We start from the raw sequence: 57,671 nt of genomic DNA on the forward strand, positions 1-57,671 counted from the left end.
CCATGACTGGGCAGTTTTCATGGCCACCAGCGGGCATTTCTAGTGGCCGCCAGTGGGCCGTTCCTCATGGCCCTTGACAGGCGGCGCGCTCGAACATAGTCAGGTGCATGTTTGTTCCCGCGCGGGCGGGGCGCTTCGGCGAGTGGTCACTGGCCCGTGGTGGGAGGGCCCTTGATTAAGTGCAGGTCGCCAAAGCTGCGACGATCGCCAGGACGATTTTAGAAGTCGATCGCGACTAGCGCTTGTCGGCGGGCTTCGCTCAGCGTGCATCTTCACGCGGGTGGTTGAGCGATGAACTCAGGCGTTCTCGAAGCCGGAACTCGGTTCGAACTTCAACACGCGAGTGTTCTCCGATATCGTGCGCACCTCGCCCTCGTCAAAGCCGTCCGCCTTGGACGCCTGGATGTCGATCGTGATCTCTAGCTTCGCGCCCGTACCCACCAAGCGGTCGATGACTTCCCTGGTTACGTTGCCAATATCTCTCGAGTAACGTGTCGGATCTACCTTCATCGAGCCGAAGTAGCGGACTGGCCACTGCGTGCCGCCTGCCTCAGACACAGTCTCGTCGTCCGTCACATCCATGGTGGCGTTTGGTGTTGCGAAGTCGCCCGGCCCGATTGGCGTTGAACCCTCACTGGCCGCTTTGGATTCAGCCACACGCCCAGCTGCAACACGGTCGGCGCGGGCCTGTTCCTCAGCGTTATCCCAGTCGACGAGCATAGTACTATCGGTGAACTGAAGCGCTGCACTGTGGTCAGGAGGAACAATGAGCCCGCGGTAGCGACCCGTCTCTGGATCCTTGCCAGATGCAATCGCGAAACGCTCGCCGTCGACCAGCACTGCGCTGAGCGCGTGCTCGAGCGCGGAGTCAAGCACCTCGCGCTTGATGAGGCGAGGTAGGTAGATGTATCGCGTGAAGTACCCCCAAAGCTCGCCGACGCTCATTTCTCGTGCGTTAGTCCACAGTTTTCCGAGCTCTTCATGCAACGTGGCGCCGAGAATCGGCGCGCCGAGCTCGGTCACGAGCTGATCATCCCGCCCGAGCTTTAATGCAACGCGCTCGGCGAGCGAACGGCCGCCAGAGTCGGGCACCTTTTCGCTCATGAGTTCGAAAGGCTTAGTCGGGTCAAACTGCTCCGGATACAAAGCCCACGCGAAGGTCTCGCGGATCCGGTCCGTCACCGTCTGGTTGAGTCGAGTCACCCATTCGTCGGTCTGTTTGCGTTGCTGGGTCGACAGGTTGAGCGAGTCGCTTGTGGCCTGAACCCGTTTCCAGCCGAGGTAACTGCGAGTTGCAGCCTCCAAACTTTCCAACTCGCTCTTATCAGCCATCAGGAAAACGAGCGTGTTGCGGTGGATGCGCTGGCTCGCACCCTTTGATTCGATTGCGCCGTGCACCCACTGATGCGCTGCCGAATCCATGTCGTCTTGCTTGCGGCGCGCGTAACGCGGGTGCACGATCACGAGGCGCGTGTTCTCAAGGTCCGGAACATCTGCGCTTGACTCCGGGGCGACATGAACGCGGTCAAACACGCCACGGGAACGTTCCTCCCCGCGCAGTCGTTGCACGATTTCGTTCCACACAGTTTCGACGTCCTCACGGAGGCGCTCGGCGTAGTCGCTCGCTGTCTTGGTGACCGAGGGCTGAGTATCGAACCAGTAGTGGCCCTGCTCTTCGTAGAAGTATGTTGAGCGCTGAGCAAGCTGATCGATTGCGCTACCGAAGTTGCCGAGCGTGTCTCCGGGAGTACCCGTGCCGAGCCACACATACTGCTTGTCCAGACCCTTACGGCTGGACTTGCTGCGGGGAGCGGCACCCATAAAGATCGTGCGGGCGATGCGCTGGGTGACGTGGCGTGCCTGAAGTGCTGGGCGGCTCTTGTCGATCTCGGCTGCGGTCGAACCCGAACCATCAATATCGGAGTCGATGATTGGCCTCCACTGATCCTCGAGATACTGTGTGAGGTCGGTATTTACCGTGCTTGCATCGAGGGGCACGTAGCCGGGCATGATCAACGGTGCGGCGTCGTCTGACACCCAGAGTTCGTGAACGATTGACGACACCAGCTTAAGAACGCCGCGCGTGCGCTGGAACCGCTCTAGCGTCGACCAGTCCTCGTAAAGTCTGTCGAGCAGTTCAGGATGTAGCGGGTAGGAGGCGCGGATCCTGTCTTCGTACTCGTCTCCCGGCGTTGTGGCGTCGCGCGGGAACAGTTCCCTGTTTGTCCGGTACATCGTGACGAAGCTACGGGCTGTGGCAGAGATCGCAGTCAACCCCTCGGCATTGGGGGCCTGAAACAGTCGACGGCGGACGATTTCGAAGGATTCGTCTTTGCTTGACGGTCTCCACTGGTCTGCCACGCGGCGGATGACATTCTGCAAGCGCTCCAACGCGAGCTGCCCGTTCGCGCCACCGATCTCGATGTCGGCGCCGCTGCCGTCGGGTCCAGTGTCGGATGCCGGGATTGACACGACAAGCATCACGCCAGGCACCGACTTCACGATCTCGGTCAGCGACTGAGCAAAAGTGAACTGGGTCTCGAATGATCCGGCAGGCAGTTCCTTGTCCGTCACGAGCTGTCGTGCGTAAGCCACCCACTCGTCGATCAGGATCAGCGCAGGACCGTATTTCTGGAAGAGGCTAAGCAATGCATCTCCCGGATTCGTGCCGGCCACGTCGTCCGCGGCCACGAAATCATAGGCCTCACGTCCGCCGAGTTGCCACGCGAGCTCGCCCCACAACGTGCGGACTTCGGTACCATCAGCCTTGACGGACGGCGACCCAGCTTTCAAGTAGGTGCCTACGAGCGCGACGCGCTTGACCTTCAGATTCTCGAGACGTTCAATCCCCGCAGCGGCAATAAGCTCCTGCAGCTCATTCGGCAGGTGGGTCGCGTCGGTACCGCTGAACAGATGATAAAGCGCGAGCATCGAGTGGGTCTTGCCGCCGCCGAAGTTAGTCTGCAGATTCACAACGGGGCTGGCGTTACCGTCACCATTCAAGCGTCGGAGCGCACGGGAAAGCAGATCTCGCAAGCCTTCGGTGAGGTAGGTGCGCCTAAAGAACTCGACCGGCTCGTTGTACTCAGACCCGAGCGCTTGCCCTGTGTGCACGAGGTGCAGGTCTGCTGCAAATTCCGAGGCGGTGAACTCGCCGCGAGCGACGTCCTGATGGGGTTGGATGACTTCGCGCCACGGGCGTAGTCCCGCGTCGGGGGTGGTCGAAACGACGCTTCGCTTGACCTGCTTTCGGGTCTGATCTTCAAACACGGTGCGTTGGAGGTCGATCCGCATGCTGCGAACGTCTTTAGCTGAGTCCACTGCCCCAACAGCATGGAGTAGACGTTCCATCGTGTCGAGGGCCCGAGCTGTGTCATCGGAACTGAGCTTGCCCGCTTGTCCGTGCATGACGACGTTGCGGACCTCACGCAGCTCTGCCGCGTAGCCCTGTTGCGCCCGCGATATCACGTCCTTGAAGTAATAGCTCTTCTCCGTGAGAGCACGAAGCAGGACCTGGATGTCATCCTTATCCATCTGCTGCGGCGCTCGGCCGTTCTTGGTCGCGTCTTCGGAGGCCCACTTTGTGTTCCAGTCAGCCGTTCCGAGCCCCTCGGCCATGACTTCGTCGACGACATCTGCAAGCCCCTCGGCGAGGAGGCCGAAGGCCTTAAAGAGTCGTTCCTGATTGTTGATCGCCATCGGTCAGCCCTCCATGTCGTCTATGTCAAACGTCTGCTGCGAGCCCATACGCGGCGCTTCCGCCGCGAGCCGTCGGGCACGCTCACTGAGATCACTCCATGCGCTCACCAGCCCGTTGAAGAGCCCGGCGTCCTTCGAGTCGTTCTTTTTCTCTGCCTCGAGGAAGAGAAGAAAGCCCAGCTCCTTGACCGCGTCGAGGTTGACTCGAGTTTGCACAGTCGGAAGGAGTTCAGCGACTTTGTCAGCCCCATCCTTAGCCATGACCGCCGCGAGACGCACTGTGGCCTCCCACACGCTGACCCGATCGTCTGCCGCGGCGTCCCAGGCACCATCCAGCTGCGACGGGGCGAGCAGACGCGCTTTGCCGCCTTTGGCTTCGAAAATTCCACCGCGCTCAAGCGTGCCAACTGAGGTGTCTGATGAACGCGCGAGCTGGTCGGCAATTCCCGAGTTTTCTCTCTCCCAGCCGTACTGGCGATACCACTTGATCGCAAACCGAGTGTCGGAATCGAAGTCAGACTCCTGATCGCCGATGACCTCATCGAGTGTGGCATTGACCAGGATGAGCGCATCCTTTACCGACATGTCCGAACCATCGGCTTCACGGACTCGGGAGTACCGAGAGAACACGGAGATTCCGGGGCCGATCGCGGCCTGTGCGAGATCCACCGGGGCGATACCCCCCAGCATCAGGGTTCGAAGCGATCCCGGCAGCTCGGCCTTAAGCATCGAGATAAATGTGCGTCGTGTAATGGCCGCAGCATCTTCCGGTCTGGGACGACATGCAAGAACAATCGACGATGCGAGCGCATTGCTACTCACTCCCCTCATCCTGCCGCCGCGCTCGCTTCTGACGGGCCAGGTTGCGGTGATCTCCCAGCCGGAATTCACAAGCCCGTCGAGCAGGGTGTGCCATCCGGTTGAGACTTTGCCGTTCCCGTCAGTTTCCGTCTGCTTGTATGCGTAATACACAGTGAGTGGCACACCATCGTGTGTTGACATGCCTCGACGAATGTTGCGAAAAACCTCGTTGAATCCTGAGATAAAGAAGTCCCTTGCGTGACTCTTGCCACCAAGACGATGCGGGTTCGCAACCAGCTCTTGATCCTTCGGGGTGAGTAGGGTCGAGAAGAGCGTTGGATAGACGTCTGCAAGTTCTTCACGCAGCCAGACATAGAAAAAGTCCGCCATATCGGCGTATCCGACGGTGTCATAGTAGGGCGGGTCCGTGGATACAACAACGTTGGACGGATAATCGGCCTGAGCCGCATCACGCATTACGGCCGTTCCGGTCACAGACGACGGGAGGTATTCAATTGATTTCGCGACGGGCTTCAGGACCGCGTCCCAACTACCTGATGACGAGCAAAACACGTTCGCTTCAGCAAAATCCCATGCCATTGTGATGGCAAGCATCGAGAACGAGCTTCCTACAAGCTCATTTTTCGGTTGGGACATCCACCTGCACAAGGTGTTGTTGTACTCAGCCAACTTGCTTACCGCCAGCGCAAGATACGTGCCGACGGCTTCCGAGTATGCGAGCGCGCCATCGCCGCCCTGATCAAGTGCAATCCCATGGGACATGCCTGATTCCAGGGCGTCCCTGAGAACTTCGCTTCGCGCGCGCCGGACCAGTGACGAGAAGGTTGTCATTGCAGTGAGCTGACGGTCGGTAAACAGATCTGACCAGTGATCGATTCCATAATTTTGAACGCTCACGCCGAGACCCGCCACCGGAGTCTGCTGCTGTGGAGCATCGGTGGGCCGCACCACGGCAGCCAACTCTTCGTCCTCCGCAGTCACCGTCCTGTAGATGCGCTGCCTGTCACCCTTAGCAATCACGGCCATCATTCGGTAGCGCATGTTGCCCGCCTGAGCGGTTTTGCGGACGTAGTCGAGTGAGATGGGCGTCTTGTCTATGTACGAGATCGCACCGCTTCGACCGACGGTGCCGTCATTGACACTTCTCGGGCCGTCAGAGCTATGGACCACCTCATAACGCAATTTCTGTCCGTCAAGATAAGGTCGAACCCATGCCTCCTTGCCCTTTTTCTTCGCCAGCCACCAAGAATTGACCAGCGGCGCATCAACGGGGTTAGCGGGGTTTGGGCTCGTGACCACTCTCGCCCACTTCCACGCGAGGACTTCACGTTGCGTGCCATCGGCTTCTGTGATCTTGGGGTAGAGGTGGCCAATCTGTTCAAAGGCGGCTTCCCGAACCCACTCTCCGTAGAGGCGAACGTCTTCTGCGAGCCCTAATGTGCCACCCCAGGAAAAGCCCCTGTCCGTGGAACGGGGAGACACCGGTGGCATTCCTGCGAAACGTGCGGGGATCTCGATTAACGCTTTGTTCAGCAGGACTGCCACGGGATTGAGGTCGGCAGCACTCGCTGGAAGACCCAGTCGAGCGGCCTCCAGCGGGATAGATCCGCCACCCGCAAAAGGATCGGTGACGCCGGGAAGCTTTCCATCATTAGACTTTTTGATTTCGATACGTGCCTGCTCTAGAAGAGCCGCGTCGTTACTGTTTTCCCATAGCGCAAGTCTCGTTATCAGCCGATGCAGTCGAGCGCGCTCAGCATCCTGGGCTTCAACGGTCGGAAATTCATCTGGACGTGCTGTTGGATCGTCCACCAACTGGGCAAAGATGATCGCGCGCGAAGTTGCAAGTGGCTTCCGTGACCACCACAGATGCATTGTGGATGGCAAACCCTGTCGCAAAGACTTCTCACGCCCGCTGGCTTCGTTGATCGCTTCGAGCGGCAGCGAAGTCTCAATGAGTTTCTTCTTGGACGTACGGGTCATATTTACATCTTTCGGCAGGACGGGCAAAAGCTGGAGCGGCTCGGTTATCGCGGGCCTCCGCCGCGATCCCAGTAGTCACGCCATTCCTCGTTGAGGGAGCGCGTTGTGTCTGAGGGATCCACGTGATCGAACGCGCCTGAGACGTAGCGGAGTTGGTCCTGAGCCGAGTCTGTCGCCGAGACGCTGACGAGCGAGAGCCGGTGACGTTCACCCTGGGTGTGGGCAAAGGCAACCTCGTTCGCAGTGATCGTGAACGTGTCAGACCCCTCGATGCGGCCCTTGACCTCGATGTAGAACACGCGACCATCGGCATCCGTCGATTGAATGTCATAGCCGGGATTGTTCCGAGCCATCTCGACAGGCTTTCGACCCAGCCCTCGCTCGGCGGCAAGGGTTACCTCCACCGCGCGGCGTTCAACCACTTCGGTGTTGCGCGCGAACGTGTGCGGCACATTCTCTGCTGCGGCAAACATACCGCTGGGCACTACGAGTGCTATAGCCCGGATTACTGATGGGACGGGCACTACGTCGCCGTCCTGGTCGAGTTCCCGCATACGGCGGCCGAGTCGCACGTCGAGTTCACGCGCGCGAGCGAGCGCTGCTTCGGCGCGAACGCGACCGATCGTGCCGCCTCGCTCGAGCGCGTCGAGTCGGTTGCGCTCGCGATCCCAGTGGTTGATCTCGGCGAGGAGTCGCTCACGCACCTGGTCTCGGGTTCGGGTCGTTTCGATCTCCAAACGTGCCTTCACTTCATCGATTCTTGGCTGCAGACCGTATCGGAAGGCTTGGGCGCGGATGAGTTTCTCGTGGTTCTCCCTAACCCAACCGCTCGCCACAATCTGTTCGATCTGTGCGACCTCGTCAGGTTGGGGACCGTCGTAATCGAGGTAAGGCGGGGTTGGCGAGACGGCGACGCCGCCGCCGGCTGAGAGCTCTGAATAGTCGAAGTGATGTGAGATTGTGTCGGAATCAGACGCCGTGTTTTGGAGTTTCTGCTCAACCATGTAGAGCAGAGCAGGTTCGGTTGCCTGCTTATCGCGGCGGTCAACGAGGATCGTACCGCGCCTGAGCACTCCGCCGAGATCCTCGATGGTTGCCTCAATCACGGCCTGTAGCAGCGGGTGACCGGGGGCGATCAGCGCCGCCTTAATCTGTCCATCTGCGTTCTTTTTCTCCAGCTCGAACGTGATTCGCTCGTATTGCTCTGCGATAGGTGCCCACCGGTTCAAGCGCCGCGCTGAGTCGATGACGCGCGTCGGGACGCGGGTGAGCTCGTAGCGGCCCTTTTCGCGACGGCGGATTCTCCCGCCGAGGCGTTCGAAGGCGGGAACGAAGAACGCCGCGATGTAACCCGGCTGGAGCCGACGTTCCCGGGCTTTCTCCATGCGGGCCCGGACCTCTTCGAGATTAAGCGAGTTGTACATCTCGGGGTGCAATGCGCGCTCTTCTAGCATGTCGTCGAGTCCGTGAGAGACGCTGGCGTCGATGATGTGGTCGAGTCGTGCTTTGGTTTCTGGCAGGTCACCGTAACGGATCGCCTCGATCAGTAAGTCGCGTAGGGAACGCTCTTGGAAAGCGTCGGCGTCGCCGAGGACGTTGAACAGGTTTCCGTTGTATGCGAGCGACATCTGGTCGATCTTCGACAGGAGCCGGGTAAAGACGTCACCTTCGCGGGTGTCTTTGGCGACCATATTCCACAAATGGCACACTTCGCGCTGTCCGATGCGGTGGATGCGGCCGAAGCGTTGCTCGATTCGATTCGGATTCCACGGTAGGTCGTAGTTCACCATGAGGTGGGCGCGCTGAAGGTTGAGGCCTTCGCCGGCGGCGTCGGTGGCGAGCATCACGACAGTGTCGGGGTCGTTCGTAAACCGTTCAGTGGCAGCCTTGCGGTTTTCGCGCCGGACACCGCCATGGATAGTGATCACTGAGTCTGCGCGGCCGAGGAGCGAGGAGATCTTCGTCTGCAGGTAGTCGAGGGTATCTCTGTGCTCAGTGAAAATGATGATCTTCCGCACTTCGCCCGAGGTAGCGTTCGTGAGTAACTGCTCGTCGAGGATGGTTCGCAGCTCCACCCACTTCTTGTCATCGTCTAGGAGACGGACGCGCCGGGCCGCGCGGATGAGTTCTTCAAGAATCGCGATTTCAGCCTGCAACTCGGGGATCGTCCGCGCTGCTGTTGCAAGGTCCACAACGCTCTCGACCTGCGCTTCGAAACGAGAGCGCTCGTCGTCGGTTGTCTCGTCGTCGAGCTCGTCGTAGTCGTCTACTGACAGGGACGGGAGCGCCGCCTCGGAGAAATCCAGCTCCGTTCGGCCCGAAGTCCACTGGTCGATGTGTGCGGAGATACTGGTGCTGTTTCGCGCGGTATCGGTCGCCCGCTGCATCTCGCGGAGTTTCGTCTCGAGCCGCTGTTGTCGTCGCACCAGTGAGCGCAGGATCGCCTCGGGGCTGGACGCAAGTCGACGCTGGAGCACGGTGAGTGCGAAGCCGACGTTGTTGCCGCGCTTCCTGTCGCCTTCGGCGGCAATGCGTTCCGCACGGCCCATTTCTGTGCGCACGTAGTTGGTGACTTCTTCGTAGAGGTCGCGCTCGGCGGGGCTCAAGTCATACTCAACTGTGTACGCGCGGCGTTCGGGGAAGAGCGGCTTGCCTTCAAACGTGAGAAGGTCCTCCTTGACCATGCGCCGCATTAAGCCTCTTGTGTCGGTGCGGTGCACGCCCTGTCGGAATTGACCCTCGAATCTGTCGCGGTCGAGGAGTGACATGAAGAGTTGGAAGTCTTCTTCTTTGCCAGCGTGTGGCGTCGCTGTCATGAGCAGGAAGTTGTGGGCGGTTTCGGAGAGCAGGCGCCCGAGCCGGAAGCGCTTTGTCTCGTCCACCTCGCCGGCCCACGACGAGTAGTGCGCAGACATCCGGTGGGCCTCGTCGACGATTGCGACATCCCATGTCACGTCAGACAGCTGCTCCATGAGGTCTTCGCTCCGAGAGACCTGATCCATTCGAACGATTAGGTAAGGGTGCTGGTCGAAGACGTTGCGGCCCTCGGCATCATCGACCATCTGGCGGTTGAAGACCTCGAAGTGCAAGTCGAACTTCTGCGAGAGTTCTTCGCGCCACTGCTCGACAAGACCGCCGGGAGCGATGATGACGGCGCGTTCGCAGTCTGATCGCATGATCAGCTCTTTGAGGTAGAGGCCGGCCATGATCGTCTTGCCGGCGCCGGGGTCGTCGGCAAGGAGGAAGCGAAGGGGAATTCGTGGCAACAGGTCTTCGTAGACGGCGCGAATCTGATGGGGCAGTGGGTCAACCTCGGAGCTGTTGACCGCCGCCATCGGGTCGTAGAGCGCCGCATACTTGATGCGCAACGCTTCGGCGGCGAGTTGAAACTCGTCGGGGTCGCCGTCGAACGGGGGTGCTTCGTCGTAGTCGCGCGCAAGCTCGAGCCGAGCGATATCGGCGTCGGTCACGGTTCGTGCACCGCTGCGTCCGGAATCATCCCGGTAGAAGATCTCGAAGAGCGCCGCATCGATCGCATCGATCGCAATCAGGGTCACTGCCCTATCTGAGAGGAGCCCGCGGATGCGCTGACCAACACGCAACGCCGCTGGCGTCATTGCGGCTTCATTCACTTCACTCCTCCTCGGAGATTTGGCAAGTCGATCAGGAAACGTCAGGTCGCCGACATCGCGGCAGCGCCGAGGCCGTTACTTGGCCGGTGCGGCGTCTGCGCGCCGCACCCAGAAGTCAACTTCGCTCGCTTGAAATTTCCAGAGCCGACCGACTTTGTGGGCAGGCATCCCCTTGTCGGCGATCCAGGCGTAGATGGTGTCCTTGGTCACTCCTAAGTAGTCGGCGATGTCATCGGCGGACAGCCACGGTTCAGGCATGCAGATCCTCGAAGCAGATAGAACCGGATCTTTCCGGCTATGTCCGAGACTAGCGGGTCGATGCGGCTCGGAATGAGGAAGTGATGCGTCGGCACGTCCGGCGCCTCCGCCGAATCCCAGCGGACCTGCTCACCGAACTCAGGGACGAAATGATCACGCACCAGTCTTCGGTTCTGGATCACCGGGCCTGAGCGCCCTAGAAGTCGCTTGCGATCCAAGCGCTGATCGAAGCGGAGTTGTCTGGACAGGGTAAAGGTGTCCAACTCTCCGGCTGTGCGGGACATAGATAGTGGCACCCGTGACTGAGCCTTCTCGCGTTCTTGTGGCGAGAATAATTCAAGATGTACTCGACGCGCAGTTTTTGACCGTGTACGGCAGCGATCTGTGCCGGCTCCGTTTCCTTCTGGCTCCCGCGAAGGACCTCGCGATACGGGCGGTACCACGCTGGAAGCGCGCGGATCCAACGAAGCCGACCTCTTTTCAGCTCAGACATCACACTTCAAGGGTCTGAATTTTCCCCCCGATAGTCGCACGCATCCCTACCGTGTCTGGGTCGTGGTGGTCGTGTCTCGCTCGCCGTGGAGCATGATCTGCATCGTCCTTTCAACGTCAAGGAGGACGCACGGTGTGCGTGTCGAGAAGCGTAGCCGGGTAAGCGTGCTCGGGCATTCGTTGCAGTGCTTTGGCATTCGCGCTCGAGGATCGCTCGTCTTGGACCAGTCTCGTATCCTGTGGGCTGCGAGACATCTCGTCGAGACAGATCGATGATGGGCGATTGTGCAGCCCGACAAGACCTGCAACTCTTTCGCGGACTGGGATGAGGTCATAGTTACCTGCAGGCAGCTCGCGAGGCAGCGTGTCTCACAACGTGTGTTTTTACTCGTGGATAGAATTCATGTAGGCAAGGATGGTTGCGAGACACCTTGGAGGCGTCATTGGCAAAGTTGATCGGATACGCGCGGGTCTCCACCAAGAGCCAGACAACGGATCGGCAACTCAGCGATTTGCTCGCTGCGGGTGTTCGCCGCGATGATGTCTACGTTGATCACGGTGTCAGTGGCGGGCGGGCACAGCGGCCAGGATTCGATGCAGCGCTGGATGCTCTGGAAGCGGGGGACACGCTGGTCGTTACGACGCTTGACCGCTTGGGCCGGTCGACATCGAACATGCTCGATCTCGCAGGAAGTCTGCGTACGCGTGGTGCGGCGCTTCGTGTGTTGAATCTGGGCGGGGGAGACGTGGATACGAGTACGCCGATGGGCGGCATGGTGTTCACGGTCATGGCAGCTCTGGCGGAGATGGAACTTGCCATCAAACGTGAACGCATCGTGGACAGAGTCAGCAAGCGTCGGGCGGCGGGTAAAGATCTTGGCGGACGACGCCCGCGTTTCACCGAAAGCCAGATCCTGAACGCTCGTCGCTTGATCAACTCCGGGGAATCGGCCACGCAGGTTGCGCGGGATCTGAGTATGTCGCGTGCCACTTTGTATCGGCGCATCTTGGAGCTCGACGCAAAGTAGACGCAGCGACGCCCGGATACCACGCCGGCAGTGCCCCTGCGTTTTCGTATCCGCAAAACTCGGATATCAGGGAAACCTGGGATATCCGCGACGTGAGGACGCTGAAGGTGTCGTTGACAATCGGACTTCGGTTCGCCTGCCGGCGATCACCTGGCGAATGATGGTGACCTAGGCTGGCGGGAAGGGCGGGTGGCAGGGACGCGGCAAAGTAGAGACGGTAAGCGACCGCACCACTTGGCCCGCCAGGGCTGGCCGTTTCGACCTGCTCACCGTCGGGTGTGCGCTGCTTACTTTCATGCTCACCGTCGAGCTCGTCCGCCAGCGGTTTTCAGCGAGCGTTGACACGCAGCCGTCATCCTCGGCCGTAGCGACCTACTGGGCGACCGCTGGGATTACGATCGCCATCCAAGTCGGACTGCTCGTGCGGGCGATCGTGCGGCACCGCGGCGGCTTCGTGCTGATCGCGAGCGTGGCTGTGATCCTGACCGTGGGTGTGTCGTTGTTAGTGTCCGTTCCAGCGATCGATTGGCGCCCTGATCCTCCAGCGGCGACCGTCAATCCGGACTACCGACCCTGCTACAGCGGCAGTGGCGACTGCATCGGCGGCTGAGCGTCGCTGCCCATTCGTTTAGGTCAGAAGAGACTGGTCGCGCTGATCCACGACACGTTGTAGGTAGCAGGTGTGTTGCAGACCGTGACGGGACTTTCCAGCGCGATGGTCCGCGATGAATCCCAATTGGGCGGACTTACGTAGGCCACATCGGCGACGGCGGTTTCACAGTCGTAGGCTCCAGCATTGGTGAAGTGGATGGTGCTGTAGGCAGACGCCCCAGGAGCAAGTTGCACGACCTCTGGCAGCCCGCTGTCTGCCGCGCGCTTGCCGGGGACCGCCCCGGTAGCGCTGTCTGCGAGGTTGAAGATGGAAGGCGGTCCCTCGACGAGACAGGTGTCGCTGCTGGTATTAGTAAACGTGATCTCGGAGTAGAACGAACCTGCTCCGCTGGCCATCGGCTGTGCGGTGATCGAGATGTCCAGGTTGTCCCCGTCACATTCAGCGAATCCGGCGGGCTCGGACACCGCCGGACCAGGCGGTTCGGGCGAAGGAGGAGCCGACGGGGAGGCCGACGGGTGACCGGTACTAGTGGGCGAAGGGGGCGAAGTCGATGCCGCACCGCTCACCTGGCCGGAGCAGCCAGTCAGGAAGAAGACGACGGTTAATCCAGCGCAGAGTACAGAAGTGTTCTTCATTTGTTTCCCCCGGTCGTCGTGGTGTCCATTGATGTATGACCACCGCTCTGCGATTAGGGATGACGAGGTCAAGAGGTACGAGCAAAATTGCAACGCGGCGGTGGATACGTGGCGCTCCCCGTCGCAGACGCTATCCACGACCACCGTAACGTGTCTCGGAACCGTACTGGCCCATCTAACCCCTGGTTGGACGACGTCCAGAGACTCGAATTCGTGTCCCGTAAGACGCACGTGAGCGGGATTTCCTTACGGGCAGGGTAAACGCGACAAGCCTGGTCAGGGAGGCGGCTGCGCCCAGCCTCGGCGGGGCTATTTCCGTAGAAGGTCCGGCATCCGGGAGTCGCAAGCGCAAGGACGCGAATGAGCCCACAAATGGTTGCCGTCCGTTGTCGTCACCGAGCGAGTCTTAGCTGCCACGGATTGGCGCGGCGCTTCTGCTGAGTTTCACGATCGGGGACACTCACGCGATGTCGGACAACCTGAACTCCGCCGTGAAAGCCAGGTCGCGGAGCCCTCTCACGGCGGTTTCCGGAGACGCTATGCACACAGGTGCGCTTTCCACCAGCAGCAGGTTCGAGCAGCTTGCTCACGGCTAGTGTTGACGGCTCCGTCTTTCGATCAGTCCACACGGGCGTGTACGCCATGCACCGACCGACCGAACTTCCTAGCCGGCTGCTGGTAGTGATAGTGGCGCTACCCGCGATTTACAAGCACACTGTGACAATGACCATGACTGACACCCGCAAGGCAACTGGTTTACCCAGAGTCCAACTGCATTGCCGAGTTGACACAGTCCCACTATTGAGTGCTGATGCCGTCACACTGTTGACCGGAGCTGTACTCGATGTGGTCGCTGTGGCCTATGTAGCGGTGTCTCCGGATATTCGAATCGAGGGGGGGGTCTCGATCTCGCAAATACGAATGAGGACGGCGGGCGTGAATCGCAATTAGTACTGCGTTCCGACCGTGGAAGGCTCGAGCGTCGGATACCTCTGAAGAGGGGACTCGCGGTCGCCCGGCAGGACATTAAGGTCGTCTCTGTCACATACCGTAACCCTCTCGATGTGATAGCTGAACTCGGGTTTTTCAAGAGGACCGCCGAGGGTATAAGCGGCTTCATCAATGATTTGCTGAACGGCGTCGCACACCGCAGGTCCTTGAACGCGGCGACCGAAACAGAACTTATCAATAATGCAGTTCTCGAAGCGACGATGGACGTCAGCGTCGATGAGCGTTATGCCGCATTGGAGTCCGCGGAGTTCGATAATGCGCTGAAACGCGAGCGGCTGAAACAGGCGAAAGTAGAGACGAAACTCGCGAGACTTCAGTTGGCACGAGAGATCCACAAACTCCAAGAGAAGTATGGCGAAGGTCAGTCTTGGACTATCGAGGAAACTGAGGACCTAATGGACAATTCGCGTGTCATTCAGAGCGTGGAACTCATGGGCGCGATGGGGCTGTCGGTCTCGGTGAATACGGATAATACATTGCACGGGTGAAAGAACGATGCCGGCGCATCTGTCCGCGATCAGCCGTAGGGACGTATAAGTGCTCTGAAAGTATGGTGGCAGCAACGTCGATGCGGCCTGTCGGGGCCTGTAGCTATCGGAGATTAGCTTGTTGCATTGCTCGTCCGGTCTACGGCGAGCCAGCATCCGGAGAATCGCTTATTGTGTAAGCGCTTCTTCGTCGGTGAGTTGATCACTTTCTACGTTTGCGCTTCGATACTTTGAGAACAGCAAAACGAGAGCCGAGACCAACATCACTCCGGCAGTAACCCCGAGTGCGATGGATGAGGTCACGAGAATGGCGAGTGCACCACCGAAGGGCGCCGCGAGGACGATCATTCCCCGGTTCATTAAACGCTTAGTGGCACTCATCGAGCAATCAGCCTGTCCGGCGTCACGGCCTGTTGATATCCCATTTCCAAGGGGCCCTCGACGCCCATGGATAGCCAGAACAGGAGCTGGCCTCCCGCTGCCACTGCGAACGCGGCCCAGAGCGGCAGTGACCAATTAGCAGGAAGACCAGCCGCATTATTATCCAGAGGCTCGCTAGCCAAGGCAACCGCAATTAGTGGTGAAAGGGCGATCAGAGCCAGCGCTGCGGGCTGGACCAGACGGGCGATGACGATTGCTTTGCCGGTGCCCCACCGCTCCCCAACGCGCAGCGAAAGGAGAGTTCCTATGACCGAGCCGATTCCGGCTCCGCTGAGAACTAGACCCAGTCCCAGGGCGCCGAGCTTGAGGTCGTTCAAAACGAGTGCCGGGAGCACTGCACCCATCATGGCGGACCCGATGAACCACGCATGGCTGGACCAAGCCAACGGTCCGAGCCGCGGGTGTCCGTAAACCCAGCACAATCCCTCACTAAAGCTGCTCTCGCTCGACACTTCGGAATCAGTCGTGAAATTGTCTACGCCTACCTTCGGGACGAGATAGGGGCGAATTCGGCGGGAACGCGGCCAGCGGCGTCAGCGGAGTACTTCTGCGTCTACGGTGAGGACCTCAATGTCGCGAGAATCGCCGTTAGCTAGCTGCGGAACCTAACGACTACATCGGGGTTGGCGGTTTACGTGAAGCTCAAACTGCGTCTCGCTTAACGTGCTGTAGGTAAACCAGCCATCTCCACTCTCTTTTTTCGGCAACGCGGCCTCGAGGTCGCTCACATCGCCAGAAACGACGTCTTAGAACTTCTTGGTTGAGTACGCGTCACGTCGCGAACACTTCAAGCAATGCGGCGTCACCCATACTGGTGAAACCAATCCACTGATTCGAGGAGAGCTATGGGTAAGGCAAGCCGCAGGAAGCGCGACCGCCGAATTGATGCTGGCTCTGCGCCTGCAGGCCAGCATGTTGGGGTAGCGATTACGGATCTCGCGCAGGACGAGTGCATGGAGGTCATGATCTACGACGTCAGGCACTACTTGCATACGACGACCACCGAGGCGCTCAGCAGCATGCTACGAGGCCGCATCGATGAATGGAGCGGGAGCGCACGGGCGGCGGGATCTGCGACGTCAGACCGCACGATGCGCGCCGTGGTCTCAGAAACGCACGAACCAGAGATACCACGGAATTGGCCGAACGGTCACGTTGGAGTAGCTCTTACAAGCGATGAGACGGGGGAATACATCGAGGTGACAGTCCACGGTGTGCGTCATAACCTTCACCCAACAACTGCTCGTGAGCTGAGCAGTGCCCTGCGCGCCCGCATCGATGAATGGCACGGCATTGCGCGAGAGAGGGGCGTGCTGCCCCTCTGAGAAGTAGGCGCGCAGGCCTCCGATCGTCCAAAGCACAAGCTGCCGCAAATGAATCGTTCGTGTCGCGCCAGTTAACAGCCAGGCATCGAGCTAGGCGGACCCGAAAATTGCGCTGTCAACTCGGCAGGCCGCGCGGCGCAGTGCGTGACACCCATCACCTCATCGGCGCGGCGGTGCGACATCGGACTGATCCTCTGTGCAGATCTTCTTTCGACCTCGACCAGATCACGGAGAGATGGCGTGCGCCGGACCAATTCTGGGCCCATCAATCGCAACATCGATCCGTCGAGGCTCGCGATGTTCGTTAGTGTGGAAAAACCAGACTTGAGGGCGGAACGATGGCTACGACGTATGACGAGAAGTTCCTTCCGATGACCAGTCTCCTTCTGGATCCAAACAACTTCAGGTTCCAGGACGAGCCCGATTACTTGGCGGCTGATCCTGCTCGTTTTGCTGAGCCCAGTGTTCAGGAGCGCGCGGCAAAGAGAATTCGGGGCGAGGGGCTTGTTGAACTGAAGAGTTCAATTGTTAGCAATGGATTTCTCTCAGTAGAACGACTCGTCGTCCGCAAGTACAAGGAACTTGAGACGGGTGGATGGCTTTACTTGGTCCTGGAGGGGAACCGTCGACTCGCTGCGCTGCAATGGATAAGGCAGGATCATTCTGCGGGGGTCGACGTACCGCATTCAGTGTTAGAGGTCCTCGACGCGCTGCCTGTCCTTGTCGTCGAGTCAGATGATGGCGATGCCACGTACCTGTCAATTATGGGTATCCGTCACGTCGGGGGGATCAAACAATGGGGTGGATACCAGAGGGCGAAGCTTGTCGGAGATCTGCGCGACACTCATCAGCTCGAGAGCGGTGAAGTCGCTGATCGACTGGGCATGACAAAGCATGAGGTGAATCGTCGATACCGAGCTCTCAAGGCTCTCCAGCAGATGGAAGATGATGAGGACTTCGCTGATTATGCAAACCCATCGCTCTATCCGGTATTCCATGAAGCGGTGTCGATTCCGGCAGTGAGAGCCTGGCTTGGTTGGCTTGATGCAGCGAATGAGTTCGGATCCACCGAAGAAACTCGACAGTTTTACCAGCTGATCACTCCGACGGAAGCCGTCGATGACGAGAATCTGCTGGCCAGCCCGCCGAAGATCGCCAGCTACGCGCAGGTGCGCGATCTGCGTGACATCTTGGCTAACCCTGAGGCAAAGCGTGCGCTGCTAGATCCCAAACGATCGTTCGGTGACGCGCTTGGGCTCGCGAAGGCAGAGGAACTCTCGTCGTCGTGGCGCAGTGAGGTTTCAGAAGCACTCGCATCATTGGGGTCGATCAGCGTCCTTGACCTGGAGAGTGCGACGGCCGAAGACCTTGAGCTGATCCGCAAGCTTCAGCTGACAGCAGAGAAAATGATTAGTACTCATGCGAAGCTGACAGCCCCATAAGGTGAGCCCTGGACCGGCTGCCGCAGCGCAGTGGATGATGTCCTCGTTCGACCTGAGGTCTGAGCCAGTTGAAGCTTCAACACTGCTTGCTCAGATTGCAACGGATGAAGGTTGGTTCAGTTCCGTCGAGCAGGCCGAAATTAGTGCGGAACGGTGGGTGGTTGCCTTTCTTCGGAGGCTGCGGGTTGAGTACAACGAACGCGTTACGAAAAGTCGTCCGACTCGATTCGCCTTCAACTCGTCGGATGATCGGTTTCTTCAAGGTTCATGCTTTTCTGGACCTGGCGATGCCGACGAGATTCGATCAGCCAAGACCAGGCGAGCAGATCTCGACCTGTACCTTGAAGCGCTGCTCTCGATTGATCCGCGGGAGTTCGAAGCGGTCTGTCGCGGTATTCTCGCACTCATCGGTTGTCAGAACCCGCGGCTGACGCCCAGATCGAATGATCAGGGAATTGATGTGTTCGGTGAAATTATCATGCAGGGTCGTTTGGGCCAGATCTACCATTTAGGTGGTCCCGACCGTCTACTCAACTCGTGGGTCCTCGGCCAGGCGAAGCAGTATGCAGGAGTGGTCTCAACGCCCGACCTGCGGGAGTTCATTGGATCAGCTGAACTTTCGAAGTATGGGATTTTTGCTGATGGAGGAAAAGCACTTAGCGGGTTCACGGCGAAGCCGTACGATCCACTCTTCCTCTTCTTTCTGACTACGGGGTCGTTGTCTAAAGATGCCTGGCTGTTGGCATCTTCAACCGGCATTCGCGTGTTCGATGGCGAATTGGTTGCGGCCCTCCTGGCTGACAATTCGGTAGCGTGCGATGGCCCCGATTTTTCTAGGACTACATTCCTTGCATGGATCGCGAGCCACAATCGCTAGGGCTACTTGTGTTTGCAGTTGCATCGCGCGATTGGCTCCGCAGCGGCTCGTCCGCGCGGACAGCCCCACGCTTTGCTGCAGATCCGGAAGTGTTTGCAGCCTGTGTGTGGCTTCTGGGCTTTGAAACAAGTTCAGGTCTTACCGAGGTCAAGCGCTTCGTCGCCCTGTTGAGAAGTTAATCCATATTTCCAACACGAACGTATGCATCATTGGTGGCTGCCGTGTAATAACTGGCGTGACCGATCTGGGCTTCGTGAATTGCAACGGCGACGGATTCCTGGCCGAACGGGACAGGGCGGCCGCTCTTTACGCAGCCCCAAGCACCGCTGCTTGTCAAGGAAGGAGTCCACCTTTCCAATCCTTCCCAAGATCACGTGCGTATCCCCCAACGCCAGCTCCGATCTCCACATGAAATGGTCCCACTGAGTCGCCCGCCGCGCGTCGCTGGTGAGACGCCTCAAAACCATAAGGTTACGAGATTGGGTCGGGGGCATCTTCCGCGCTTGGGGCCTGCCTAGGTGGGCTAGACGGGACCCATAGGACAACAGTTCACCTCCGGCGACACGTTCCCGCGCGCGCTAAGGGTGGGAAGCTTTCTTCGGGCGCTTCTGCGTCTTCGACGTGATCGCTATGTCAAACATTCCCAAGCTGAACGTGACGTTCGACTTTGCGCGTGCAGACTGGTCCGCCTGAAGGAATATGTGGGCGCGTTCGAGGAATCGCTGAAGAACGGCATCCTCTGTCGCGATAGCAGTGTGAGCGCTGAGTGCGTCGTCGATTGCCTTGTGGGCATCGTTGACGCCTACGAGGAGTGTGCGGTGCCACAGGCGCGCGCGATTTCCTCGGGTAGCGCAATAGAACAGTGTCACCGTCGCACTTGGTACCACGGACACCACAAGCATGGCCGCGACCGCGGCAAACGAGCTCCACCTGGTGAAGTCCAGCTCTGTCTCGCTGACCACAGACCAGACTGCGCCTACCGGAAGGAGGACGAACCCGAGAAGTGGCCAGGCGAAACGCAAGGGGAAACGGACGAACGCAGCGAAATAGACGTGAAGCGATGCGGCAACAGATCGCCAGAATTTGCGCTGTTTGGCGGCCTCCAGGAGGACCCGATCGAGGTTGGGCGAGTTCTTGTCCGCTGCAATGTTTAGGGCCCGAGTAGAGATGTATTGCGTCCACTCATTCATTCTGTGTTGAAGAAAACTCGGGTCCAATGGTCCTCGGCGTGGGTCGGCGGAATACTCCTCAGCTGCTGCGCGTATGGTGAACGGATCGCGCGCCAGCTCCGCGGGCTCACCCACGCCATTGAGGAACGCTCGGAGGGTAATCATAAGCGCGACTACGCCGCAGATGAACGTGACGGGTCCGGCAACCTGACGCCATGAATCACCTTGAATTGTTATGCCGTCATAAATGAACGAAGCGGAAATGCTGACAAAGAGACCAGATATGAGCGCCCCAATGGCGGGGCCAACGATGTTCTGATACTGGTTTTCGGCGAGCCGGAGCTGTGTGAATGTCTTTTGCTTCGGAGGGCGGATTGTTCCGAGTGTGCAGAGCTCGAAAATTCCCGAAACGAGGTTGACGAGGACTAAGAGCCCACCAACCCCGATCAGCATCGCTCTTACAATATCCATGGTTCTCTTTCTTCTGATTTACACTGGCCCAACCGCGCGCAACAGATCCGAGCAGTTGCGTGTGCTTTGGTGAGCAACCCTTTGAATCTGGTGTGCTGTTCGCCGCGATTCTGACCATTTCAGACCCTGCGGGTCTCGGGCCGGTGCCCCAACAGATGTGGCAGGAGCTTATTCGACAGAATACCGGCGTTATCGGTACAGGCTGGCGGACGCTAACCCGCACATAGATGCGGCATATCGCTTTGCACTCGCCGGCTATACCCTTTTGTCGCGTGGACACGGTTCGCTCTGCAGATCTGCCAGAATCTGCGGCGTTGTAACCGTGCCGGGCATCTCGACGAGGACATCGATAAGCGGCTCAGGCACCCCTTGACCTATCCTCGATTTAAATAAGTGCGGTGCCTGGTAAGAAGTGTTTGCTAGCTCAAGCGTCTCGTATCCTCTCGATTGAGAGACGGTGAGGGCCTCGAATGGTTCTCCCGTCAGACGCATCCCGACTCGACGCACGCACTCGAACGGAGCGACCTTGTTTTGACGAAGCACCCCAGTTGTCTATGTCACGAGATTCCTTGGATAGATCTTCACTACTCTTGAAAGCATGGCAAGACGACTTGACACGGGCGACCCCGCTGAGATCTGTGCCGATTGTGATGAACGCGTCGAGGGTACGTTTTGACGCCACAAAGTTTGAACGTCGATGACATTGTGAGGAATTTGTGGCCATAGCTATTGAGGTGTGGTCGCCAGAAATGCCCGACAGCGCCCAGCTCCTCGATGGAGTCTTCTCCCTCTACAAGGTGAACAAGAAGTCGCTGGGCTTCCTCCCAGACGCCGCATTCCATGATAGGGCTGCTGTAGGCGCGCTCATCTTGGCCCGAAAGAACAACAAAGTAGTGGGCTACACGATATATGACAGGCCCCGGTCGCACCTGAAACTTGTTCACGTGTGTGTCGATGAATCGGCGCGGAAGTCGACAGTTGCTTCCCTCATGGTAGACAAAATGGTTGAAAGCAACCCAAACAGTATCGGCTACGAGGCCCACTGCAGGCGAAGCTACAACCTGAATGGATTTTGGCGCTCACTCGGAATGAGTCCCAAAGGAGAACGGCCTGGTCGAGGTCTGACTCGCGAACCACTCACCATCTGGTGGCGCCCAATGGGTGGACCAGACCTCTTCGACCATCTCATCTTTGAGACGTCCTTACCTCTCGCTGTGCTCGATTCGAACATTGTCATCGACTTGGTCGCCAGTCCTCTCGTCGGAAGGCCCCACCGACAGTCATCAGAAAGCCTGACCGGCGACTGGTTCGATGCCCGCGTCAATATCGCTGTTTCACCCGAAGTGGACCACGAGCTGAACAACTTGTCAGACACTGGCGAGCGGAACCATCAACGGGCCGGTGCCCAAAATATCGCAGTGCTCGTCACCACCCGTCCCAAGGAGACATCCACTGAAGAGGCTATCCGAAGCTTTATAGGAGCGGCCGAATGGGCGGCGGATGCCAGTCTGGCCAGCGATGTCAACCACTTGGCAGATGCCATCAATGCAGGAGCGCAGTACTTTGTCACTCACGATGAGAACCTCATTCGAGTAACCCATGCGTGGATCCATGACAAGTTCGATCTGCGTGTTGTCATGCCATTCGAAGTCATCGCCGACGTTGACAGCGGGGATCCACAGCCCACCTATCAGCCCCGCCACTTGGCTGGAATTCTTTCGCTCACTGACGCAGCACCAGCGCCGATGAGCGACCTCGAATCAGCTTTCCTAAACTACCCAGTGCAGGAGCGCAAACATGACTTCCGCACGCGCCTCAGGAACGCACTTGCCCACAAAGATAGCAAGGTGCGATTGCTAAGAGCCGAGGACGGCGATCCCTTAGGTCTTATCTCTACTCGTGTAGCAGGTAGGCAACTCTCGGTTGCATTCGTCAGAGTAAGGCGTGGAGTCAGAGCACAAACCTTAGCGTTTCAGCTTGCAAGACAACTTCGCGAGATCGCCGTCGACCTCGGCTTGAATCAGATCCACGTTACCGACCCTTATCTGCATCCCGTTGTGTCAGATGCTCTCTTGGAAGACGGCTTCCGTCCGAACGCGAGAGATAGCACTTGGCTTGCCGACGTGCTCGGGCAGTGGGTCGACGTATCGAATAGCAGCCAAGTGGCTCAGCTGGCTCAGCTCATGCACATCAGCGGTGAAGGGTTCATCAGGCAGCTGACGCCGAGCCTCGTTGCCGAGCTTGAGCGCAGATACTGGCCCCTCAAAGTGTGGGACCAAACACCAAGCTTCTTCATCCCGATTCGTCCGGAAAACGCGATGAACCTCTTCGGGTTCCCGTCAAACCTCATCACTCAACGACAATCTTTGGGACTTGCGCGAGCGCACGTCTATTTTCGGTCTCCCCGCAACAACCCAATCAAGACGGTGCCATCAAGGGTCGTATGGTACTGCTCGGGCGACAAACGGCTCGGGGTGCACACGATCTTCGCTTACTCCAGGATTGTTGGTTCGTACATACTCTCGCCAGAAGACGCCCACAGGCGATTCAGCCACATGGGCGTCTATAACGTGTCGGATATCGCAGCAGCTGCGTCGGGCGGACTCGTACACGTGGTCGAGTTCGAAGACACGGAGCTCTTGCGGCAGCCGATGTCGCTACCAGACTTTAGAGTTATTGCTGCGGCCAACGGGCTCAGCGAGAGCATCGCACCGTCACCACGCCGCGTCCCGCCAGCCGTGCTCCGAAGTATTTATGAAACCGCGAACGAAACGCAATGAAACAGTCCGTCCTTCTGTCCATCCGACCGCGATTTGCCGAGTCAATTCTGAATGGTTCGAAGACATACGAGCTTCGCCGTCGCTTTCCCAACCTCCAACCGGGAACGACCGTTTACCTCTACGCCAGTTCGCCAACGAAGGCCATCGTTGGCTCGTTCATCTCGGCAGACGTCCTATTCGCTAGCGTCATCGAGCTCTGGCGAAGTCTTCGATCCCAACTTGCTATCGAAGCGAATGAATTCACGACCTACTTCCAGGGCGTCACTGCGGGAGTTGCCATTCCTGCGACCGAGGTGACCAGATACCCTGAACCGATTTCTTTGGATGTCATGCGGCGAGAGATGAAGATCGAACCATCGCAGAGCTTCCGGTACCTTCACGAGGACGCGGAAATCTGCCTCCACCTGCTACTCGCCGAGGTACCTGCTGGTGTGCCAGACGGTGCCCACAATCGTGCTCCGGTTGGAGCCAAGGCGCGAGATGCCTCAGATAGCCATGCCGAACGTTGAGCGTTGGTCTCTGAGACAAACCTGGGAACAATACGGGAACCGTGGCTTTCCGCTAGCCGAAAACGGCGTGGGACGCCGGAAGGCGTTGACCGCAGGTAGCGGCCCAGGGCAGGAACACTCCTGGCAACATTTTGGCAACATTTGACCAAAATCGCATCGGTTTCAAGGTCGCTCAAATGATTGAAAAACGTCGAAATCATGCGGGTCGCAGGCCGGAACCGCTGTCTGATTGGGCGCGCATTAGGTTTCAAATCCCACCGGTACCGCCACGAAGGACCCCCTACATCCCAGTGTTTCACTGGGGAGTAGGGGTTTTTCATTGCCCAGATTGACCCAGCAGTAACGCAGCGGTAACGGAACATCTGTGAGTGGGTGTGAGCAAGTGCGAGTTGAGGCATGCGGTGGGTGGTGACGCACGCGACTGCCTGGTAGCCCGCACCTTCCTGGCGACGATCTCCATGGTGCGCTGTGGCGGCTCGAGAGCACCGGTTCGACGTCCCCGCATCGGTCACGGCGAGGGGATGCGTTGCCGGTGAGCNACGTCAGGCGCCCTTCTCAAGTATTGTCAGGATAGGGCCAAATTCTGATTGATAGACACCCCTGACGACCAGGTCTTAGACTTCAATCCGACAAAACAGGTAGGAGAGCCTCATGACGGGTCAACGAGTTGGATATGTGCGAGTCAGCACTCTCGATCAGAACACCATCCGTCAGCTTGCTGGCATCGACGTCGACCGGGTATTTGAGGACAAGGCGTCGGGAAAGGATCAAAACCGGCCCGAACTCGAGGAGATGATCAAGTTTGTCCGAGATGGCGATACTGTTTTCGTGCATTCCATGGACCGTCTGGCCCGCAACTTAGATGACCTCCGTTCGATCGTACGCCGACTCACGGCGAAAAAAGTCCGGGTTGAGTTCGTGAAGGAGCAGCTCACCTTCACGGGCGACGACAACGCGATGGCGAACCTGCTTTTGAACGTTATGGGGGCGTTTGCTGAGTTTGAGCGGTCTTTGATTCGTGAACGTCAGCGCGAGGGCATTGCTCTGGCGAAGAAGCGTGGCGTTTACCGTGGTCGTACCCCGTCGCTCGACATCGCTCGTGCGGTCGAGCTGCGTGAGAAGGCTGCCGCTGGTGTGCCGAAGTCTGTGCTTGCTCGTGAGTTTGGGATCAGCCGGGAAACTGTCTATGTCTACCTCCGCGCTGGGGACTGAGCTGGCTGTAGAGGACTCGGTGTGGTTAGAGGTGGATTCCTGCGGTGTCGATCAGTTCGACCCAGCGCGTTCGACGGTCGGTGTCTTCTCGGATCGTGGGGTCCGGGGCGTAGACGTCTGCTTCGGATAGGGCGGCCAGGTTGAGCCCAGTGAGGTCGACGATGTCCACGATAGGTACTTGATAGGTGCGGTACGGTCCAAGTGGCGGGGGATTGCTATCCATGCGGGCTGGAGCGCGGACCGTGTCGAGGTCAATGTCTTCCAACTGCGGGCTTTGGTCGAGGACGAACCCGGCAGCGTGAAGAACAGTGGAGCCGTCCGCCGTCGTCGTCCACGCCGCGATTTTCCAGAACGCTTGCGGGATCTTCACGCCGCGATATGTCGGATCCTGGGCTGAGAGCACGGGGGCGGTGAAGACGCTGATGCGGTTACCGTTGGTGCGTGCGTAGGTGAGGACGTGATCTTCGAGGCCGAGCCAGAGTTGTTTCGATTGGTTAAACGCTCCGGCTTGTGGGGCGGCATTGGTGTAGGCGAAGGTGTCGTAATTCGCTCGCCGGGCTGTCACTGTATCGCCCCAGACCGGGTCCTGGCGCCGGACGAGGTGTCCGCGGTCGAGATCGTTTCTGGCGTAGACGGCCTCCCCAGCCTGTTCGTAGACCGGGACACGCGAGTCGAGATGCCAGTCGTCGCCTCGCTCGACGGCAACGAGGTGATCCCCGTCGATGTTTACACCAGTCGCGATCGCAAGGCGCCGCGCGGGGTCGAGGAGCACGGTGAAATGTGTGTAGGGCAGCTCACGAATTAGGGTTCCGGCGAGAGGGACCGGGAACGGCAGAGGAACTTCAAGGAAATCGGCGTTGTATCCAGCAGGAGAAAATAATGCGGCGTCCATAGTGATAGTCAAGCAGCCAGAGCAAGCCGATAGTTGGGGCTGTCGGACTTATATGGTGGCGTTAAGGGGGAGATTCCTGTTCGCTGCTGTCTTTTGCTGGCCACAGACGCGAGTGCCCGAACGTGCTGACACCAATCTGGAAGTCGCCTTCAGCGCATGGCTCGACGACAAAACTCAACAAACCAAGGCGGCGCAAAAAGCCGCTTGACATCAATAGGAGCATCCCCTCGGGGGGACGTGACCGTGCTTGGGTTTTCTTGGCCGTTTCGCATGGCGGCTAACACGTGATGACAGCGTCTCACCTCCACGCCATTTTGGATAAAACACAGTGGTCAGAGACCGAGCAGGGGGTACGTTCGATTCAACAGATCGTAAACCGCTATGGGCGTACGGCCCGTCGGCGCTGAATGAAATGGAGTAGCACCATGGCAACAATTCTCTGGATCATTGCGGTAATCCTCGTTATTGCAGGCATTTTCGCGCTATTTCGACGCCAAATTCTCTGGGGTATTGTGCTCATCGTCGTGGGGCTGTTGGTTGGTCCAGGTGGCGTGAGCCTCTTCACTTGAGACTGCGGATCGAGTAGCCGTTTCGGGGCGTGGCGGAGCTCCGGAACGGTTTCGGCGTGAAGGATCCACTGACGCTCTTCGTTGTCTGAGCGCTGCATGACGATATGGGCAATGTCTGCCGTCAGCGCCTGGTGGCGTTGCGCGAGCCGTTTCGCGGATGCTCGAGCTATCACCTCCGGAGTGGTCCCCGGCGCCGGACGTGCGCGCGAGAGTGACCGCCAGCTTGGCGCCGTCAAACTGACGAAAATCCTGTTGGGTTGCCTCGGGCGCGCTGACCAACAGTCCGTGGATCTGATTGATGCTCGCGGTGCGTGCCTTGGTGGCTGAGGCGCGTTCCGCGAGCAAGATCCGCATTGATTCGATATCGCCGTCGCGTTGTCGGACACGGCGTGAACGGAGGTGGACATCCTTTTCGAAAATTCTGAGCGCCGTGCCGGCTACTGCGGGAGTGGTTTTCTTGTTGGATGTTTCCCAGCGCCTCGCCAGTATTTGCGCTTAACCTGCGGGGCGAGCGGATTTTAACTCTCCGTTGCCGCGGAAGAGACTTAGACGATGCTGAGAACGATTTTCCCGTGGAACGCATCACGGCTGGCGGTGGTCCGTCGTCTTCAACCTCCGCGATTCCTCCAGGTCACTAAGATCGCTGTTGCTGTGGCGATTGCCTGGACGCTGTCCCCTTTTCTCCCTGGGGACGCCCAGGAATTGCGGTACTACGCGCCGCTGGGCGCACTTTTGAGCATGCACCCAACGCTTATGCGTTCTCTCCGCAGCGCTCTACAAACCCTCGCTGGGCTGGCCGTCGGAATCGCCCTTGCTGGGGCCGTGCTCCTCCTGAGTGAGCCCAGCGTGTGGACGATTTCGCTGGTCATCGGCCTTGGCTCTCTTATCGGAGGAATGCGGTGGCTTGGTGTGGGCGGGGAACAAGTACCCCTGACTGCTCTTTTCGTTCTCATCATCGGCGGCCCGGAAGCCGATGATTACTCGGCCGGTTATCTCGCCCAAGTGGGTCTGGGAATAGTGGTGGGACTTTTGGTCAACCTGCTAATTTTGCCGCCGCTTGCTATCGGCACGGCTGTCGAGCGGTTGACTAGTTTTCGGGGCACCCTCGCCACGCACCTCAGCGATATCGGCGTGGCCTTGGTCGAGAGTTGGCCTCCGGAGCGTGAACTCTGGGCGACCAGAGGCAGCGCACTTACCGACGCGGCCCGAGATGTCAGGTCGGCTGTGCAATACGCCGACGAGAGTCGTAAGGGGAACCCTCGCGCTCGGTTCAACCGCAGAAATCTTGTTGTCGACTATGAGGACCTCGCGGCTCTGGAGAACGTCACTTTTCACGTGCGCAACCTGACTGAGGTTTTTACCGGCATGATCTGGGGTAAACCTATTCCCCTTGAGCTGCCGTCCGAGCTGCGGCCGGTTCTGAGCGATGCCCTGCACGCGGTCGCGGAAACTTTGCGTGCCACGGACGACAGCCCGCGCGATAGCGCACCCTTTGATGCTGCCGTAGTGGCAGTCGAGGCGATTCTGCACGGCATGCAAGAGTTGGGTGCCGGGACGACATCGCTCAGCCCCACGGCCGCGATCGTTATCGATCTGAAGCGCATTTTGGTCGCGCTACGCCCTGGCACCGAGAGAGATTCTGAAGAGCCTCCCTCGCCCGTCGTTTAGCCCATCTCATCACGTGTTCACGCTGCCGAGGTTCCGTGCACAGATACCTTCTCGTTCCTGCGAGTTCTTCCTTACCCGGGTTGACCTTGGATTTGCCTTCGGTACGGTGAAAGGGGTTGCAGAAACTATTTAATCCGATTCGCATTAGGAGGTCATCATGCCCAACGCCATCGAGACTGTCGACGTCAACGTTCCCGTTACCGTCGCGTACAACCAATGGACAAAATTCGAGGAGTTTCCAAAGTTTTTGAGTTTTGTTGAATCCATCACGCAAGTAACCGACACTCTCACCGAGTGGACGGTTAAAATCGGCGGAGTGGAGCGCACGTTTGAGGCTCAGATAACTGAGCAGCACCCCGACGAGCGTGTTGCCTGGAACAGCACCGGCGGCCAGGTCGACCACGCGGGAGTCGTCACGTTCCATAAGTTGGCTGCGAACGAGACGCGTGTGACGGTTCAGCTTGATTGGGAGGCAACAGGGCTGCTTGAGAAGGCTGGGGCCGCTCTCAGTATCGACGACCACGCCATCAAGAAAGACCTCGCGAACTTTAAGAAGTTCATCGAGGCGAAAGGATCTGACGATGTCGGATGGCGCGGAGATGTGCAGGCCTGACGCTGCTGGAAGACCAAATTACGACTCGTGATGGTCCGGACACCGCACACCGAAGTTCGCCACAGCGCCGGCCGGGTGCGTGACATCACAACACGTGGTAACCGTTTGGGAAATACTGGCTCTCTCGGTCGCGACGTTAACTCCAAGTCCGTTGGCCATCGCGAGCACATGTTCTGTGAAAGTGAACCGCACAGTCTGTTCAAACGGGCACGTTTGTCAGAATTTCGGTGCGGGTGCGGTGGTCTTTGACGTTGGAGAATGTCCGTCTCTGAAGAACGTGTTTTTGACTCTCCCCAGCACGCATCAGCTGGGAATGTAATGCCCCTGCGCTTTTGTTTTTTTGTGATGAGGATTTTCGGCTCAGTCAATTTCTTCTGATCCGGGCTGCACACTGCTGGTCGCTTCGTACGAGACGGACACTGGCCTGTGATGTCCGGTGTGGGCGTCGCGATAATTGTGGCGGTGAGGTGGTGCACATGGAACGGTGATAGACACACCTAGGCACAATCTGCGGGCAGCTTGAGGTTGCCCCGGCACTGAAATTTGTACACCTCCGAAAGAAGAAGGACCGTTCATGTTTACGGTCATGAAAACCAGGGAGAGAAAAGAAATGAAGGCAGTCGTTTATAAGGGCCCCAATGAGGTCAACGTCGAAGAAGTTCCGGATGCCACGATTGAACGTCCCACTGACGTTCTCGTACGCATCACGGCCACGAATATTTGCGGTTCAGATTTACACATGTACGAGGGACGCACCAATTTTGAGACTGGACGCACGTTTGGCCACGAAAACATGGGCGAGGTCATCGAGATCGGTAACGGCGTCGACAAGGTAAAAGTCGGCGAACGCGTCGTGCTGCCGTTCAATATTTCTTGCGGGTTTTGCAAGAATTGCGAACGCGGTTTCACCAACTACTGCATGACCACGCAACCCGACCCGGTCGGCGCGGGCGCCGCCTACGGCTTCGCGGGAATGGGTCCATACCCCGGCGGGCAGGCCCAAATGCTGCGTGTGCCCTACGGCGATAACAACTGCCTGCGCCTGGGTGAAGACGCCATAGAAAAGCAAAACGATTACGTGATGCTGTCGGACATCTTCCCTACGGGCTATCACGCTACCGAGATGGCTGGCGTCATCCCCGGTGACACAGTAGTGATTTACGGTGCGGGTCCTGTCGGGCTGATGGCTGCCCTGTCGGCGACGATCAAGGGCGCGAGTAAAGTCTGGGTTGTGGATCGCCGCCCAGACCGGCTTGCCCTGGCCGAGCAGATCGGCGCGATCGCCGTTGATGACTCGAAGACTGACCCGGTTCAGTTCGTACTGGACCAGACCAAGGGTATTGGCGCGGACCGGGGTTGTGAATGCGTGGGCTATCAGGCCCACGATCCGCAGGGCACCGAAGATCCCGCCATGACTCTAAATCGGCTGATTCAGTCCGTGCGCATCACCGGCGGAATTGGTGTGGTCGGTGTTTTCCTGCCGGCGGATCCTGGCGGCTTCGACGAGAATGCCAAGCAGGGCAAGATTGCTATTGACTATGGTCTGCAGTGGCTCAAGGGAATAAACATTGGCAGTGGCCAATGCCCGGTGAAGAAATATAATCGGCAGTTGCGCGAGCTAATTGCCGTGGGCAAGGCCAAGCCATCATGGATCGTTTCTCACGAGATTCCCCTTAGCGATGCCTCGGATGCCTATAAGAACTTCGGCGACCGCACCGACGGGTGGACCAAGGTTATCCTCAAGCCCGAATAGGCCAACACCTAGCGGCCCATGTGACCTAGCTTCTGTGGTCCAAATTACGGCGTGCGCGGCAGGGAGAACCAGACCGCACAGTTCCCCTGCCGCTACGTTTTTAGTCGGTCATTCCCCTGTTCATCATGAGTATCGCCATCGTGAGTGCTCGGCGTCGAAATCTGTGCCCCGTGCCCTATGCCGCTTCACGTAGCTGACAACCCTATACATGTGTTCGATATCGGACGCCCACGGTCTCGTCTCCCAACGTGACAGTGTTCGATAAATGCCTGCATTGGCTCAGGCTACTCGCGTCGGGGCTGGCAATTTAATCGTTTTAGTTGCTATGCCTGAGCGCACCTGTTAGTCCTGATATGGTCGGCACGATTGACTCTGGTCGCTGCTGTTACAAGCGGGAAGAGAGTGGTCATGATGCGCGAGAACCCTCCGGCGAACGAACCTCAAGACAGCGACATTGAAGTTGGGAAGCCTAAGGCCTGGGCCGCTGGGATGCCCGGTGTGCTGCACTCAATGATTCCGGCGATCAAGGATATGGGCGTGGATCGAACGCGAAAGACGATGCTGTCTCTGAACCAGAAGGACGGCTTCGATTGCATGAGCTGTGCGTGGCCGGATCCTGATCATCGCAAGGCATTCGAGTTCTGCGAAAACGGCGCCAAGGCCGTCACCTGGGAAGCGACGCCCATTGTCGTGTCCTCCAGTTTTTGGGCCCAGCATTCGGTCAGCGACCTGCTCACGCGTTCGGAGTATTGGCTGGGCACGCAGGGACGCCTGACTGAACCTGTCTATAAGCCAGCCGGTGAGGACCACTACCGGCCTATCAGCTGGGACAAGGCATTCGCCATCGTCGGCAACAAGCTCAACAGCCTCGAGTCCCCCAATGAGGCTGTCTTTTACACCAGCGGTCGCGCGTCCAACGAGGCCGCCTTCGCGTATCAGCTTTTCGCCCGCGGCTACGGGACGAATAACCTGCCCGACTGCTCCAATATGTGCCACGAATCAACCGGTCGGGCCTTGGACCCGACCATTGGAATTGGCAAGTCCACGATCGCCTACGATGATTTCGGCAAGGCCGATCTGATCATTATCATGGGCCAGAATCCGGGAACCAACAGTCCCCGCATGCTCACTGCTCTCGAGGAAGCCAAGGACAACGGCGCGGAAATTGTCGCCGTAAATCCCCTGCCGGAAGCGGGACTGAGAAGATACAAGAACCCGCAGCAGGTCAAGGGCATCATCGGCCACGGGACTGAGATTGCCGATCAGTTCATTCAGATCCGGCTGGGCGGGGACATGGCCCTGTTACAGGCCGTCTCCAAAAGGGTGCTCGATGCTGAGGCCGAAAACCCGGGAACAGTTCTGGACCGCCAATTCCTTGACGAGCACTGTGAAGGGCTGGAGGAGTTAACACTGCACCTCGCGGAGCTGGACGAGGGTGCAGTCCTGGAGGCGACTGGCCTGCGCATAGACGAGATCGATGAGTTGGCGGCCCGATACCTGAAAGCTGAGAGGGTCATCATCACCTGGGCGATGGGGATAACTCAGCACAAGAAAGCGGTCGCCACGATCAAGGAGATCATCAACCTGCTTCTGCTGCGCGGAAACATCGGCAAGCCGGGCGCTGGCGCTTGCCCGATCCGAGGCCACAGCAATGTCCAGGGCGACAGGACCATGGGTATCTGGGAGCAAATGCCACAGTCATTCATGGACGCACTCGGCAAGGAATTCGGCTTCGAGCCGCCAATTGATCATGGAGTGGACGCGGTCAAGACAATCCAGTCCATGCGTGACGGCGGCATCAAATTTTTCATGGCATTGGGAGGCAACCTGGTCGGGGCGATCGCGGATACCAATGCCGCCGAAGCCGCGATGCACGGCACGGACATGACCGTCCAGATCTCCACCAAACTGAACCGCTCCCACGCGGTCGTGGGCAAGGAAGCGCTTATTCTTCCGACCATGGGCCGCACCGAGGTCGACCGACAGGCATCGGGAGAGCAATTCGTGTCGGTCGAAGACACGGTCTGTGCGGTGCATCCCTCCTTCGGCGTGATTGAACCGGTTGCACCTGGCCTGCTTTCCGAGGTTGCCATTATCTCCCGCTTGGCACGGGCGACGATCGGGGAGAAGACCAACGCTGATTGGCCTGGATTCGAGAAAGACTACGATCTGATCCGCGAACACATCTCGCACGTGGTGGAAGGATGCCAGGACTACAACATAAAAATCCGGAAGGATGGCGGCTTTGTGTTGCCGAACGGACCTCGAGACTCGCGCACTTTCCACACGCCCACGGGCAAGGCCATGATCACTGTCAACGGGCTTGAGTTTATTGGCCGGCCGGCCGCGACCTTGATCCTGCAGACTATGCGATCCCATGACCAGTTCAACACCACCATTTACGGTTTCGACGACCGTTACCGGGGCATCAAGAAAGGCCGGCATGTGGTCTTCGTGAATCCGGAAGACCTCGCTGAACTGAGCTTGGAGGACGGCCAGCAGGTGGACATTCACGGCGTGCACGATGATGGCGCGCAGCGAGTACTGCGCAATTACCGTGTGGTTGCCTATCCCAGCGCCCGTGGGTGCGCTGCCACGTACTTTCCCGAGGCGAACGTTCTTGTTCCCCTGGACAAAGTAGCCGACGACAGCAACACACCGGTATCCAAGGCCGTCATCGTCAAGCTGGAACCTGCTCAGAAGCAGGAGTCCCCGGTCAAGTCCTTTTGAGTGGTGTTTCGGTTTCCCTGTGATCCCTCGGCTGATTAGGCGCTGAGGGCAGAGATCTCGATAGCCACCTCCTCGGGCATAACTGTCCCGACGGCCTGAGATTTGGCCAGGGCATCGAGGCGTGACAACGACCGTGGCGCCCTTGTCCAGACGATTCCAGTGGTGCTTCGTAAATGGCAAACCTGACATTGCGCCCCCGCATCTGGTGGTCTCGATCTTGAATCCCCGTGACTACATCGAACCATGGACCACTGACCCAGCAGTTCCGAGTCAATTAACCCGACGCTGGCGGGCCTACCAGTCGAGAGCTCCTGAGAGCCTGTCGTGTGAGCGCCATCACCCAACCTGGCGCCGTAACCTTTGCGTAACTTAGGGTAAATGACGGGATAAGTGACGTATTTCATCCTTCGCAAGCCGAAGCCAGGTCTGTCACGTATTCGAACGTATAAGTGACAGGAGTCAGCATGCTCGTCGGGTATATGCGGGTCTCGAAGGCCGACGGGTCGCAGAGCACCGACCTCCAACGAGATGCGCTCTTGGTTGCCGGTGTCGACCTGGACAACCTCTATGAGGACCAGGCGTCCGGGAAGAAGGACGACCGCCCTCATTTGGCGGCATGTCTGAAGGCGCTCCGTACGGGGGACACTCTCTTGGTGTGGAAACTCGACCGGCTGGGTCGTGATCTGCGGCACTTGGTCAACACTGTCCATGACCTCACCGACCGCGGTATCGGTCTCAAGGTACTCACCGGCGAGGGCGCCGCGATCGACACTACGACTGCATCCGGGAAGCTTGTCTTCGGGATCTTCGCTGCCCTTGCCGAGTTTGAACGGGCGCTGATTTCTGAACGCACTGTTGCCGGGCTCGCCGCGGCTCGTGCACGCGGACGTACCGGAGGGCGGCCGTTCAAGATGACGCCAGCCAAAATCCGCCTGGCTATGGCGGCGATGGGTCAGAAAGAGACGATAGTAGGCGACCTCTGCAAAGAGCTCGGCATCACTCGGCAGACGCTGTACCGCCATGTTTCACCGAGGGGGGAGCTGCGCGCTGACGGTGAAAAGCTCTTCTCTAAGAAATAGCGAAGTGATGAACCTTCGCGTCATTTCTAGCGGATCCGGTGTCGCACGTGAGGGGAGTGTTGCTGGTGCTCTCATCGCGACAAAGGACGCACGTACTATTGCTGGTATAGCGGGCGTTTCGCTTGCATTAGATCATTCGATTAGGGGCATCGTGGCAGATAGAGTTTTCTGGTGGGTCGCAGCAATACTTACGGTGGGCCTGGGGATTGTCCTGTTTGCGAGTGCTCTGGGCATATGGATCAACGGGGCCATCTTTGTTACATATGGTCTTGCCATAGGGCTCGCGTTTAAATTCCTGCACTCCCCGGGAAATGTTCGAAAAGACTAGGTGCAGAAGCGTGCGCCAGAGGACCACGGTCTTTTTGGACTTTGGTAAGTCGGCGACTTCCCCGCCGATGGTGGTCGATGCGCTACCTAGCGGTCACAGTATGCCGCCAAAGAGCGCCAAAAGTCACTCGTCTGGGCTGCCTGTACGAGCTACCACAGGACCGGTGGGTGCCCGTTCAAGATGACCGGCTAAACATGATCGGCCAAGATTCGCTTGGCCATAGCCCCGATGGGGCAGAAAGAGGCGCAACCGACGGGGAGCTAAGGCCTGGCGGTGTGAGGTTTCTCGTTAAGAAGTAGAAGCCCTTCCGAGAATTCGAGGTACAGGCCTTTCATTTTCCGGACAGGTCTCGCACCTGACGAAGAGTACCGTCACGCAAGAATTTGGCTGCGAGACGTAGTTTTGAGAATCGCCGCGCCGCGAGATCCCGACCGACCTGCTCAGCGGCCTCTTCTCGAAGAAGAAAATAGCCCCTGTGGCTTCCACCGCTTGAAATCGCTGATGTGCCTCACAAGCCATGGGATACAAGACGGTAGAGCTGCTGCTGAGCGGCGCGGACTTATCTCGGTGTCCCTCCTAGCGTTTGTAATTTGCGGTGCTGGTTCGAGACATCGGCGGCGCGTGCTCAGTTCCGTTGGGGGGAACCCCCTACGGGAATAAGAAGTTTGAGTTCGATTGAATGGCGGTGGGCCGCGTGGATGTGCGATTTGCGGATTGCAGCCATGCCGCTCCGATGCAAAGAGCTGTCGGCTGGGGCCAACTGTAACGTTTTGAAGATGGGCGGACATTACAGGGTATGGGTACTGGAGTGGTGAGCGAAGTCGAGGTCTGGACGCGTGCGTGCGCCAATGATGGCCGTGCGTTCACGTCACTGTTCGATCGACATCGTGATCGGGTGTTTCGCCACGTTCTACGTCTGGTCGACAACGCCCATGATGCTGAAGAGGTCACGTCGGCATCATTCTTTGAGTTGTGGCGCCGCCGCGCCAGCGTCATCCTCGTCAGCGATTCGGTCCTTCCCTGGCTATTGGTAACGGCCGGCAACATCGCACGCAATGTCAGCCGCGGAACTCGACGGTACCGCATACTTTTTGATTCGCTACCGCGAGCGGATGCCACAGCTGACGCCGAGCAGATTGCTGTTGCCCACATCGAGGAAAGCGAGTCGGTCAGCTACCTGAAAGCCGCGATGAAGATGCTCAAGCCTGCGGATGCTTCCCTCGTCGTCTTGGTCGTCCTGGAGGACTATGCGGTCACCGAGGCTGCAACTCTTCTGGGACTCTCCGACGGGGCGGCCCGTACCCGCCTGCATCGGGCCAAAGGAAAAATTCGAGAGCAACTGACGGAGGCACGCACATGACGCAGATCGATTTTGACCCGGTATTTTCGGCTGCAGTTCGCAACGAGCTGGACGCGCGCGTTTCCGCGCCATCGTCGACCGTCCCCTTCTGGCGCAGACACCTCCGTCTCGGAGCGGGCATCTTTGCCGGAGCGAGCATCCTGATCGGTGGTGCTGCTGCTGCCGCAGGCCTGTTGACCATTCCCGGCGCACAAGAGGTCACCGAACTTGGTGCATCCGTGGTGAAAACGGCGACGGGAACAGACACTGTCCAGCTGGGCGTCGTGCCTGACGGGGCAACAGGTGTTTTCGTTTCCCTGACCTGTCTAAGTCCGGGAACGTTCACCTTTGAGGACGGCGCAAGCATCGGCTGCACCATGAACGACGTCGGTCAAGCCACCGGCGGTGGCAGCTACACGCTGACTCTCTCGCCGGGACAGCAGTCCATCACCATCACGACCCCACCAGAATCCAGCTGGACTATTGCCGCGACGTACGTCAGCGAGCGGACCACAGAGTGGGCCGTTAACGACAACGGCGAGACGTATGGCGCGCTGAACGAAAGCGGTGAGCCTGACTTGATCGCAGTCCTCGCGACTAATGGAAACGAAGGTTTTGTTCATGCTCGGGAACTTGCCCAGGCAGACGGCAGCGAACAAGCAGCAACCTTCGCGTCCCCGGAGCAAGCACTCGCGTGGCAAGACTCAATGGCGGGGAAAACCGTCTCCGTGCCCGTCTATGAAAACGATGGCGAAACTCGAATCGGAGAGTTCACAATCCAATACTGAATCGAGGAATGGCCGACTTGCCACGGCCAGTCTGCTCGAGTGACAGAACTGACTCGATAAAGGAACCCCTACCGGGCACGTTGAAGTCGGGTCCATGGCAAGGACGCGACCAGCCCACACCGATGCGATCTCAGCCCTGAGTAGAGTCGGTGAGCGGCGTACTCGAGATCGTTAGTCCCCAGACAACGTCTCCGGTCATAGACACCGAGACGGTTGACTCTCCGTGAGCTTGGTTGTCGTGATTGGCATAGGACAGCACATCGTCTGAAGTACATAGGAATGTGGACGACATGCCGCCGTATCCTCGACGGTCACACTCCCATTGCCCACGCAGTTGAGGGCGATCCACAAGCCCTCGCCCTTGGCATCGATAGGACCGCCTAGCTGCGTGTTGGAAAGGCTCACCCACGTCCCGAGAGTCGTGCCGGTCGCGGCCGGAGGCGCGATTGACTGCGGAATGGGCGTGGATACCGACGAAGGTTCGGCGGGGGCACTCGTGAGCGTCGACGTACGCGGCGAGAGCGGTGGTGAACTCGTGCATGCGCTCAACATCGGAACCAGAAGAACTGTCACCCCCGTGGCGATAGCCAGTTTGCAGATACTCATCCGTTCCCCCAAACGATCATCCTCGAATTTGACCAAGAATAGCCAGAGTTGACGAATGCCGCCACTGACCACCGCCCGTAAGCGGACCCCCCCGAGACACGAGAAGGCGCCGTAACGCCTACTTACGCAGGCGGACTATCCAGCCGACGACCTTTCCGTGATGACTGCGCGACTGGCGAAAGCTCAGCACACTGTGCTGCATAGCGCCCCCTGTTTCCGGCACCAGAACACCGCGTTCCTCCGGATCCTTCGACGGGTGGTAGCGAACCGAGATCTGATCAATTCGGGCAACACGACCGGACAGCTGCGTCCGATCTGACCGGTCGGAAGGGTCGCGGACGGCGTCGGCATATGTGTCGAGCTGCAAGGAGATCGTGCGGCGGCCGGCAAACAGGCGGGAAACCCAGTTCTGGTCCATGGGCACCAGCGACCAGTCGACGCGTTGGTCAAGTGCAACGTCCAAACCGTCCTCGGCAACCTGCCATTCTGTGAACCACACGTCGGTATCGCCGGATGCCCGGCTCGGGACGATGTCCTCCGGCTCGACCGCCTCCACGTCCACCCGATCGATTGGCTCGTAGGTGCCGACGTAGCGCACCCGAACACCGGTATCGCGCTTGCTCTCTTTATTCGAAACAGGCGTTAGCTGGCTTCCAAGATCCTTCATGGGAACAGACTAGGAACCCCCTTGCCGCATTGCAATCTGCCGGGCCATCCCCTCAGTAATTTCAGAACGTGTTAGAAAAAAGGGCCCGAATGGGGAACCCTTTTCGGGATCGCACAAAGTCGGGACGCTCAGAGAATTCAGGATGCAATAGTGAGGGTGATGGGGTCGGTCTCGGCAGGTCCGCCACATTGTTCAGTGCCGCCCACGCGGACCCAGTTGAGTGTCACGTCCCTCTCGGCGAGGACTTCTTTGCTTGGTGAGAGTGCGCGAATAGTGACATTTTCTGGAGTCGCCATTATTGTCGAGATTTCCCACGAGTGTTCATCGATCCCGACGGACTCGTCTGGTGATAGCTGAGTTGGGGCAGGGCCTGAACATTCGCCGTCGACGCACAACTCAACGACGCTGACGTTAGATGTTGTGCCTTCGAGCTCGACGGTGACAGTGTTGTCCCACCCGATCGTGGGGCACACGTCCGAGACTGAGCAGCCGGACACAACCGCACTCACCATGAGCGCGGCACTGAGAACGACCAATCGCCTTGTCGTATTGATCGATCGTGTGGAAGCCATGTCGTCCCCATTCATTGCTTGTGATCCGAGGATAGCTGAACCGTCTTAGCCATGGCTCAGATGAACAAAGCGTCACGTAAAGGGAACGCCTTGGGGTCAACGTTTGAGAGTGAGGGGTCCGCAAGAGGGACGGCGCCCGGGGCAGCTTCGAATTACCGTCGTCTATTCGGTTCTCTGCGGTGCCGAGAGGGCGATTGTCCCGTAAGACCCGTCTGAGAAAATGCCCGGTGAAGGGAGGGCGTACGGGGCACGTTCGGACGCCTCAAATAACTCCGGCGAGGTCAATTGCCCGCGTTCGGCGATAGAACGTTGCTCGAGACATTCCAAGGTCGCGGGCAACCGTTGTTGCTGTCTCTCCACCGTCTATAAGCCGACGGGCGTTGCGGATTTGGCTGTCGGTGATGATCCGCGGGCGGCCGCCTAAGTCTTTGCCGGCTTCGCGGCGTTTGTTGATGGAGTCGACAACACGCTCTCGCTTGATGTCGTGTTCCATCTGCCCGAGCGCCGCCATGATCGTGAATAGCATGGACCCCATCGGTGTCGCTGTGTCGACGTCGCCCCGCCGAGGTTTAGCACGCGAAGGCCGGCACCTCGGCCGCGGAGCTCCTCGGCAAAGGCGAGCATGTTCTGTGTTGACCGGGCCAGCCGGTCCAGCGTCGTAATGACGAGGGTGTCGCCGTCTTCGAGGGCGTCAAGTGCCTAATCGAAGTTCGGCCGTGAGGCTCGAGCGCCGGATATTCCATGGTCGACGTAAAGGTCGTCGCGCCGCACGCCAGCGGCCAAAATATCCACTTGTTGCCGGTCGGTGGATTGTTGGCGCGTGGATACGCGCGCATAGCCGATCAGCTTCGTCACATTGCTCCTGAGGTGTCTCATAACTAACGGTGTGTACTGCAATTACAGCAGGAGGTTATGCGACGTCGTTATAAGACTCGCCGTACCGCCACATTCCGGCGATTTTGAGGAGGCGCAAGGCACGGCGGTGAGACGTCTTATATCCCTAGGGTTTCGAGACAGCCGTTTCGTGGAATGGCGGAGTTTTCCAGGGCAGGGCAGTTGTCGCGACCGCAGTTGATGCCACGGTCGCGTTTACGCCGGCACGACAGTGTGCTTATGGGCCGAGAAATATTTCCGTCGTGAGGGGGGTGTTCGATTAACTGGCTGCGGCCGGTGGCCACTATGCGATCGCGGACATCGCAGGATCGAATAGGCCGCTTTTTGGCCTCCGGGCGAGGCACATCAAGGGCGACTTCTTGGCAGGTTCCTCTGACGAGTCAGACTACGGTGCTGACCAACGGGTGATAGCGGCAGCTAGCATAATTCTGCCGCATCACCGTGGGTCAGCATCCGCAGCCTGACAGGTGTTGTTCGTATCGGGCTAGATGAAGCTGTGTCGCGCGAGGCAGTCGAGGTAGTAGACGAAGGCTTCGTCGTTTACGTCGCCAGTTTTCATCGAGTAGTAATTTTGGTCAGTTTCTGTTCCAGTCTCTCTGTATCCGGTCAGCGCGGTCATGTACGTCGTTAGGTGGTCAGACATCCCATAAACCTTGGCACCAGTGACGAGGCCGTCTTCTTGCTCGAGCACGATGGAGGTGCGTTGGCCCACCAAATGTTGAGTGTTTAGAAGGTTGTATGCCAGCCAAGACGCGTCTCCAAGAGGCGCCGTTCCAAGATCGTCAGTGTCACTGCCCGAAGTTTCTTGAAGGAAGAGTCCCCGCCAGCTTTCATCGTACGTATCAGGACCAACATCTTTCATTTCCTTCTCTTCTGCGCTGTACAGGCGGGATAGGACGTCCGGATGAGTGATCGTGTAGAGCGAGTAGATCAAGTCCTCGCGGACTTCTCCATCGTTCGAATAGTCAGTGCGTGTAATGGCCTCGAGCGGGATTTCATATGCACAAAAACCCTGTTTCAAGTGTTCTTCAACGGCGTCCGTTGTCCATCGCTGAGGATTGGTCTTCTTCCACCGTGCCAGGAGGTCTGAACGGTCGTCAGCTTCGTGATTGTCCATCAATTGGGTAGTCCGAAAAAGGCGTGCATTGCGGGGGTGCGGTTGCTCGGGTGGAAGTGTGCGAATTTTCCGCGACCGCCCGAATCGCGCTCAGGTCCGACTACGGCCAGGCCGTTTTTGATTCCTTTCGCAACTGCGAGCGCGCCGGCCTCGCTGCGAGACCACGTGTCTTTCCCCCCGCGGCCCCATGTGATGGCCGCGGAAAGCGACATACCATTTGCAAGCACGAGTTTGCCGTTTAGAATCATTGCGCGGAAATGTTGGTAGCTTGATCCCTTTTTATTGAGGGCATCGATTGCGTTAGTGGCTGCGATCCACGTAACACCAGCGACGATGACAACTGCAGATGCCACCAGGAGTGTTTTCAAGATCTCTAGAGCGATAGGTATTCCCAGAACCAGTACTGGCACGAAGGCGGCATAGCCCACGTCATCGGCATATGATTCTGTCTCACCAGTGGCCAGGTCTGTCATGGTGAACGAGGTGGCTTCGTCGTTCAACTCTTGTATCTGGATGGAGTAGTTGGCGTTGTAGTCGGTGTCGATGCTCCCTAGAGAAAAAAGAGCGCTACTGTCCTCAAACGACAACGTTGTCAGCGCCGTGACAGGTTCGCCAGATCCCAAATCCGATGTCGTCTCGACTGAGATTTTAGTGAGCGAGGCGTCCACGTCTTCCAGTGTCAATCCTGCGTCGTTGAAAGCGGATTCAAGCTTTTCCTCGTCAACCATCCCGCTGCCTGAAGCTTCTACCGGGGCAGAGCTGGTCTCTGCGAACGCGGGCGAGTAAGCGAATCCAGAGAGCAGCAGCGCCGCTACGACTCCGATGGCGATCTTTTTCATTGATTGTCTTCCTTTGATTGGTGAGCGATCAGTGCGGACAGGGTGGAATCGGGTTTAGCTACGCCGAGCAAGCTTTTCAAGATTTGATTCGCGGTCATTGCTGCAGCCGCTGACGTCCCGGTGACAAGCTGCCGGGCCCCCGTGCGGTCGACCGCGGGAATGTCTTCACCGGGTGCGAAGTAATTCACATGGTCAATAGCCGAGAAGCTTGATGGATGGCCCGCGGCATCTAATGAGCCGACGGAAATAACTCCCGGGTATCGGGCGGGGTAGCCCGCCCCCATCCCTTGGTTGTTTCCAGCAGCCGCGACCACCACGATTCCCGATTCAACGGCGCGTTTCACCGAGTCACGTAAGGCCCGGGTGTCCGTCCCGATCGCGATGCTGACGTTAATGACGTCCACCTGGTCCCCGATAACTTGCTCTATAGCGTCCGCAACGTCCTCCGCCGACGCGGTTCCTGCAGTGAAGACGGAGTAACTAATCCAAGTGACTCGATGGGCCCACGCAGGACAGCTATCCTCATCGATTCCTGCTGCGATCGATGCGACTAAAGTGCCGTGCCCTTGGTCGTCGGCGTCAGTATCGAAAACATGAAAACAGCTAAAGTCGACGTTTTCATCGTTGAGGCCGCTATCGACGAGAGCGATCGCGACTGTGTCTCGAACCGCCGGCGTGATCGATGCCGATGAGCAACCTATCAACAGAAGGGCTGTGACGACAATGATTGACGTCGAAAGGAACGCGGGGCGTCTGCGGGGACCCCCTCGGAGAGAGGTCAAAACATGCGTTGCGTTGACTTCACGCGCGGAACAATTACCCCGGGCAGCGGTTCATTAAATGGCTGGTCTCGCAGGCGATACGATCCACCCGCCCATTTTCGAAACATCATTTTCCCCCCGATGCTCACGAACCAGATGTCGTGTGAAACTCAGATTGGCGGAGATAACTCGCGGCGTCAACTCCATCCGGAAATAGTCAACGGAATTTTCATGTGGGCGACGATTAAGCGGCTATTTGAGTTCCGTCCTCGCCCAGCATGGGCATCTCTCTTTTTTCGATGTCGGTGAGTACTGAGTATTTGAGGACTTGAGCACCCACTCAATCGTGCGGTTCAGCACCTACCGGTATCAGTCCCTCGACCGTGCGCGACAGTCTGTCATTTACAGCCATGCCGACTTCTACAGATCCGACCATCTCGTCATTCAGTGGGCGAAACCCTGACGCCCGACGAGCGGGTCCAACTACTCCAAATCGTCAAAGGGACGGGGACGAGCAGCTCCGACTGAGAAGGTTCCACTGCGCGCTTGTGGGCACGCCGAGGGGCGCCGTCCCTTGGTTCGTCAGCTCGCGGAGGATCTCGATGTCGCTCCTGGCACCGTCGCTAAGGCGTACAAAGTGCTTGAATCCGAGGGCTACCTCACTGCCCGCACTGGCGGAGTAACCCGGGTCAGCCGGAGCACAACGACGTCGCTCCCAGTGCTGGAAGCCCCTCGCCAACTTGCCAAGACCAGCACCCGTGCAGGCACTAGCCTGGACGGCACCATCCGCATCCTCCGTGCGATCTCGCACGAAGAATACTCCGAACCGGGACTGACCTGATGCGCTCTCAAGGCTGCCCGCACCCATGGAGATCCCCTCTACTCTCGAGTCTTCCACACATAGAAATGCCTGTTCCAGGTCGACCAGGCTGCCCCAGTTCTCACGACTGTGGTGTCTCATAACTGACCTGTTTCGTATCGCACGAGATACAAGACCCTGACTGCCCTTTGACGCAACGCAGAGAACCGGGTCGATGCGCCAAACAGCGATCACAGAACGCCGCCACTAAGCGCTAACACTCAATCAATTCCCAGATTAATCTCGACACATCCTTGACATTCATTCTTGTGGGCGTGACCCTGCTGGCGATTGGTTAGGGCTATGCCGGGTGCGTAGAGGCGATAGATTCCATTCGGAAGGACAATCCGAACGATGGAACGCACGAGTTGCCTCCCACGCGTGTCTCACTCTCATGCCTGATGTCGGTGCTATTTCGGAGGTGATTAGCATCGCTGGTCGCCGCGCTGCTTCATGTTGCGCCTTGACCAGTCCGCTTTTGCGGAGTCGGCCCAAATCCGGCAGGCTCAGCCTTGGCACTTGAATGTCAAGTTGTTGTCGAGGGGGACAAATGCGCATTGTGGGTATTGAGCTAGAGGGTTTTCGCGGATATCTGACATCGAGTTACGTGTCGATCGATACGTTGACTGTGTTTGCCGGCAAGAATGACGCTGGAAAGAGCAGCATCCTGGAAGCTATGAGGCTGTTCCTGGACAAGGGAAAGCCGGACGTCTCTGACTATTCGGTTCATGGGCATGGAACGATTCGCATCACGTGCACATTCGCTGACCTTCCCCCTGAGCTGGTCATCGACCAGACTGCGGTGACGACCCTCCAGGATGAGAAACTCCTCGACGCTAACGGCCACTTGGTGATTAGCAAGACCTGGACCAGGGGGCGAGCCAACCCCGAGATTTTGGCGCATGCTCTACACCCGGTCGTCGATGGCGGCCCAACGCTTATCGGCCTGAAGCACGCGCAACTCAAATCCCTCGCCTCGACTCTTGATGTTGTCGCGGAGCTGGAGGATCGACGCGTGAACCTGAACTATAGGCAGGCGATCTGGCGCGCCTGGGAAGCCAAGGGGCTCTCGTCGCTGCAACCGACGATCATCCCGTTGAACTCAGAGGACGGGAAGCACGTTGCCAGCGCTCTGGAGAGTGTCTTTCCCCTGTTCCACCTCTTTCAAGCTGACCGGCTGGGGGCGGAGTCCGATGAGGTTGCCCAAGACCCAGCCAAGCTCATAGTCAAGGCCGTGCTCGATCGCCATACGGCTGAACTCACGAAGCTTACGAGCGATGTTAAGGCTGAGATTTCAGAACTTCTCCTGGAAGTCGTTGGGAAATTGGAGGAATTCGCACCAAATCTTGCGGCCAAGCTGATTCCGGCCAACCTAGACCCCGTATGGCAGAAGGCATTCTCGTCCCTACAATTTGTCGACGAGAACGATGTTCCCCTTGCGAAGCGTGGCAGCGGGACACGCAGACTGGTTCTCTTGAGCTTCTTTCGGGCGGAAGTTGAGCGAGGATATGAAGAAACGGATGAGTGGCGACGGGGCGTCATCATCGCAGTGGAGGAGCCCGAGACGGCTCTCCACCCGGATCTTCAGCGCGAAACTGTTTCCGCTCTAATTGAAGTTGCGGGGCTCGCAAACAGGCAGGTTTTGATGACGACGCACAGCTCGAACTTGGTGAGGAACATACCGATCGCAGCCGTGCGTTTCGTCGAGGAGCAGCAGGGGAAGCGCGTGTGGAGTTCCAGTGACACATCCAGCGAGCGGTTCGTTCTCCAGCAATTGAACAAGGCGATGGGGACTTTCGCGGATCACAATGTGCGTTGCTTCTTCATCGTTGAGGGCAAGAACGATATCGGCGGTCTACTGGCACTGAGCGATGCGCTACAAGCCGCCCGTCCCACTGAATATCCAGATCTTCGCCAAATGGAAACTGACGGTGAGCTTTGCTTCATACCTATCGGCGGCTGCGGCGCCGCTGCTCTTTGGGAGAGCCGCCTGTCGCCGTTTAGTAGGCCTGAGGTTCACCTTCTTGATTCCGATCGCTTGGTTGAAGGGTCGGCTCTGAAACCCGAGATATCCAAGTACCTAGCGCGCTACAACACCGACGATCACCTGTCGTCACACATGTTTGTTCTGACCCGGCGAGAGATGGAAAACTACCTCACTATTGAGGCGATCGAAGATGCTTTCAAGGGTGCAAACCCAATGTTCCCGAAACTATTCCGGGAAGCTGTCGAAGGCCACGACTGGGGATATGTCGACGTGCCGGAGACCGTCGCAAGAGTGCTTCACTCTCTCAATTCGGAGGTCGAATGGTCACTCGCTTCTGACAAGAAGCGCAGCGAGAAGGAGTCTGACGTGAAGAGGAAACTAGTCCCATGTTTCGGGCACCCGTCTGTGGCGGAGGCTCTTTTGGCCCTCGGTGCCGAGCGAGATCTTCTTTTGGCCGTTGCGACGGTGGCGGATGTGGCAGCGTGAATCCGGGGGCTTCGGCCACTACCCGCAACCAACAACTCCTTCTTGTAGCCAATGGATTCTTTGGAGCTCTTGCAGCGGAGGGCGTTGTCGAGTTCAACCCATCGATCATGGACTTTGAATTTGCGTTCGGGAAAGCCTGGCGAGCCTGGCGTTGCGCGAGCGTCTCGGAATTCCCGACGTTCGCACTGGGGAAGAATCGGTTTCGCGACGTTTTGTTCCGCGTCAGTCGATCCAGTTCTCCTTTTGCCACCTATCGTGACGGTATCGAAATGACGCCGAGTGGGCTCACGCCCCGCGAATACCTCGCAATCTGGGCGCCTGAAGTTACACCAGAAGACTGGATCGCGTTGGCCCAGCTGTATCTGTCAGGACGAGAAAGCAACAGGTGAATCTCAGCTTGATTTTGGGGCTGAGAGATGCTTTCGCCGTGAGGGAGAGCTCGGCCGACCAGGCAGGTTCGACCCAACTGTGAGGAAATCAAGAACTTGACATAATCATCATTATCGGCCCTGAGTATTTGACAAGCTATTTATCAAGCGAGCGACCCCGTGCCGGGTGGTGGTGTCGGGTTAGTCCGGGATTTAGAAGGCGCGAGCCTGAGGCGCACAGACTCTAGCGCCGCCACAGGCTGCAGTTTTGTTGGCCTGCGCGGAATAGAAGCTGTGGAGGTGGATGAGCTCGTTACAGGCCGGGTTTCCACACTTAAAACGCCTGATGTGGCCGATGCGCGTCCTCTCGCAGCGCTGGTGGCACCGGTAGCAGACGGGCAGACCCATGATGATGAGCAGGTGGGGATCGGTGAGCTTCTCGAAGGTGGGGTGAAAGCGTTAGACGCAACTGCCGGTCGCGCACGCCCGCTCTTAGGCAAAGCTGTGAGTGTTCTCTTCTGCGCAGATTGGCGTGGCCGAAACTTTCACGGCAGCGACTGCGGCGTCGTCAGCAGAGTCAATCATGAAGGGAGTCGCGCCCTCTCCGGCCTGCAGAACTTGGACGAGGCGAACGCGAGTTTGTCGTCGCCAGGCTTCGAGGGGGATCGTCGCGGCGCTTAGACTTTGCTCTTCGTCCGCGAGCGCGCATTCAGGTGTGCGCGTCGACGTAGTGGTCGATTCTCTGTGTGCTGGCCGTGGCAACATTTTGGCAACATTTGAACCAGAATACTTCAAATTCAACCGGGCTCAGATGATTGAAAAGTCGCGTAATTCCGCGGGTTTCGGGCCGATCCCGTTGCTTCGTTGAGGCAGTATTAGGGTTCAAATCCCACCGTCTCCGCAGCCATTCGAACCCCTGAATCCCTTATAAACACTGGGACTCAGGGGTTTTCCTTTACCCGAAAGAAAAGAAGCCTGATCATCACCACAAGCCACGAATTCTCCCGCGGGGGAACGGTGTTCGGCGGCGACAATATGGCCGCCGCCGCCATCGACCGCATCGTCCACCACGGCCGGCTCCTCCAGCTTCGTGGCGAGTCCTACCGAGTAAAACACGCCCTCATGAAATAGCCGCCAGCACACCAGCCCGGGGACGAAAACGTCCCCGAAAACCGGCCGTTCTGACCACCGTGCTCAACTGGCCGGAAATCACGCCACACTGGCCGGATATTTATCGCACAAATGGCCGACATAAAGTTGACAAAACACAGTCCACACGCACCATCATCGCAACCTGGCTCTCGACTCCGAGGTCGTCACGGCCGGCAGCATCCAGATCACCAAACTGCGCGTCATCGAAAACACCGGCGAAAACCGCAGCGGCCAACGGCTCGCCCGCGATGCCGCCACAACGCATTTCGTGGAAGCCGAGCTCGGCCAAAACGTCGCCGCCACCCTGCACCAGGGCGACCCACCATTCAACATCTCGTGAAAGGAACACCCCAATGAACGACCACGATAGCGAACTCGTCACTCAGGCCACCGAGCTGGCCGACACGGCTCACTACCTGGCGCAAGCGACTCGACCCTGGCCCGGCGCTGCCCAGGGCGATTTTTCCCCCCTGCGCAAGCTGACCACGCCAAAGCAGTCTGGTGTCATGCCGTCCGCGCTCTCGTCCGAAGGCTGAATCCCCCGCGCCGACGACGATCAAACCCTCGCGTCATCAAACGCATGGTCTCGAAATGGCCCGCCAAACGCTCTCGCCATGCCGACTGGCCACAACCCGCTCACGAGCCAGAAAGCATCATTCAAACACTTAACTGAACGGTATGGGGCTTAGCGTGTCCCCCGATCGGGGTCAAGATGGTGACGAGCTAGGCACTAACAATGGCCTTCCGATTCCAGCCGTTCGTCATGGCTTCAGGCTATATCCCGCGACCCTTGGGCCTAGTCCGAAGCTGTCAAAGCCTCGCGTTTGGGCCCTTCTTGTTGCGTGAGTTTCAGTGGGTTGCACCGGTGTGTGAGGTACGTGCCGTTCCACGTGCGTGGACAATCTACCCAGCCTTGACTTATACCGCTAGGGGTATGGTGGAGATACGGATCAGTAAACGAAAGGAAACGATCAGATGATGTGGGGTAACGGAAGTATGGGATGGTCCTGGGGGTTCGGCCTGCTAGCTATTGCGGGTGTCGCCGTGCTCATTTATGTCATTGTTCGTTTTTTGTCGAACAAATCCGGAAGCAATGACACGCGATCTGCTCCGACGCAAGCTGATTCCGCCAGTGCCAGGCGGATTCTTGAAGAGCGTTTCGCTCGGGGGGAGCTCACTGCGGAGCAGTTGCGTGATCAGCTGCGGGTGCTCGAGGAGGGCCGGTAGTGCCAGGCCTTAGTCGCCGTAGTGCCCTGATCCTCGGCGGGGTGGGGATTGCAGGCACAGCTGTGGGGGGAACGGGTTTCTTCGTCAATCAACGGATCTACTCGACGACGTCACTGGCAATACCGTCCGGGAGCGACCTCGTGGAGCCTCCGGAGCTGCGAAGCATCAGCGGCACTCTCACCGTTGATCTTGAGTCTTCCCCCCAACAGGTGACCATTGCTGGCCGTGACGTGCGTGCGCTGAGTTACAACGGTGGCGTTCCCGGCCCCACACTGCGCGTTCGAGCGGGAGACGCCCTCAGCGTCAGCCTTCGTAATGGTCTGGCCGATCCGAGCAACTTGCACGTGCACGGCCTTCACGTTTCGCCGGAGAACAACGGCGACAACATGTTCGTAACCGTCGAAGCCGGCGACTCCTTTGATTACCAGTACGAATTGCCCGCCAATCACCCGCCGGGCGTCTACTGGTATCACCCGCACCATCACGGTTTCGTGTCCGATCAGGTATTCGGCGGGCTCTATGGCGCCATCATCGTCGAAGACCCCGACCCTATGCCTGCCAGCCGGGAACGCGTCCTCGTCATTTCCGACATGACCCTCGATTCCACGGGAACAATTTCAGCGGCCACAGCGATGGAGAAAATGTCCGGACGCGAGGGAGACCTCGTCCTGGTCAACGGGCAACTCACCCCCAGCATGACTGCCCGCCCTGGTGAGCGGGAACGATGGCGCATCATCAATGCCTGCGTGTCCCGCTACCTGCGGCTACGTCTCGACGGGCAGCAACTGTCCCTTCTCGGAATCGACTCCGGACGTTTCGAAGCCGCGCACGACGTCGACGAGGTCGTGCTGGCCCCCGGGAACCGGGCCGACCTTCTCGTCACCGGCACAGCCGGCACCTCCGTACTGCGTGCCCACACCTATGACCGAGGTACGTCCGGCGGAATGATGATGGGAGTCGGAGGCTCCGCTGGAGCCGACGACATCGCGCTGGCCACATTTCACGTAGCCGGTGACGACGTCGCCCCAGTCGCCGCCATACCCGGCCAGCCCGTTCCGCGTGACCTTCGCACGGCTACCGTAACCGCTCGACGCGAGTTGATCTTCGCGATGGGAATGGGCGGAAATATGGGCGGCGCAATGGGCGGGGAGACAGGCAGCGGCATGGGTGGAAACATGGATGGCGGCATGGGCGGAGGAGTGGGTGGGGGCATGATGTCAGCCACAATCAACGGCCAGGTATTCGATGCCACCCGGGTTGACACGACCGTGCAATTCGACAGCGTGGAGGACTGGATGCTGACAAATACCAGTCCGCTCGATCACCCCATGCACCTGCACGTGTGGCCGATGCAGATCATTGAACAGTCAGGCCGGCCCGTCGAAACCATCATGTGGCAGGACGTCGTGAACATCCCGGCACGCAGCACAGTGCGCGTACGTATCGCGTTTGACGACTTCAGCGGACGTACCGTGTACCACTGCCACATTCTTGACCACGAAGACAGCGGAATGATGGGCGTCATCACCGCAAACTGACAGTAGCCGCAACCATCAATTCGAAAAAATGAATCAGGAGAAACCAACGAACTACGCACACACCATCACCGTCTCGCTGCCCTACGAAGAAGCAGTCGCCAGAGTGCGCGAAGAACTAGCCAACCAGGGCTTCGGCGTTCTTACCGAAATCGACGTCCACGCGACCTTCGAAACGAAACTCGGCGTGGAAAGCGCACAGTCACTGGGCGAATACTTGATCCTGGGTGCGTGTAATCCGGCCCTCGCCGAACAAGCACTCACCGCAGAGCCCGACATGGGATTGCTGCTTCCGTGCAACGTCGTCATCCGACGAAGCCCATCAGCGACAATCACCACGGTGCAAGCTATCAACCCACAAACCATGGTCCAGCTCAGCAGCTCCCCAGGGATACAAAACGTTGCTGATCAAGCCGATGAACGTCTTCTCGCCGCGCTAGCCGCTCTGCAAGGAGAGAACAAAAGCAACTAATACGCGCTCTGGCCCGCGAGAGCACGGTGAGGGCTGTGCCGCTGGTTCTGCGTAAAGCAGCGCGCGGCGGCGCTCCTTCTGACATGAGGGCTGCCGCACATACCCGACCGCGGAACGAGGATGTCCTCGCCCGGGCCGTGCCAGCCGTCAGCGTCCGAGTAGCCGGGACCAGAATGAGCCAGTCGATTTTTCTTTCACGTGCCCGGCGCATTGCTGGTTGCGTGGAACACCGCGCATGACCTGATCAACGTGCTGACCGCAGCCCGCCCACGTTGTTTTTTGACACACTTTGCAGGTGACGGAACGACACATAATGGATCTCCATTCAATAAGGTGAACTGCTAAAAGAATTATACCCCTGGGAGTATTCTACTTACGCGGGACAGGGACGTGCTCATGTGACCCTGCTGTGAAGCGGTTATGCGGTTTCTCACAGGGCGCGAGGTTTAGCGGGCGGCGATACTGGCGCGCACGTCGTCCATGTTGAGGTTCTCGACGCCGGCAATGAGCTCTTCCAGGCTGGCTGCGTTGAGGGCGCCTGGCTGGGAAAAGACGAGTACGGAGTCCCGAAATGCCATCAGCGTGGGGATGGAGCGGATGCCCGCGGCTGCGGCCAATCCTTGTTCGGCTTCGGTGTCGACTTTTCCGAAAGTGATTGCGGGGTGTTTTTGAGACGCGGCGGTGAAGGTCGGGGCGAAACTGCGGCACGGGCCGCACCACTCGGCCCAGAAATCAACCAGCACGATGGGACTCTGGGCAATGGTCGCGTCAAAGGTGGTCTCGGTGAGATTGATGGTAGCCATACACACAGACTATACCCTTAGGGGTATCTTGCATACCGTGCGGGGTATGTGCGAGACTAGCGCACATACCCACTACACGCCCCAACTCGTGTCGGCGTGATGGGCCCCGACCTTTGGAGGCCACGATGATTTTGACCCAGTACTACCTCAACTGCCTGTCCCATGGCTCGTACCTCGTCGGTGATCCGACGAGCGGTCAAGCCGTCATCGTGGACCCCCGCCGCGACATCGACGAATACCTCGTCGACGCCCAGGCGAACAACCTGACCATCATCGGCGTCATCAACACGCATTTCCACGCCGACTTCGTCGCCGGTCACCTCGAGTTGGCCGCAGCCACTGGCGCCTGGATCGGCTACGGCACCCGCGCCGAGACCGAGTATGAGATCCACCACCTCGCCAATGGCGAGAAAATCTCGCTCGGCGAGGTGGAACTAGAAATTCTCGACACCCCCGGGCACACCTGGGAGTCCATCAGCATCGTCGTTCGTGAACACGCCAACGATGCCGTGCCCCATGCCGTCCTCACCGGCGACACCCTCTTCATCGGTGACGTGGGTCGTCCCGACCTGGCCGCATCCGTTGGCGCCGATCCCGACCAACTGGCCCGCGCCCTGTACGCGTCGATCCACACGACCCTTCTCGCCTTGCCCGATGCGGTGCGTGTTCTCCCCGCCCACGGTGCTGGTTCCGCCTGTGGCAAGAACCTCTCCGACGAGCTCGAATCCACTATCGGCACCCAGCGCCTCACGAACGCGTCCGTGCAGCCGATGAGTGAAGACGATTTCGTGACAATGATCCGCAGCGGCCAGCCCGCAATCCCCGGCTATTTCGCCGTCGACGCGATGATCAATCGCAGCGCGCACGAAATCATCGGTTCCACCCGTGCACTGGCACCGCTCACCTTGACGGATGTTCGCAGATCCGTTGAAAACGGAGCCCGCGTTCTCGACACCCGCAGCCCCGAGGACTTCGCCCTCGGGCACTTGGCCGGGTCCATTAACGTGGGACTGGACGGTCGCTTCTCCGAGACGGCCGGAATGCTCATCGAGCACGACGACAGCATCGTGATTATCGCCGACTCCGGCCGCGAAGCCGAGGCCGGAATGCGGCTGGCCCGCATTGGCTTCGACCGGGTCGCCGGATATCTGACAAACCCGGCGCAGGCGTTCACCGACCTCGGCCCGCTGGTGCAGGTCGGTGCGCGGGTCGAGCTTGAAGACTTCGAGGCTCTGCGCCGGGACACCGCCGCAACGATCCTCGACGTACGCAACCCCGGCGAGGTCGAGCAGGGCGCGATCCCGGGCTCGCTGCGCGTTCCCTTGGCCGAGCTGAGCCAGCGCCACGCCGAAGTGCCCGCCGGACCCGTGATCATCCACTGTGCCAGCGGCTGGCGTTCGAGCGTCGCCGCGAGTGCGCTGCGGAATCTTGGCCATTCGGACGTCACCGACCTCATCGGCGGCTATAACGCATGGGCTGCCCAATATTCAGTGAAAGCCTGATGGAGATGACCCGCGGCTGAACACCTAATCAACGTTGGCTTCACGGCAGACACGATCGTCAGAGGCCTGCCTTAGTGGCAGGCCTCAGGGCTGCCCGGCATTGCTACGCTCCCGCACCAAACTGAAACGGATCTACTATCTCTGACACCACGCACACCGTCAACCCCTCCCCGTCACCAATTGGGGCAGACGAATTCCATCAGTGGGTTCTTAATCGTGACGACCTGATGATCATCGATGTGAGGGGCGGTTCGGAGTTTGAAACCCGGCATATCCCGGGTTCGTATCACGTGCCGCTCCACCTGCTCAAAGAACACGCTGAAGAGTTTGCGGCGCAGATGGCCCCCCGGGTGGTGCTGGTGTGCCAGTCGGGTCGACGCGCGGAAGAAGCGCGAAAGAATCTTGACGCAGCCGGCCTGAACGGTGCTCGGGTATTGACCGGTGGTGTGGCGGGCTATGCCGCCGGCGGCGATATCACCAGCGGTCGCTCCACGTGGGCCATGGATCGACAGGTACGCATGACGGCCGGATCCCTGGTGTTGGCGAGCGTGCTGGCGGGGAGGTCCATCCATCCGCAGTTCCGTCTTCTCGCCGGCGTCATCGGTGCCGGTCTCACGGTGTCGGCCGCCACCAACAGTTGCACGCTGGGGCGAATTCTGTCGTGGATGCCCTGGAACCGCCCGGTTTCCGAACCCACGAAGAGTGACATCCTCGCGCAGCTGGCGCCGCACGCATGATCGTGGCCGCGCTGCTTCTGGGAGTGATCGTGGGTGCGCTGCTCGGCCTGGTCGGCGGGGGCGGGTCAATCCTGGCCGTTCCGGCCTTGGTCTACGGTGTCGGGTTACCCCTCGAGGAGGCGATACCAACCTCGCTGATCGTCGTGGGAGCGGCGTCGGCGGTCGCCGTGCTTCCGCGGCTGCGCACCGGCGTGAACTGGCGTCTGGCCGGCATCATCGGCGCCGCCGGCATTCCCACCGCCTACCTCGGCACCCTCGTAAACCGACTGGTTGACCCTCAGCTTCTGCTCGGCGCTTTTAGCGTGATCATGGTCATCGCTGGCGTGCGAATGTTCTTTGCCACCCCCGCCGCAACCGGCCCCTGTGCGCTGCCCGGCGGCGGAACCCGGTGGCGCAGTTGTCTGCCCCGTGCGCTGGCAACGGGCGCCGTGGTCGGGTTCCTGACTGGGCTGCTCGGCGTCGGCGGCGGGTTCCTGATCGTTCCGGCACTGGCCCTCGTGCTCGGACTCCCCATGGGCGTCACGATCGGCACGTCCCTCGTGATCATCGTCATCAATTCGGTCGCCGGCTTCAGCGCCCACCTGAGCGACGTGCAGATCGACTGGGCCGTCACCGGCGCCTTCGCGGGCACCGCTATGCTGGCATCTTTAATCGCGGGCAGACTCAGCCGGAGACTTCCCGACCGTGTTCTCAAAACAAGCTTCGCGATCCTTGTGCTCTGCATCGCCGTGTACGTCGCGATTCGCGCCGTCGCCGGCTAGCTCTCGCGAGCGGGGTCAGGCGAGGGACAGGAAAAGCTTTTCAAGCTCATTGACACTGAGCTGCTTGGTTTCTCCATCCGCGCCGTTATCGATGAGGCACTCCTTCATCGCCGACGAGATGATCGTGAACCCCGCCCGGTCAATGGCACTCGAGACAGCAGCCAGCTGGGTGACCACGGCACGACAATCAGCGCCGGACTCAACGGCTGTGATGACGGCGCCGAGCTGCCCCTGCGCGCGCTTGAGCCGATTGAGGGTCTTGCGCAGGTCGTCGCTGGCGTGGGTCGCGGGTTCGGTGATCCCCATGAGGGTGTGCTCCTGTTCGTAGGCGGATGCGAGGCTGGTTTTGTCTAGGATCATGATACCCCTTAGGGTATCAGTATATTCAAATATGGCAGCAAGCGTTTCGCGATGAAAAGTAAAGGAGGGCTATTCGAATGCGTGACCAGCGCACCAGCAGGGACGAATCATCACGGCGTGCCCCTTGGCGCGGCAAGCTGGCCGGGCTCGGCGGGGACCTGCGTCGCTGGCCCTCTCGCCGCTGGTGGGTTGCCCTGGCGACGGCATTGTTTACGGTGGTCTTCATTGCCATTCCGACGGACTTGATTGACACGCCATTCTTTTCGCGACAGATCCCGCCGACCGCCTGGTCGTGGCCGGTGCTCACCCTCAGCGCGGTCTTGACGGGCATGGTCACTGCCACCTATGTGGCGCACCCGGAAGGCGCCCCGCGCAGTAGGGCGGCCGGACGATTGGGCATGGCCGGTTGGCTGGTGACGTTCTTCGCGGTGGGATGCCCCGTCTGCAACAAACTGGTTCTCCTCGCTCTCGGCGCAACCGGAGCGATGCAATTCTTCGAGCCGGTCCAGCCGTATCTGGCCGCCGCGTCGATCGTCTTGCTCGGCGGGGCTCTCTACGCGCGCATGACTCGAGAAAATTCTTGCGGTCTTCCCGCTCGGACCACTGCCGCGACGGGAGTCCTTGATCGTGTTCTCTGACCTACAAACTTGGTCGACTCGACGCTGGATAATCACGGCCGCCGCAGCCGCAGCCGCGTTCATGGCTTTTGTAACCGGCTACGCGCCCCGGGCGGACGACGCAGACGGCGCCCTGTGGTGGACGGTCGCGGCCACCGCGCTCGGAGCGAGCTTGATCGGCTTGATCGTTGCCAGTTATGTCGGAACCCCCATCGGCGCCGACGCAACTCTCTGCGACACACGGTGGCCAGCTCTGGGTCTGATCGCGCTGTATCTGACCACCGAAGTCCGCTCCCTCGACCCGATAGTGAGCGGTGCTGCGCGCCCGGCCCTGGCCGCCGCCGCCCTCGCCCTATTGATCTGGGCCCTGCGCGAAAGACTGGTCAGCGAACGCCGAGCCACCACCCGCCGCGAATCGTCAGAGTCCGCTGAGGGTGACGTCTGCACTACCTGCATGCCCTTGTTCCCGCGCTCCCGGAAAGTCGGTCCCAGGCCGATCACACTGCCACCCACTCCACGCACCGGTCAGGATACCCAGCCATGAAGAAAGCACTTACCGGCATCACAATCGCCGTGGCGGCACTGCTCAGCATGGTCGCCTGCGCGAGCCCCGCGCCGGCGCCCTCCATCGCTGTCACCTCCAGTACGGTCGTCGTCGATGTGCGCACCGCACCAGAGTATGTCGGTGGACACCTTCAGGACGCCATCCATATTGACGTGCAATCCCCGGACTTCGACACGCTGATCGCGGCGCTGCCAATCGACGGGAACTACATCATCTACTGCGCCACCGGAAACCGGTCGGCTGCAGCAGTCACCCGCATGGCCGACCTCGGGTTCACCACGCTGACCGATGCTGGTGGCATCACGGACGCATCTGCCGCCACCGGACTGGCCATCGTTGTCGACAAATAAGCTTCCTCTGTTCGCATTTAAATTAATACCCCACGGGGTATACTGAGGACTTCAGCTCGACCAACGAAGGAGTCACTATGTGCAGTCCCACGCGATGCGACAATTGCGGAAAAACCACTTGGACCGGATGCGGCATGCACGTCGATGAGGTTATGGCCGACGTCCCAACGAGTCAGCAGTGCACTTGCGCCACGCGCTCGAATTCCTAACCGCCCGCGGTTTGTAACCGAGGCGCTTCGTTCATGACGCGGCGGTACGCCTTGGCTTCACCAAGGTGGAGATTCCCTTCGCCGACGTGGGTAACGATGCGGTCAACAGCGAGAGCAATTGGTGGCGGGGCGGTGGTTGCTTGGAGCATGACTGGACTCTTTTCAATCAGAAAACCGGGAATGTTCCCAGGCTCGGACGGGGAGGCGGCTATAACTGTCTTTTTGACCCTAATGTGCGTACATTTAAGATGGTGCCGACACAACAGAACTTCACAAAAAATAGGCAGATCCGACGAGTCAAGGTGCGGCGACGCACGCTCCTGATGCTTTTAGGAGCGGCGGCAGTTCTCGCAGTCGTCATCGTCGGAGTGGTTGCGCAACAATCTGTCGAAGAATCCACTTCGGCCCCCGCTGAACAATCCGGGGAAAAAAGCGGCGAGCAGACGCTCAATCTCGCCCGACGTGTCGATGGCGAGGTGACGGCACTCGGAGAGGTCGACGCGCCGGTCGTTTTGGTCGAATACGCCGATTTCCGGTGTCCGTTTTGTGGGGTTTTCGCGCGCGATACCCTCCCTGTCCTTGTCGAGGAGTATGTGGACAGCGGTCAAGTGCGCATCGAATGGCGGGATCTGCCGGTGTTCGGCGAGGAATCCACGGCTGCGGCTGTGGCTGCCCGCGCGGCTGGCGAGCAAGGTTTCTTCTGGGAGTTTGCCGAGGTCGTCTTTGCGGGTGCCCCAGAACGCGGACATGTGGCACTGCCCCCGGAACGTCTTTTGGAAATCGCGACGGAAATTGGTGTTCCCAACCTTGAGCAGTTCGTCTCCGACCTGGACAATGCTGAACTCTTGGAGAAAGTGAACATTGACGCGGCAGAGGCACGGTACCTCGGAATTACCAGCACGCCCATGTTCGTGGTGAACGAAACGCCGATTTCCGGCGCGATGCCGGTGCAGGTGTTTCGCGACACGATCGACAGCGAACTGGCGAAGGCCGGACGCTAGACATGGATATTGGCTACGCTGGCGCCCTGATCGGTGGGATGCTGACACTTTTGAGCCCCTGCTCGGTCATGCTTCTTCCTGCGTTCTTCGCCTACGCGTTCGCGAAGCCGTCCGAGCTGCTTGCCCGTACCGGATTGTTTTATCTGGGTCTGATTACCACGTTGGTGCCGCTGGGAGTGCTGGCTGGCACGGTCGGAGTGTTTGTCACGCAAAATCGCACGGCTTTCGTCGGGATCGCCTCATTGCTCGTGGTGTTGATGGGTATCATCCAAATTTCTGGACTACGTTTTCCCACCTTCACCCGCGGCGGCGCGGCCGAAGGGACCTCGGCGGTATCGGTCTACGTCCTCGGCGCTGTCTACGGAGTAGCCGGAGTGTGTGCAGGTCCTATCCTTGGATCGGTGCTTACGGTGGCCGCCCTCGGCAGTAACGCCGTCTACGGGGGAGTGCTCTTAGCGATCTACGCGCTCGGCATGGCAGCGCCCCTGATCGTGCTCGCCTTGTTGTGGGACCGACTTTCACTGGGAAAGAGTCGCTGGCTGCGCCCCCGGATGCTCACTATCGGACGATGGGAGAAC

47 protein-coding genes and 1 pseudogene (1 of these 48 running past the window's edge) are annotated in these 57,671 nt (G+C 59.0%); 31 read left to right on the forward strand and 17 right to left on the reverse strand.

The features are described from left to right. Positions 1 to 297: 297 nt before the first annotated feature. From CXY78_RS03325 to CXY78_RS03340, 4 genes are all read right to left on the reverse strand, one after another. On the reverse strand, positions 298 to 3,699 hold the full coding sequence (locus CXY78_RS03325) for a DUF499 domain-containing protein (RefSeq protein WP_104088073.1): 3,402 nt from the start codon (positions 3,697 to 3,699) through the stop codon (positions 298 to 300). 3 nt (positions 3,700 to 3,702) lie between these two features. Beyond that, positions 3,703 to 6,504 carry a DUF1156 domain-containing protein gene (locus tag CXY78_RS03330; RefSeq protein ID WP_104088074.1) on the reverse strand — a complete coding sequence of 934 codons (2,802 nt, stop codon included), beginning with the start codon at positions 6,502 to 6,504 and terminating at the stop codon, positions 3,703 to 3,705. 44 nt (positions 6,505 to 6,548) lie between these two features. After that, positions 6,549 to 10,136: a helicase-related protein gene (locus tag CXY78_RS03335; protein WP_233206073.1), complete on the reverse strand. Its 3,588-nt coding sequence runs from the start codon at positions 10,134 to 10,136 to the stop codon at positions 6,549 to 6,551. A gap of 75 nt (positions 10,137 to 10,211) precedes the next feature. Further along, positions 10,212 to 10,394: a helix-turn-helix domain-containing protein gene (locus CXY78_RS03340; protein WP_104088077.1), complete on the reverse strand. Its 183-nt coding sequence runs from the start codon at positions 10,392 to 10,394 to the stop codon at positions 10,212 to 10,214. Between the two features lie 935 nt (positions 10,395 to 11,329). Between CXY78_RS03340 and CXY78_RS03345 the strand changes: the two genes are divergently transcribed. Together CXY78_RS03345 and CXY78_RS03350 are read left to right on the forward strand one after the other, a co-directional pair. Continuing rightward, entirely contained in the window at positions 11,330 to 11,914 is a 585-nt protein-coding gene (locus tag CXY78_RS03345; protein ID WP_104088175.1) for a recombinase family protein, read from the forward strand. 295 nt (positions 11,915 to 12,209) lie between these two features. Next, complete coding sequence (locus tag CXY78_RS03350; protein ID WP_104088079.1) at positions 12,210 to 12,524, forward strand: hypothetical protein; 315 nt, start codon at positions 12,210 to 12,212, stop codon at positions 12,522 to 12,524. Between the two features lie 23 nt (positions 12,525 to 12,547). On the opposite strand, the gene CXY78_RS03355 is transcribed toward CXY78_RS03350, so the two are convergent. Next, entirely contained in the window at positions 12,548 to 12,991 is a 444-nt protein-coding gene (locus CXY78_RS03355) for a DUF4232 domain-containing protein (RefSeq protein ID WP_158253258.1), read from the reverse strand. Between the two features lie 1,235 nt (positions 12,992 to 14,226). Here CXY78_RS03355 and CXY78_RS03360 point away from each other — a divergent pair. Beyond that, the gene (locus tag CXY78_RS03360; protein ID WP_104088082.1) at positions 14,227 to 14,661 is read left to right on the forward strand and encodes a hypothetical protein; all 435 of its coding nucleotides are present in this window, start codon (positions 14,227 to 14,229) and stop codon (positions 14,659 to 14,661) included. Between the two features lie 168 nt (positions 14,662 to 14,829). Here CXY78_RS03360 and CXY78_RS03365 read toward each other — a convergent pair whose 3' ends face one another. Next, positions 14,830 to 15,042, reverse strand: coding sequence for a hypothetical protein (locus tag CXY78_RS03365; RefSeq protein WP_140425649.1), 213 nt, complete (start codon positions 15,040 to 15,042; stop codon positions 14,830 to 14,832). Then, on the reverse strand, positions 15,039 to 15,419 hold the full coding sequence (locus tag CXY78_RS03370) for a hypothetical protein (protein ID WP_369827233.1): 381 nt from the start codon (positions 15,417 to 15,419) through the stop codon (positions 15,039 to 15,041). The genes CXY78_RS03365 and CXY78_RS03370 overlap by 4 nt, the downstream gene beginning before the upstream one ends. A 1,346-nt stretch (positions 15,420 to 16,765) precedes the next feature. Here CXY78_RS03370 and CXY78_RS03380 point away from each other — a divergent pair. Both CXY78_RS03380 and CXY78_RS03385 read left to right on the forward strand, forming a co-directional pair. After that, positions 16,766 to 17,869 (forward strand): hypothetical protein, encoded by a 1,104-nt coding sequence (locus tag CXY78_RS03380; protein ID WP_104088088.1) that lies wholly within the window; start codon positions 16,766 to 16,768, stop codon positions 17,867 to 17,869. A gap of 1 nt (position 17,870) precedes the next feature. Next, positions 17,871 to 18,746 (forward strand): restriction endonuclease, encoded by an 876-nt coding sequence (locus CXY78_RS03385; RefSeq protein WP_104088090.1) that lies wholly within the window; start codon positions 17,871 to 17,873, stop codon positions 18,744 to 18,746. A 578-nt stretch (positions 18,747 to 19,324) separates the two neighbouring features. On the opposite strand, the gene CXY78_RS03390 is transcribed toward CXY78_RS03385, so the two are convergent. Then, complete coding sequence (locus CXY78_RS03390) at positions 19,325 to 20,386, reverse strand: hypothetical protein (protein ID WP_104088092.1); 1,062 nt, start codon at positions 20,384 to 20,386, stop codon at positions 19,325 to 19,327. Positions 20,387 to 21,102: 716 nt separating this feature from the next. Here CXY78_RS03390 and CXY78_RS03395 point away from each other — a divergent pair. The 3 genes from CXY78_RS03395 to CXY78_RS03405 all read left to right on the forward strand — a co-directional run bounded on the left by CXY78_RS03395 (position 21,103) and on the right by CXY78_RS03405 (position 24,887). Continuing rightward, entirely contained in the window at positions 21,103 to 23,166 is a 2,064-nt protein-coding gene (locus CXY78_RS03395; protein ID WP_104088093.1) for a hypothetical protein, read from the forward strand. Beyond that, a complete protein-coding gene (locus tag CXY78_RS03400; protein ID WP_104088095.1) occupies positions 23,163 to 23,675 on the forward strand; it encodes a hypothetical protein in 513 nt (170 codons plus the stop codon). The genes CXY78_RS03395 and CXY78_RS03400 overlap by 4 nt, the downstream gene beginning before the upstream one ends. A 651-nt stretch (positions 23,676 to 24,326) precedes the next feature. Then, on the forward strand, positions 24,327 to 24,887 hold the full coding sequence (locus tag CXY78_RS03405; RefSeq protein WP_104088096.1) for a recombinase family protein: 561 nt from the start codon (positions 24,327 to 24,329) through the stop codon (positions 24,885 to 24,887). 25 nt (positions 24,888 to 24,912) lie between these two features. Here CXY78_RS03405 and CXY78_RS03410 read toward each other — a convergent pair whose 3' ends face one another. Further along, positions 24,913 to 25,779: a DNA/RNA non-specific endonuclease gene (locus CXY78_RS03410; RefSeq protein ID WP_104088097.1), complete on the reverse strand. Its 867-nt coding sequence runs from the start codon at positions 25,777 to 25,779 to the stop codon at positions 24,913 to 24,915. Between the two features lie 425 nt (positions 25,780 to 26,204). Between CXY78_RS03410 and CXY78_RS21180 the strand changes: the two genes are divergently transcribed. From CXY78_RS21180 to CXY78_RS03430, 4 genes are all read left to right on the forward strand, one after another. After that, positions 26,205 to 26,348 (forward strand): GPGG-motif small membrane protein, encoded by a 144-nt coding sequence (locus CXY78_RS21180; RefSeq protein ID WP_166786221.1) that lies wholly within the window; start codon positions 26,205 to 26,207, stop codon positions 26,346 to 26,348. A 552-nt stretch (positions 26,349 to 26,900) separates the two neighbouring features. Then, positions 26,901 to 28,016 (forward strand): aromatic acid exporter family protein, encoded by a 1,116-nt coding sequence (locus CXY78_RS03420; RefSeq protein WP_104088100.1) that lies wholly within the window; start codon positions 26,901 to 26,903, stop codon positions 28,014 to 28,016. A 157-nt stretch (positions 28,017 to 28,173) separates the two neighbouring features. Continuing rightward, entirely contained in the window at positions 28,174 to 28,629 is a 456-nt protein-coding gene (locus tag CXY78_RS03425) for an SRPBCC family protein (protein ID WP_104088102.1), read from the forward strand. Positions 28,630 to 29,203: 574 nt separating this feature from the next. Then, positions 29,204 to 30,382, forward strand: coding sequence for a glutathione-independent formaldehyde dehydrogenase (locus tag CXY78_RS03430; protein ID WP_233206074.1), 1,179 nt, complete (start codon positions 29,204 to 29,206; stop codon positions 30,380 to 30,382). 123 nt (positions 30,383 to 30,505) lie between these two features. Here CXY78_RS03430 and CXY78_RS22035 read toward each other — a convergent pair whose 3' ends face one another. Further along, positions 30,506 to 30,649, reverse strand: a complete 144-nt coding sequence (locus tag CXY78_RS22035) for a DUF3140 domain-containing protein (RefSeq protein ID WP_369827241.1) — start codon at positions 30,647 to 30,649, stop codon at positions 30,506 to 30,508. 141 nt (positions 30,650 to 30,790) lie between these two features. On the opposite strand from CXY78_RS22035, the gene CXY78_RS03435 reads away from it, so the two are divergent. The 4 genes from CXY78_RS03435 to CXY78_RS03450 all read left to right on the forward strand — a co-directional run bounded on the left by CXY78_RS03435 (position 30,791) and on the right by CXY78_RS03450 (position 36,646). Beyond that, entirely contained in the window at positions 30,791 to 33,112 is a 2,322-nt protein-coding gene (locus CXY78_RS03435; RefSeq protein WP_104088105.1) for an FdhF/YdeP family oxidoreductase, read from the forward strand. Between the two features lie 464 nt (positions 33,113 to 33,576). Then, positions 33,577 to 34,191, forward strand: a complete 615-nt coding sequence (locus tag CXY78_RS03440; protein ID WP_104088106.1) for a recombinase family protein — start codon at positions 33,577 to 33,579, stop codon at positions 34,189 to 34,191. A 1,124-nt stretch (positions 34,192 to 35,315) separates the two neighbouring features. Then, positions 35,316 to 35,879 (forward strand): RNA polymerase sigma factor, encoded by a 564-nt coding sequence (locus CXY78_RS03445; protein ID WP_104088107.1) that lies wholly within the window; start codon positions 35,316 to 35,318, stop codon positions 35,877 to 35,879. After that, the gene (locus CXY78_RS03450; RefSeq protein WP_104088109.1) at positions 35,876 to 36,646 is read left to right on the forward strand and encodes a hypothetical protein; all 771 of its coding nucleotides are present in this window, start codon (positions 35,876 to 35,878) and stop codon (positions 36,644 to 36,646) included. Before CXY78_RS03445 ends, CXY78_RS03450 begins: the two co-directional genes overlap by 4 nt. A gap of 724 nt (positions 36,647 to 37,370) precedes the next feature. Here CXY78_RS03450 and CXY78_RS03460 read toward each other — a convergent pair. The 5 genes and pseudogenes from CXY78_RS03460 to CXY78_RS03480 all read right to left on the reverse strand — a co-directional run bounded on the left by CXY78_RS03460 (position 37,371) and on the right by CXY78_RS03480 (position 42,123). Further along, on the reverse strand, positions 37,371 to 37,919 hold the full coding sequence (locus CXY78_RS03460) for a DUF6578 domain-containing protein (RefSeq protein ID WP_140425653.1): 549 nt from the start codon (positions 37,917 to 37,919) through the stop codon (positions 37,371 to 37,373). Positions 37,920 to 38,753: 834 nt separating this feature from the next. Beyond that, positions 38,754 to 39,346, reverse strand: a pseudogene (locus CXY78_RS21500) (recombinase family protein). Positions 39,347 to 39,869: 523 nt separating this feature from the next. Next, a complete protein-coding gene (locus CXY78_RS03470; protein ID WP_134379357.1) occupies positions 39,870 to 40,505 on the reverse strand; it encodes a hypothetical protein in 636 nt (211 codons plus the stop codon). Further along, positions 40,502 to 41,341 (reverse strand): hypothetical protein, encoded by an 840-nt coding sequence (locus CXY78_RS03475; RefSeq protein ID WP_104082778.1) that lies wholly within the window; start codon positions 41,339 to 41,341, stop codon positions 40,502 to 40,504. The genes CXY78_RS03470 and CXY78_RS03475 overlap by 4 nt, the downstream gene beginning before the upstream one ends. Further along, entirely contained in the window at positions 41,338 to 42,123 is a 786-nt protein-coding gene (locus tag CXY78_RS03480) for a S8 family serine peptidase (protein WP_104088113.1), read from the reverse strand. Before CXY78_RS03480 ends, CXY78_RS03475 begins: the two co-directional genes overlap by 4 nt. A 616-nt stretch (positions 42,124 to 42,739) precedes the next feature. Between CXY78_RS03480 and CXY78_RS03485 the strand changes: the two genes are divergently transcribed. The 7 genes from CXY78_RS03485 (at position 42,740) to CXY78_RS03525 (ending at position 50,188) form a co-directional block, all read left to right on the forward strand. Beyond that, entirely contained in the window at positions 42,740 to 42,943 is a 204-nt protein-coding gene (locus tag CXY78_RS03485; protein WP_233193068.1) for a hypothetical protein, read from the forward strand. Between the two features lie 568 nt (positions 42,944 to 43,511). After that, positions 43,512 to 45,434, forward strand: a complete 1,923-nt coding sequence (locus CXY78_RS03490; RefSeq protein ID WP_158251184.1) for an ATP-binding protein — start codon at positions 43,512 to 43,514, stop codon at positions 45,432 to 45,434. 107 nt (positions 45,435 to 45,541) lie between these two features. Further along, positions 45,542 to 45,823: a hypothetical protein gene (locus tag CXY78_RS20670; protein ID WP_134549122.1), complete on the forward strand. Its 282-nt coding sequence runs from the start codon at positions 45,542 to 45,544 to the stop codon at positions 45,821 to 45,823. Positions 45,824 to 46,777: 954 nt separating this feature from the next. Beyond that, positions 46,778 to 46,933 (forward strand): ATP-binding protein, encoded by a 156-nt coding sequence (locus CXY78_RS03500; protein ID WP_304466343.1) that lies wholly within the window; start codon positions 46,778 to 46,780, stop codon positions 46,931 to 46,933. Between the two features lie 374 nt (positions 46,934 to 47,307). Then, positions 47,308 to 47,490, forward strand: coding sequence for a hypothetical protein (locus CXY78_RS03510; protein WP_092338692.1), 183 nt, complete (start codon positions 47,308 to 47,310; stop codon positions 47,488 to 47,490). Between the two features lie 690 nt (positions 47,491 to 48,180). Next, positions 48,181 to 49,719 (forward strand): multicopper oxidase family protein, encoded by a 1,539-nt coding sequence (locus CXY78_RS03520; RefSeq protein WP_104088118.1) that lies wholly within the window; start codon positions 48,181 to 48,183, stop codon positions 49,717 to 49,719. Positions 49,720 to 49,747: 28 nt separating this feature from the next. After that, positions 49,748 to 50,188 carry a DUF302 domain-containing protein gene (locus CXY78_RS03525; RefSeq protein ID WP_104088120.1) on the forward strand — a complete coding sequence of 147 codons (441 nt, stop codon included), beginning with the start codon at positions 49,748 to 49,750 and terminating at the stop codon, positions 50,186 to 50,188. A 446-nt stretch (positions 50,189 to 50,634) separates the two neighbouring features. Here CXY78_RS03525 and CXY78_RS03530 read toward each other — a convergent pair whose 3' ends face one another. Further along, on the reverse strand, positions 50,635 to 50,991 hold the full coding sequence (locus CXY78_RS03530) for a co-chaperone YbbN (protein WP_104088122.1): 357 nt from the start codon (positions 50,989 to 50,991) through the stop codon (positions 50,635 to 50,637). A gap of 125 nt (positions 50,992 to 51,116) precedes the next feature. Between CXY78_RS03530 and CXY78_RS03535 the strand changes: the two genes are divergently transcribed. The 3 genes from CXY78_RS03535 (at position 51,117) to CXY78_RS03545 (ending at position 53,991) form a co-directional block, all read left to right on the forward strand. Then, a complete protein-coding gene (locus tag CXY78_RS03535) occupies positions 51,117 to 52,493 on the forward strand; it encodes a rhodanese-like domain-containing protein (RefSeq protein WP_104088124.1) in 1,377 nt (458 codons plus the stop codon). 179 nt (positions 52,494 to 52,672) lie between these two features. Next, positions 52,673 to 53,230: a rhodanese-like domain-containing protein gene (locus CXY78_RS03540; RefSeq protein WP_255409984.1), complete on the forward strand. Its 558-nt coding sequence runs from the start codon at positions 52,673 to 52,675 to the stop codon at positions 53,228 to 53,230. Then, positions 53,227 to 53,991, forward strand: coding sequence for a sulfite exporter TauE/SafE family protein (locus CXY78_RS03545; RefSeq protein WP_092338706.1), 765 nt, complete (start codon positions 53,227 to 53,229; stop codon positions 53,989 to 53,991). Before CXY78_RS03540 ends, CXY78_RS03545 begins: the two co-directional genes overlap by 4 nt. Positions 53,992 to 54,006: 15 nt before the next feature. Here the strand turns inward: CXY78_RS03545 and CXY78_RS03550 are convergent, their stop codons facing one another. Further along, a complete protein-coding gene (locus tag CXY78_RS03550; RefSeq protein WP_104088176.1) occupies positions 54,007 to 54,297 on the reverse strand; it encodes a metal-sensitive transcriptional regulator in 291 nt (96 codons plus the stop codon). A gap of 131 nt (positions 54,298 to 54,428) precedes the next feature. On the opposite strand from CXY78_RS03550, the gene CXY78_RS03555 reads away from it, so the two are divergent. The 5 genes from CXY78_RS03555 to CXY78_RS03575 all read left to right on the forward strand — a co-directional run. Beyond that, the gene (locus tag CXY78_RS03555; RefSeq protein ID WP_233197249.1) at positions 54,429 to 54,989 is read left to right on the forward strand and encodes a hypothetical protein; all 561 of its coding nucleotides are present in this window, start codon (positions 54,429 to 54,431) and stop codon (positions 54,987 to 54,989) included. 61 nt (positions 54,990 to 55,050) lie between these two features. Then, the gene (locus CXY78_RS03560) at positions 55,051 to 55,512 is read left to right on the forward strand and encodes a hypothetical protein (protein WP_104088127.1); all 462 of its coding nucleotides are present in this window, start codon (positions 55,051 to 55,053) and stop codon (positions 55,510 to 55,512) included. Next, positions 55,509 to 55,883, forward strand: coding sequence for a rhodanese-like domain-containing protein (locus tag CXY78_RS03565; RefSeq protein ID WP_092338710.1), 375 nt, complete (start codon positions 55,509 to 55,511; stop codon positions 55,881 to 55,883). The genes CXY78_RS03560 and CXY78_RS03565 overlap by 4 nt, the downstream gene beginning before the upstream one ends. Before the next feature lie 274 nt (positions 55,884 to 56,157). Further along, entirely contained in the window at positions 56,158 to 57,093 is a 936-nt protein-coding gene (locus CXY78_RS03570; protein WP_233197250.1) for a DsbA family protein, read from the forward strand. A 2-nt stretch (positions 57,094 to 57,095) separates the two neighbouring features. Then, positions 57,096 to 57,671, forward strand: partial view of a cytochrome c biogenesis CcdA family protein gene (locus tag CXY78_RS03575; protein WP_104088130.1) — the 5' portion only. It continues 264 nt past the right edge of the window; 576 of the gene's 840 nt are visible here — the first part of the coding sequence; the start codon lies at positions 57,096 to 57,098; the stop codon falls past the right edge of the window.

It is taken from the genome of Cryobacterium sp. N19 (assembly GCF_002929595.1).
Taxonomy (GTDB): Bacteria; Actinomycetota; Actinomycetes; order Actinomycetales; family Microbacteriaceae; genus Cryobacterium; species Cryobacterium flavum.

Coding starts and splice junctions, on each gene's coding strand:
- CXY78_RS03555 (WP_233197249.1), top strand. CDS start 54,429: ATGCGTGACCAGCGCACCAGCAGGGACGAATCATCACGGCGTGCCCCT.
- CXY78_RS03330 (WP_104088074.1), bottom strand. CDS start 6,504: ATGACCCGTACGTCCAAGAAGAAACTCATTGAGACTTCGCTGCCGCTC.
- CXY78_RS03435 (WP_104088105.1), top strand. CDS start 30,791: ATGATGCGCGAGAACCCTCCGGCGAACGAACCTCAAGACAGCGACATT.
- CXY78_RS03510 (WP_092338692.1), top strand. CDS start 47,308: ATGAACGACCACGATAGCGAACTCGTCACTCAGGCCACCGAGCTGGCC.
- CXY78_RS03340 (WP_104088077.1), bottom strand. CDS start 10,394: ATGCCTGAACCGTGGCTGTCCGCCGATGACATCGCCGACTACTTAGGA.
- CXY78_RS03405 (WP_104088096.1), top strand. CDS start 24,327: ATGACGGGTCAACGAGTTGGATATGTGCGAGTCAGCACTCTCGATCAG.
- CXY78_RS03525 (WP_104088120.1), top strand. CDS start 49,748: ATGAATCAGGAGAAACCAACGAACTACGCACACACCATCACCGTCTCG.
- CXY78_RS03560 (WP_104088127.1), top strand. CDS start 55,051: ATGGCTTTTGTAACCGGCTACGCGCCCCGGGCGGACGACGCAGACGGC.
- CXY78_RS03430 (WP_233206074.1), top strand. CDS start 29,204: ATGTTTACGGTCATGAAAACCAGGGAGAGAAAAGAAATGAAGGCAGTC.
- CXY78_RS03550 (WP_104088176.1), bottom strand. CDS start 54,297: ATGGGGATCACCGAACCCGCGACCCACGCCAGCGACGACCTGCGCAAG.
- CXY78_RS20670 (WP_134549122.1), top strand. CDS start 45,542: ATGGACTTTGAATTTGCGTTCGGGAAAGCCTGGCGAGCCTGGCGTTGC.
- CXY78_RS03325 (WP_104088073.1), bottom strand. CDS start 3,699: ATGGCGATCAACAATCAGGAACGACTCTTTAAGGCCTTCGGCCTCCTC.
- CXY78_RS21180 (WP_166786221.1), top strand. CDS start 26,205: ATGGCAACAATTCTCTGGATCATTGCGGTAATCCTCGTTATTGCAGGC.
- CXY78_RS03445 (WP_104088107.1), top strand. CDS start 35,316: ATGGGTACTGGAGTGGTGAGCGAAGTCGAGGTCTGGACGCGTGCGTGC.
- CXY78_RS03460 (WP_140425653.1), bottom strand. CDS start 37,919: ATGAAGGATCTTGGAAGCCAGCTAACGCCTGTTTCGAATAAAGAGAGC.
- CXY78_RS03390 (WP_104088092.1), bottom strand. CDS start 20,386: ATGGATATTGTAAGAGCGATGCTGATCGGGGTTGGTGGGCTCTTAGTC.
- CXY78_RS03450 (WP_104088109.1), top strand. CDS start 35,876: ATGACGCAGATCGATTTTGACCCGGTATTTTCGGCTGCAGTTCGCAAC.
- CXY78_RS03400 (WP_104088095.1), top strand. CDS start 23,163: ATGAAACAGTCCGTCCTTCTGTCCATCCGACCGCGATTTGCCGAGTCA.
- CXY78_RS03380 (WP_104088088.1), top strand. CDS start 16,766: ATGGCTACGACGTATGACGAGAAGTTCCTTCCGATGACCAGTCTCCTT.
- CXY78_RS03565 (WP_092338710.1), top strand. CDS start 55,509: ATGAAGAAAGCACTTACCGGCATCACAATCGCCGTGGCGGCACTGCTC.
- CXY78_RS03530 (WP_104088122.1), bottom strand. CDS start 50,991: ATGGCTACCATCAATCTCACCGAGACCACCTTTGACGCGACCATTGCC.
- CXY78_RS03545 (WP_092338706.1), top strand. CDS start 53,227: ATGATCGTGGCCGCGCTGCTTCTGGGAGTGATCGTGGGTGCGCTGCTC.
- CXY78_RS03535 (WP_104088124.1), top strand. CDS start 51,117: ATGATTTTGACCCAGTACTACCTCAACTGCCTGTCCCATGGCTCGTAC.
- CXY78_RS03440 (WP_104088106.1), top strand. CDS start 33,577: ATGCTCGTCGGGTATATGCGGGTCTCGAAGGCCGACGGGTCGCAGAGC.
- CXY78_RS03420 (WP_104088100.1), top strand. CDS start 26,901: ATGCTGAGAACGATTTTCCCGTGGAACGCATCACGGCTGGCGGTGGTC.
- CXY78_RS03490 (WP_158251184.1), top strand. CDS start 43,512: ATGCGCATTGTGGGTATTGAGCTAGAGGGTTTTCGCGGATATCTGACA.
- CXY78_RS03425 (WP_104088102.1), top strand. CDS start 28,174: ATGCCCAACGCCATCGAGACTGTCGACGTCAACGTTCCCGTTACCGTC.
- CXY78_RS03365 (WP_140425649.1), bottom strand. CDS start 15,042: ATGAGTGCCACTAAGCGTTTAATGAACCGGGGAATGATCGTCCTCGCG.
- CXY78_RS03350 (WP_104088079.1), top strand. CDS start 12,210: ATGCTCACCGTCGAGCTCGTCCGCCAGCGGTTTTCAGCGAGCGTTGAC.
- CXY78_RS03475 (WP_104082778.1), bottom strand. CDS start 41,341: ATGAAAAAGATCGCCATCGGAGTCGTAGCGGCGCTGCTGCTCTCTGGA.
- CXY78_RS03410 (WP_104088097.1), bottom strand. CDS start 25,779: ATGGACGCCGCATTATTTTCTCCTGCTGGATACAACGCCGATTTCCTT.